This is a genomic window from Streptomyces sp. NPDC001889 (genome assembly GCF_053594535.1).
The window spans coordinates 1-57,671 of record NZ_JBSFER010000019.1 but is presented as its reverse complement, the minus strand read 5'-3'; the positions used below and the strand labels follow the sequence as shown (position 1 = coordinate 57,671).

General features: G+C 71.9%; 42 protein-coding genes, 4 tRNA genes and 2 pseudogenes (1 of these 48 running past the window's edge). 43 read left to right on the top strand and 5 right to left on the bottom strand.

Annotated elements, in window-relative coordinates; translation table 11 throughout:
• Positions 1–678, bottom strand: partial view of an acyltransferase family protein gene (locus tag ACWCRA_RS22565; RefSeq protein ID WP_451068442.1) — the 5' portion only. 507 nt of this gene lie to the left of the window's left edge; only the first 678 of its 1,185 coding nucleotides appear in the window; its start codon is at positions 676–678; its stop codon lies off the left edge, out of view.
• 443 nt (positions 679–1,121) lie between these two features.
• Here ACWCRA_RS22565 and ACWCRA_RS22560 point away from each other — a divergent pair, with 443 nt between their 5' ends.
• Positions 1,122–1,316: a hypothetical protein gene (locus ACWCRA_RS22560; protein ID WP_351545194.1), complete on the top strand. Its 195-nt coding sequence runs from the start codon at positions 1,122–1,124 to the stop codon at positions 1,314–1,316.
• Positions 1,317–1,416: 100 nt separating this feature from the next.
• Here the strand turns inward: ACWCRA_RS22560 and ACWCRA_RS22555 are convergent.
• Positions 1,417–1,490: transfer RNA gene (locus tag ACWCRA_RS22555), tRNA-Gly, on the bottom strand.
• A 172-nt stretch (positions 1,491–1,662) separates the two neighbouring features.
• Here ACWCRA_RS22555 and ACWCRA_RS22550 point away from each other — a divergent pair.
• The 5 genes from ACWCRA_RS22550 to clpX all read left to right on the top strand — a co-directional run bounded on the left by ACWCRA_RS22550 (position 1,663) and on the right by clpX (position 6,529).
• Positions 1,663–1,739, top strand: a tRNA-Pro gene (locus ACWCRA_RS22550).
• Between the two features lie 200 nt (positions 1,740–1,939).
• Complete coding sequence (tig, locus tag ACWCRA_RS22545; RefSeq protein WP_451068441.1) at positions 1,940–3,364, top strand: trigger factor; 1,425 nt, start codon at positions 1,940–1,942, stop codon at positions 3,362–3,364.
• 296 nt (positions 3,365–3,660) lie between these two features.
• Entirely contained in the window at positions 3,661–4,266 is a 606-nt protein-coding gene (locus ACWCRA_RS22540) for an ATP-dependent Clp protease proteolytic subunit (RefSeq protein WP_351545472.1), read from the top strand.
• 150 nt (positions 4,267–4,416) lie between these two features.
• Positions 4,417–5,076 (top strand): ATP-dependent Clp protease proteolytic subunit, encoded by a 660-nt coding sequence (locus tag ACWCRA_RS22535; RefSeq protein ID WP_351545188.1) that lies wholly within the window; start codon positions 4,417–4,419, stop codon positions 5,074–5,076.
• 169 nt (positions 5,077–5,245) lie between these two features.
• Positions 5,246–6,529, top strand: a complete 1,284-nt coding sequence (gene clpX / locus ACWCRA_RS22530; protein ID WP_351545469.1) for an ATP-dependent Clp protease ATP-binding subunit ClpX — start codon at positions 5,246–5,248, stop codon at positions 6,527–6,529.
• 110 nt (positions 6,530–6,639) lie between these two features.
• Here the strand turns inward: clpX and ACWCRA_RS22525 are convergent, their stop codons facing one another.
• Positions 6,640–7,656 carry a hypothetical protein gene (locus tag ACWCRA_RS22525; RefSeq protein WP_351545185.1) on the bottom strand — a complete coding sequence of 339 codons (1,017 nt, stop codon included), beginning with the start codon at positions 7,654–7,656 and terminating at the stop codon, positions 6,640–6,642.
• Between the two features lie 136 nt (positions 7,657–7,792).
• On the opposite strand from ACWCRA_RS22525, the gene ACWCRA_RS22520 reads away from it, so the two are divergent.
• From ACWCRA_RS22520 to ACWCRA_RS22440, 17 genes and pseudogenes are all read left to right on the top strand, one after another.
• Positions 7,793–10,414, top strand: coding sequence for a valine--tRNA ligase (locus ACWCRA_RS22520; RefSeq protein WP_451068440.1), 2,622 nt, complete (start codon positions 7,793–7,795; stop codon positions 10,412–10,414).
• Between the two features lie 488 nt (positions 10,415–10,902).
• Positions 10,903–12,414, top strand: coding sequence for a bifunctional tetrahydrofolate synthase/dihydrofolate synthase (gene folC, locus ACWCRA_RS22515; RefSeq protein ID WP_351556906.1), 1,512 nt, complete (start codon positions 10,903–10,905; stop codon positions 12,412–12,414).
• Between the two features lie 2 nt (positions 12,415–12,416).
• Positions 12,417–12,761 carry a DUF4233 domain-containing protein gene (locus tag ACWCRA_RS22510; RefSeq protein WP_351556903.1) on the top strand — a complete coding sequence of 115 codons (345 nt, stop codon included), beginning with the start codon at positions 12,417–12,419 and terminating at the stop codon, positions 12,759–12,761.
• Between the two features lie 137 nt (positions 12,762–12,898).
• Positions 12,899–13,312, top strand: a complete 414-nt coding sequence (gene ndk, locus ACWCRA_RS22505) for a nucleoside-diphosphate kinase (protein ID WP_351556900.1) — start codon at positions 12,899–12,901, stop codon at positions 13,310–13,312.
• Positions 13,313–13,564: 252 nt separating this feature from the next.
• A complete protein-coding gene (locus ACWCRA_RS22500) occupies positions 13,565–14,584 on the top strand; it encodes a rod shape-determining protein (RefSeq protein ID WP_351556897.1) in 1,020 nt (339 codons plus the stop codon).
• A 165-nt stretch (positions 14,585–14,749) separates the two neighbouring features.
• Positions 14,750–15,832 (top strand): rod shape-determining protein MreC, encoded by a 1,083-nt coding sequence (gene mreC / locus ACWCRA_RS22495; RefSeq protein ID WP_351556895.1) that lies wholly within the window; start codon positions 14,750–14,752, stop codon positions 15,830–15,832.
• A gap of 13 nt (positions 15,833–15,845) precedes the next feature.
• Positions 15,846–16,511 carry a rod shape-determining protein MreD gene (gene mreD / locus ACWCRA_RS22490; protein ID WP_351556893.1) on the top strand — a complete coding sequence of 222 codons (666 nt, stop codon included), beginning with the start codon at positions 15,846–15,848 and terminating at the stop codon, positions 16,509–16,511.
• On the top strand, positions 16,508–18,673 hold the full coding sequence (mrdA, locus tag ACWCRA_RS22485; protein WP_451068439.1) for a penicillin-binding protein 2: 2,166 nt from the start codon (positions 16,508–16,510) through the stop codon (positions 18,671–18,673). Before mreD ends, mrdA begins: the two co-directional genes overlap by 4 nt.
• Positions 18,674–18,676: 3 nt before the next feature.
• Positions 18,677–19,879: a rod shape-determining protein RodA gene (gene rodA / locus ACWCRA_RS22480; protein WP_351556888.1), complete on the top strand. Its 1,203-nt coding sequence runs from the start codon at positions 18,677–18,679 to the stop codon at positions 19,877–19,879.
• Between the two features lie 50 nt (positions 19,880–19,929).
• On the top strand, positions 19,930–21,453 hold the full coding sequence (locus ACWCRA_RS22475; RefSeq protein ID WP_351556885.1) for a CYTH and CHAD domain-containing protein: 1,524 nt from the start codon (positions 19,930–19,932) through the stop codon (positions 21,451–21,453).
• 97 nt (positions 21,454–21,550) lie between these two features.
• Positions 21,551–23,479 carry a TIGR03960 family B12-binding radical SAM protein gene (locus ACWCRA_RS22470; protein ID WP_451068438.1) on the top strand — a complete coding sequence of 643 codons (1,929 nt, stop codon included), beginning with the start codon at positions 21,551–21,553 and terminating at the stop codon, positions 23,477–23,479.
• A 422-nt stretch (positions 23,480–23,901) separates the two neighbouring features.
• A complete protein-coding gene (locus ACWCRA_RS22465) occupies positions 23,902–24,654 on the top strand; it encodes a hypothetical protein (protein WP_451068437.1) in 753 nt (250 codons plus the stop codon).
• Positions 24,655–24,892: 238 nt separating this feature from the next.
• Positions 24,893–25,654, top strand: a complete 762-nt coding sequence (locus ACWCRA_RS22460; RefSeq protein ID WP_351556876.1) for a TIGR03936 family radical SAM-associated protein — start codon at positions 24,893–24,895, stop codon at positions 25,652–25,654.
• 634 nt (positions 25,655–26,288) lie between these two features.
• Positions 26,289–30,278, top strand: coding sequence for an Rne/Rng family ribonuclease (locus tag ACWCRA_RS22455; protein WP_451068436.1), 3,990 nt, complete (start codon positions 26,289–26,291; stop codon positions 30,276–30,278).
• A gap of 514 nt (positions 30,279–30,792) precedes the next feature.
• A pseudogene (locus tag ACWCRA_RS22450) lies at positions 30,793–31,362 on the top strand (Gfo/Idh/MocA family oxidoreductase); the annotation flags it as partial.
• A 214-nt stretch (positions 31,363–31,576) separates the two neighbouring features.
• Complete coding sequence (locus ACWCRA_RS22445) at positions 31,577–33,202, top strand: glycosyltransferase family 2 protein (protein WP_351556871.1); 1,626 nt, start codon at positions 31,577–31,579, stop codon at positions 33,200–33,202.
• A 65-nt stretch (positions 33,203–33,267) separates the two neighbouring features.
• Positions 33,268–33,429 (top strand): annotated as a pseudogene (locus tag ACWCRA_RS22440) (nucleotide sugar dehydrogenase); the annotation flags it as partial.
• Between the two features lie 379 nt (positions 33,430–33,808).
• Here the strand turns inward: ACWCRA_RS22440 and wecB are convergent.
• Positions 33,809–34,885 carry a non-hydrolyzing UDP-N-acetylglucosamine 2-epimerase gene (gene wecB, locus ACWCRA_RS22435; RefSeq protein ID WP_351556868.1) on the bottom strand — a complete coding sequence of 359 codons (1,077 nt, stop codon included), beginning with the start codon at positions 34,883–34,885 and terminating at the stop codon, positions 33,809–33,811.
• Positions 34,886–35,066: 181 nt separating this feature from the next.
• On the opposite strand from wecB, the gene ACWCRA_RS22430 reads away from it, so the two are divergent.
• The 12 genes from ACWCRA_RS22430 to ACWCRA_RS22375 all read left to right on the top strand — a co-directional run bounded on the left by ACWCRA_RS22430 (position 35,067) and on the right by ACWCRA_RS22375 (position 51,382).
• Positions 35,067–36,656 carry a glycosyltransferase family 4 protein gene (locus ACWCRA_RS22430; protein WP_451068435.1) on the top strand — a complete coding sequence of 530 codons (1,590 nt, stop codon included), beginning with the start codon at positions 35,067–35,069 and terminating at the stop codon, positions 36,654–36,656.
• A 377-nt stretch (positions 36,657–37,033) separates the two neighbouring features.
• A complete protein-coding gene (gene rplU, locus ACWCRA_RS22425) occupies positions 37,034–37,354 on the top strand; it encodes a 50S ribosomal protein L21 (protein WP_351556862.1) in 321 nt (106 codons plus the stop codon).
• Positions 37,355–37,368: 14 nt separating this feature from the next.
• Positions 37,369–37,626 carry a 50S ribosomal protein L27 gene (gene rpmA / locus ACWCRA_RS22420; RefSeq protein WP_351556859.1) on the top strand — a complete coding sequence of 86 codons (258 nt, stop codon included), beginning with the start codon at positions 37,369–37,371 and terminating at the stop codon, positions 37,624–37,626.
• A gap of 158 nt (positions 37,627–37,784) precedes the next feature.
• Entirely contained in the window at positions 37,785–39,224 is a 1,440-nt protein-coding gene (gene obgE, locus ACWCRA_RS22415; RefSeq protein ID WP_351556856.1) for a GTPase ObgE, read from the top strand.
• Positions 39,225–39,434: 210 nt separating this feature from the next.
• Positions 39,435–41,732: a glycosyltransferase family 4 protein gene (locus tag ACWCRA_RS22410; RefSeq protein WP_451068434.1), complete on the top strand. Its 2,298-nt coding sequence runs from the start codon at positions 39,435–39,437 to the stop codon at positions 41,730–41,732.
• Between the two features lie 220 nt (positions 41,733–41,952).
• Positions 41,953–43,455: a bifunctional cytidylyltransferase/SDR family oxidoreductase gene (locus tag ACWCRA_RS22405; protein WP_351556851.1), complete on the top strand. Its 1,503-nt coding sequence runs from the start codon at positions 41,953–41,955 to the stop codon at positions 43,453–43,455.
• Positions 43,456–43,657: 202 nt separating this feature from the next.
• Positions 43,658–45,925, top strand: a complete 2,268-nt coding sequence (locus tag ACWCRA_RS22400; protein ID WP_451068433.1) for a hypothetical protein — start codon at positions 43,658–43,660, stop codon at positions 45,923–45,925.
• 146 nt (positions 45,926–46,071) lie between these two features.
• On the top strand, positions 46,072–47,199 hold the full coding sequence (gene proB / locus ACWCRA_RS22395; RefSeq protein WP_451068432.1) for a glutamate 5-kinase: 1,128 nt from the start codon (positions 46,072–46,074) through the stop codon (positions 47,197–47,199).
• A 289-nt stretch (positions 47,200–47,488) separates the two neighbouring features.
• Positions 47,489–48,007: a hypothetical protein gene (locus ACWCRA_RS22390; protein ID WP_351556912.1), complete on the top strand. Its 519-nt coding sequence runs from the start codon at positions 47,489–47,491 to the stop codon at positions 48,005–48,007.
• 176 nt (positions 48,008–48,183) lie between these two features.
• Entirely contained in the window at positions 48,184–49,476 is a 1,293-nt protein-coding gene (locus tag ACWCRA_RS22385) for a glutamate-5-semialdehyde dehydrogenase (RefSeq protein WP_351556842.1), read from the top strand.
• A gap of 61 nt (positions 49,477–49,537) precedes the next feature.
• Positions 49,538–50,131: an SCO2584 family spore wall biosynthesis protein gene (locus tag ACWCRA_RS22380; RefSeq protein ID WP_451068431.1), complete on the top strand. Its 594-nt coding sequence runs from the start codon at positions 49,538–49,540 to the stop codon at positions 50,129–50,131.
• Between the two features lie 135 nt (positions 50,132–50,266).
• Positions 50,267–51,382: an SCO2583 family membrane protein gene (locus ACWCRA_RS22375; protein ID WP_451068430.1), complete on the top strand. Its 1,116-nt coding sequence runs from the start codon at positions 50,267–50,269 to the stop codon at positions 51,380–51,382.
• A 37-nt stretch (positions 51,383–51,419) separates the two neighbouring features.
• On the opposite strand, the gene ACWCRA_RS22370 is transcribed toward ACWCRA_RS22375, so the two are convergent.
• On the bottom strand, positions 51,420–52,529 hold the full coding sequence (locus ACWCRA_RS22370) for a M48 family metallopeptidase (protein ID WP_451068429.1): 1,110 nt from the start codon (positions 52,527–52,529) through the stop codon (positions 51,420–51,422).
• Positions 52,530–52,851: 322 nt separating this feature from the next.
• Here ACWCRA_RS22370 and ACWCRA_RS22365 point away from each other — a divergent pair, with 322 nt between their 5' ends.
• The 8 genes from ACWCRA_RS22365 (at position 52,852) to ACWCRA_RS22330 (ending at position 57,607) form a co-directional block, all read left to right on the top strand.
• The gene (locus tag ACWCRA_RS22365) at positions 52,852–53,013 is read left to right on the top strand and encodes a hypothetical protein (RefSeq protein ID WP_451068428.1); all 162 of its coding nucleotides are present in this window, start codon (positions 52,852–52,854) and stop codon (positions 53,011–53,013) included.
• Positions 53,014–53,059: 46 nt separating this feature from the next.
• The gene (nadD, locus tag ACWCRA_RS22360) at positions 53,060–53,683 is read left to right on the top strand and encodes a nicotinate-nucleotide adenylyltransferase (protein ID WP_351556828.1); all 624 of its coding nucleotides are present in this window, start codon (positions 53,060–53,062) and stop codon (positions 53,681–53,683) included.
• 19 nt (positions 53,684–53,702) lie between these two features.
• Positions 53,703–55,436 carry a LytR C-terminal domain-containing protein gene (locus ACWCRA_RS22355; protein ID WP_451068427.1) on the top strand — a complete coding sequence of 578 codons (1,734 nt, stop codon included), beginning with the start codon at positions 53,703–53,705 and terminating at the stop codon, positions 55,434–55,436.
• 131 nt (positions 55,437–55,567) lie between these two features.
• On the top strand, positions 55,568–55,999 hold the full coding sequence (rsfS, locus tag ACWCRA_RS22350; RefSeq protein WP_451068426.1) for a ribosome silencing factor: 432 nt from the start codon (positions 55,568–55,570) through the stop codon (positions 55,997–55,999).
• Positions 55,996–56,652: a histidine phosphatase family protein gene (locus ACWCRA_RS22345; RefSeq protein ID WP_351556909.1), complete on the top strand. Its 657-nt coding sequence runs from the start codon at positions 55,996–55,998 to the stop codon at positions 56,650–56,652. The genes rsfS and ACWCRA_RS22345 overlap by 4 nt, the downstream gene beginning before the upstream one ends.
• A gap of 151 nt (positions 56,653–56,803) precedes the next feature.
• Positions 56,804–56,876, top strand: a tRNA-Ala gene (locus ACWCRA_RS22340).
• Between the two features lie 265 nt (positions 56,877–57,141).
• Entirely contained in the window at positions 57,142–57,375 is a 234-nt protein-coding gene (locus ACWCRA_RS22335) for a hypothetical protein (protein ID WP_026277450.1), read from the top strand.
• Between the two features lie 159 nt (positions 57,376–57,534).
• Positions 57,535–57,607: transfer RNA gene (locus ACWCRA_RS22330), tRNA-Ala, on the top strand.
• Positions 57,608–57,671 lie beyond the last annotated feature (64 nt).

Genomic DNA, 57,671 nt, shown 5'->3' with positions numbered 1-57,671 from the left:
CGGCTTGAGCACCAGGCCCAGCACGAAGAAGGGCAGGAACTGGAGCACCCGCTGAAGGTTGAGATCCTCCCCGATGTCCGGGGACATGCTCGCCAGCGCGGCGATGACGGTCGACACCGGCAGCGGATACCGGATCATCCGCCACAGCGGCGTCGTCAGCCGCCAGACGAAGAGCGCGGCCAGGAACCAGGTCAGATAGAAGGGGTCGAGCAGACTGATCGGCTGGCCGGGGTCGTCCAGCGAGATCCGTACGAGTGAGTAGGCCAGCTCGAAGACGACATACGGCAGGGCGATGCCGGTCAGCAGCCGTCTCAGCTGGTGCGGGCGCCCCGAGTAGCTCCGCGAGAAGTAGCCGGAGATCACGATGAACGCCGGCATGTGGAACGTATAGACGACGAGGTACAGCGCACGTGTCGCGCGACTGCCCTCCATCACCGGCTCCCAGGCGTGCGCGATGGCGACGAGCACGATGGCCAGGTACTTCGCGTTGTCGAAGAACGGGTCCCGCCCGGGGGACGCGGCGGGTGCCGGAGCCGTCTTCGGCCGGGGCCTCTCCGCGGTCAGCAGCGAGGATCTGACGGGGGCGGTGGACGTGGGGGTCGTGGGGGCGAGGTCCGGGTCCGGCTCCCGGGCCTTGGGGCCGGGGGCCCTGCGATATCCATCCGGAGCGTGGAACATTCGAGGCACCTTAGTCGGGAGGATTGGAATTCGTAAAACCCCTCTGCGCCTTCCCCGTATTCGCATCCCAAACCTTGGCAAACTGTCCACTATGCCCCAATTAATACCCCTTAAATAGGGCATATCAATACGAGTTTGTGACCCTGTGAAATATCTCGCTGCCAGGTTTGGATTTCTCGTGACCGATGTGTGTCCACATGGCAACGATCAGGCCGAATTCCTTCCCGCATTCCCCGCCCCGCCGGCCGCACCCTCCGTGGCCGACCCCCCGGGCCAGCGGCGATGGCGGCCCACGACCGGCGGATGGCGTGATTCCGCCCCCTGCGTTCCGTCAGGTGGCGGCATGGAACCGGCTGTTGGTGGCACGATGGTCTTGAGGCGGGGGTACACGCGCAGCCGAATGTCCCCGGCCGGCAAGGGGACCGACCGAGGGTGTGATCAGTTTGGCCATTTCACTGTCTGCGGTGCTGCTGTTGGGAATCATCCTCGTTGTCATGATTCGCTCAGGGCAGCTCAAGGGCGGCCCGGCCATCATCCCGATACTGTTCGGCTTCTTCCTCGCCTCGTCGGGCATGGCCCCGTCCATCGAGCGCTTCCTCAACTCGATAGCGGCGACGATCAACGACATCAGCTTCTGACGAGCCGCGCGCGACCGCGCGGACGGCGGCGGAAGCGCGTGGAAGCCCTCGGGCCCGGTCGCGCTGGACGGCGACCGGGCCCGAGGGCTTCTTCTGCGATTGGAGCGGGCGACGGGAATCGAACCCGCGTAGCTAGTTTGGAAGACTAGGGCTCTACCATTGAGCTACGCCCGCATGCACCGCGAGTGATACGGGCGACTGCCCGACCGCGGTACGAGAAGCATCGTAGCGGGTCCGGGACGCGCACCGCACACCCCGTCCGACAGCCGTTCGGGCGAGCGCGTGGCCGCCGCGGAAAACCGGCCCCCGCCGCCCTGGCGAGCATGTACCCTACGTGTCGCACCGGCGGGGTGTGGCGCAGCTTGGTAGCGCGTCCGCTTTGGGAGCGGAAGGTCGTCGGTTCGAATCCGGCCACCCCGACCACGATCATCACGGGACCCCACAAGATCGCGTTGTGGGGCTCATCCTGCGTGCGGCTACTATGCAAGCTGCGTGCCCGCGTGTCCGGCGATGAGTCCGACCGAGTGAGACGACTGAGACGACGATCCGGGCCGATCAGCCGAGCCGCCGCCTGTGCGGCGGATGCGGCAGAAACCAGAATCAGCCACCAAGGAGACCGAACCGTGAAGAGCGCCGTAGAGACCCTGAACCCGACCCGGGTTCGGCTCACTGTCGAGGTGCCCTTCGAGGAGCTCAAGGACAGCCTCGACGCGGCGTACAAGAAGATCAACCAGCAGGTCACGGTGAAGGGCTTCCGCAAGGGGAAGATCCCGGCGCGCGTCATCGACCAGCGGTTCGGCCGTGGTGCAGTGCTGGAGGAAGCCGTCAACGACGCTCTCCCGAAGTTCTACACCGAGGCGGTCAACGAGGCGGAGATCAACCCGCTGGGCCAGCCCGAGGTCGACATCACGGAGCTGAAGGACGGCGAGACGCTGAACTTCACCGCCGAGGTCGACATCCGTCCGGTCATCGAGATCCCGGACTACTCCGGCATCGAGGTCACCGTTGACGCGGTCGAGGTCACCGACGAGGACGTCGACAAGGCCGTGGAGGAGCTGCGCGAGCGCTTCGCCTCCACCACCCCGGTCGAGCGTGCCGCCGAGGACGGCGACATCGTCACCCTGGACCTGGAGGCCAAGGTCGAGGGCGAGGTCCTGGAGGACGGCGTCGCGACCGCGGTTCCGTACACCATCGGTTCCGGTGAGCTGCTGGACGGCATCGACGACGCCGTGAAGGGCCTGGAGGCCGGTGGCGAGGCCACCTTCACCTCCCAGCTCAAGGGCGGCTCGGCCGAGGGCAAGGACGCCGAGGTCACCGTGAAGGTCACCGCGGTCGCCAAGCGTGAGCTGCCCGAGCTGGACGACGACTTCGCCCAGCTCGCGAGCGAGTTCGACACCCTGGACGAGCTGAAGGCCGACAGCCGCAAGCGCCTCGGCTCCATGAAGCAGTACGACCAGGCCACCCAGGCGCAGGAGCGCGTCCTGGAGGAGCTCCTCAAGATCACCGAGGTGCCGATCCCCGAGAAGCTGCTCGCGGACGAGATCAACACCCGCAAGCACAACCTCGAGCACCACCAGCTCGGCCAGATGGGCATCGACCTCGCGAAGTACCTGGAGATCCAGGGCAAGACCGAGGAGGAGTTCACCACCGAGACCGAGGAAGCCGCGGTCAAGGGGATCAAGACCCAGTTCATCCTCGACGAGCTGGTCTCCAAGGAGAAGCTGAACGTCAACCAGGAGGAGCTCACCGAGCACCTCATGCGCCGCGCCAGCTCCTCCGGCATGAGCCCGGACCAGTTCGCCCAGGCCGTCGTCGAGGGCAACCAGGTCCCGATGCTCGTCGGCGAGGTCGCCCGCGGCAAGGCGCTGGCCCTGGTCGTCGAGTCCGCCAAGGTCACCGACACCAACGGTGAGGCCGTCGACCTCGACGACGACGAGGACGAGGCCGCCGAGACCACCGAGGCCACGGCCGCGGAGGCCGGCGACGCCGCCGAGGCCGAGGCCAAGGACGACAAGGGTGCGAAGGGCGAGGACAAGCCGGAGGCCTGAGCCCCCCCGCTGAACCCTCCCTCCCGTACAGCCGTACCACCGTGCACAGGGCCCGGACGCCACCCGCGTCCGGGCCCTGTGCCATGGGCGGCCGTGGCGGACCCGTGCGCGGGGCTCAACCCTCCCTCCCGCACCTTGCGCTCCCAGCGAACAGTTCGGGAACCGGGATGGCGTTGTCCGACCTGCGCGTTAGGGTCCATGAGTACGAGGGCAGGGGAGTACCCGCCCTCGGTTACGAAGACGCTGAGACGGCAGGCAGCCGTCAGAGACGAGCAGGTGGATACGTGACGAATCTGATGCCTTACGCCGCCGGTGAGCCGTCCTTCGGTGGTGGCCTCGGCGACCAGGTCTACAGCCGGCTGCTCGGCGAGCGCATCATCTTCCTCGGCCAGCAGGTCGACGACGACATCGCCAACAAGATCACCGCACAGCTGCTGCTCCTTGCCGCTGACCCCGACAAGGACATCTACCTCTACATCAACAGCCCCGGTGGCTCGGTGACGGCCGGCATGGCGGTCTACGACACCATGCAGTACATCCCGAACGACGTGGTGACCATCGGCATGGGCATGGCGGCCTCCATGGGCCAGTTCCTGCTGACCGGTGGCGCGGCGGGCAAGCGTTTCGCGCTGCCCAACACCGACATCCTCATGCACCAGGGCTCGGCCGGTCTCGGCGGCACCGCCTCCGACATCAAGATCCAGGCCGAGTATCTGCTGCGCACCAAGCAGCGCATGGCGGAGATCACCGCGCACCACTCCGGCCAGACCGTCGAGACGATCATCCGCGACGGTGACCGCGACCGCTGGTTCACCTCCGAGGAGGCCAAGGAGTACGGCCTCATCGACGAGATCATCTCCGCCGCGTCGGGTGTTCCGGGCGGCGGCGGCACCGGCGCCTGAGCCGGCGGCACCGATCCGCTCGGCCCGCGGGGGCCCGCGCGCCGAGCGCCCCGGCCCCGGCCGCCCCTCACCCCACCACTCCACCCCTCGAAACGCTGCGAACGCCCGCGAAACGTTCCGCAGAACGCCACCAGGACGGTGAACACCCACATGAGCAACAACTCCGCGAGCGGCCTCTACACCGGCCCGCAGCTGGACAACCGCTATGTCGTCCCCCGCTTCGTCGAGCGCACCTCCCAGGGCGTGCGCGAGTACGACCCGTACGCGAAGCTGTTCGAGGAGCGCATCATCTTCCTCGGCGTGCAGATCGACGACGCCTCCGCCAACGACGTCATGGCACAGCTCCTCTGCCTGGAGTCGATGGACCCCGACCGTGACATCTCCATCTACATCAACAGCCCCGGTGGCTCCTTCACCGCGCTGACCGCGATCTACGACACCATGCAGTTCGTGAAGCCGGACATCCAGACGGTCTGCATGGGCCAGGCGGCCTCCGCCGCGGCCGTGCTGCTCGCCGCCGGCACCCCCGGCAAGCGGATGGCCCTGCCGCACACCCGGGTCCTGATCCACCAGCCGTCCTCGCAGACCGGCCGGGAGCAGCTCTCCGACCTGGAGATCGCCGCCAAGGAGATCCTCCGGATGCGGGAGCAGCTGGAGGAGATGCTGGCCAAGCACTCCACCACCCCGATCGAGAAGGTCCGCGACGACATCGAGCGGGACAAGATCCTGACCGCCGAGGAGGCGCTGGCGTACGGTCTGGTCGACCAGATCGTCTCCACCCGCAAGACCACCGCGGCGGCGGCCGCCTGACCCGCGCACAGCCCTTGGCGCGGGTCATGACACGATTCCCCTCCGGGAGCACGGCCATGTGAACCGCGCCAAGGGGGGCCCGAACGAGGGCCCCGGCAAGGTACCGTCGGATATGAGGCACCAGGAGTCGGCCGAACCAAGCCGCTCCCAGGCGAAGGGGAAGCACCTCGTGGCACGCATCGGTGATGGCGGCGACCTGCTCAAGTGCTCGTTCTGCGGAAAGAGCCAGAAGCAGGTGAAGAAGCTCATCGCAGGCCCGGGTGTGTACATCTGCGACGAGTGCATCGATCTCTGTAACGAGATCATCGAGGAGGAGCTGGCCGAGACCTCCGAGGTGCGGTGGGAGGAACTGCCCAAGCCTCGCGAGATCTACGAGTTCCTGGAGGGCTATGTGGTCGGGCAGGAGCCCGCCAAGAAGGCCCTCTCCGTCGCGGTGTACAACCACTACAAGCGCGTCCAGGCCGGTGAGACCGGCGGCGCCCAGGGCCGTGACGACGGGATCGAGCTCTCCAAGTCCAACATCCTGCTGCTGGGTCCCACCGGCTCCGGCAAGACCCTGCTGGCCCAGACCCTCGCCCGGATGCTCAATGTCCCCTTCGCCATCGCCGACGCGACGGCGCTCACGGAGGCGGGCTATGTCGGCGAGGACGTCGAGAACATTCTGCTGAAGCTGATTCAGGCGGCCGACTACGACGTCAAGAAGGCCGAGACCGGGATCATCTACATCGATGAGATCGACAAGGTCGCCCGCAAGAGCGAGAACCCGTCCATCACCCGCGATGTGTCGGGCGAGGGCGTCCAGCAGGCCCTGCTGAAGATCCTGGAGGGCACCACCGCCTCCGTACCGCCCCAGGGCGGACGGAAGCACCCGCACCAGGAGTTCATCCAGATCGACACCACCAACGTGCTCTTCATCGTGGGGGGCGCGTTCGCCGGTCTGGAGAAGATCATCGAGTCGCGGGCCGGGGCCAAGGGCATCGGCTTCGGGGCCACGATCCGCTCCAAGCGCGAGATCGAGGCGAGCAACCAGTTCCAGGAGGTCATGCCGGAGGATTTGGTGAAGTTCGGGATGATCCCCGAGTTCATCGGCCGGCTCCCCGTCATCACCTCCGTGCACAACCTCGACCGCGAGGCCCTGCTGAAGATCCTGGTCGAGCCGAGGAACGCCCTGGTCAAGCAGTACCAGCGGCTCTTCGAACTCGACGGTGTGGAGCTGGACTTCGACCGTCCGGCCCTGGAGGCCATCGCCGACCAGGCGATCCTGCGCGGCACCGGCGCCCGTGGACTGCGCGCCATCATGGAGGAGGTCCTCCAGTCGGTGATGTACGAGGTCCCGTCCCGCAAGGACGTCGCCCGCGTCGTCATCACGGCCGATGTGGTCCGCAACAACGTCAACCCGACGCTGGTGCCGAGGATCGTCAAGAACGACGGCCGCCACGAGAAGTCCGCGTAACCCCCGTCCGCACGGACCCGGCCCGGGCCCGCACGGACCCCGCACGGACAAGAGGGGCGCTCCCCGCCGGGAGCGCCCCTCTCCGTCCGCCCGGGTCCGGGCCGGGTCCGTCAGACCTTGGTGCGCGAGACGTTGTAGAGCTTGGCGGCGAGATCGGCGGTCTTCTCCGTGGGGTTGCCCGAGGAACTGCCGCCGAGCAGGGACTGCAGATCCATCGCGATCACCGCGGCGACGGTGCTGTGGTCCGCCCACACACAGATCGGGACCTCGGCGTCCTTGGGGCCACCGGAGTTGGCGGGCATGGTGAACTTGGCCTTCTGGCACTTCATCAGCGCGCCGTCGAAGCCCTCGGGAGTGACGGCCTCGGCCGTGCCGAGCAGCTCGACCCTGGTGCCGCTGTCCTCCTTCGCGGACGCGTCCCTGGCGGTCTGGAAGTAGCCGTCCAGCGCCTTCTCCGGGTCGTCGATCTCGCCCCAGAGGCCGTGCGTCATCACCATCCGCTGCTTCAGCGGCTGGTCCTTGGAACCCGCCTCATAGGTCGCCGAGACACCCTGGGGGTTCTGGACGCCGATGCCCTCGGCCTTCTTCCTGCCGTCGCCGGACGGCGTCTTCGAGTCCTCGGACTGGGACCGCTTGTAGTCCTCGAACGACGCGGGCGGCGTCAGCTTGTACCCCTTGGTGGCGCTCGCCACCCCGCCGCTCCCGCCCTCCTCGCCGGCCAGCAGGAAGTACCCGCCGGCGGCGATCACGGCGAGTGCCACCACGGACGCGCCGATGATCAGCCCGGTCTTCTTCTTCGGGGCAGGCGGCGGGGGCGGCATCTGGCCACCGGGGAACTGCGGCGGCTGCCCGTACGGCCCCGGCTGCTGCGGGGGACCCCACTGGCCGGGCTGCTGGGGCTGCCCGCCCGGCTGCTGCGGGACGCCCTGCGGGGCCTGCGGGGGGTAGCCGTACCCCGGCGCGGGCTGCTGCTGCGGGTACCCGTAGCCGGGCTGCGGGGCCTGCGGCTGCCGGCCGTACGGCCCCGGCTGGCCGTAGGGGCCCGGCTGCTCGTAGGGGCCCGGCCGGCCGTACGGCCCCGGCTGCTGGGGCTGCTGGCCGTACGGGCCCGGCTGCTGGTGGCTCATTTCTGGGTTCCCCTCCAGATATTTATGTGGTTCAGACATCCTCACCCAATCACCGCCCGGTGGAAGCGGTGGGGGTCACACCGTTACCGAACTCTCCCGTTTCAGTACGGTGCCGTGACACCTCTAAACTGGGCCCGTGACCGAGAACACTCAGCAGACGCCAGCCAGCAACCCCGAACTGCCGACCCAGTACGCGCCGGCCGAGGTGGAGGGGAAGCTGTATGAGCGCTGGGTAGAGCGCGGTTACTTCACGGCCGACGCCAGGAGCGAGAAGCCGCCGTACACCATTGTCATCCCGCCGCCGAACGTCACCGGAGCGCTCCACCTGGGCCACGCCTTCCAGGTCACCCTGATGGACGCGCTCACCCGCCGCAAGCGCATGCAGGGGTACGAGGCGCTGTGGCTCCCCGGCATGGACCACGCCGGCATCGCCACCCAGAACAAGGTCGAGCAGCAGCTCGCCGAGGAGGGCAAGTCCCGTCACGACCTCGGCCGGGAGCAGTTCACCGAGCGGGTCTGGCAGTGGAAGGAGGAGTACGGCGGAAAGATCCTCGGCCAGCTCCGCCGGCTCGGCGCCGGGCTCGACTGGAGCCGTGAGCGCTTCACCATGGACGAGGGCCTCTCCCGGGCCGTCCAGACCATCTTCAAGAACCTCTACGACGACGAGCTGATCTACCGCGCCGAGCGGATCATCAACTGGTGTCCCCGCTGTCTCACCGCGATCTCCGACATCGAGGTCGACTACCAGGACGACAACGGCGAGCTGGTCTCGCTGAAGTACGGCGAGGGAGACGAGACCCTCGTGGTGGCGACCACCCGGGTCGAGACGATGCTCGGTGACACCGCCGTCGCCGTCCACCCCGACGACCCGCGGTACGCGCACCTCATCGGCAAGCGGATCAAGCTGCCGCTGACCAACCGGACGATCCCGGTCGTCGCCGACACCCATGTCGACCCCGAGTTCGGCACCGGCGCGGTCAAGGTGACCCCCGCCCACGACCCGAACGACTTCGCCATCGGCCAGCGCCACGGCCTCGAATCCCTCACGATCATGGACGAGCGGGCGGTCATCACCGTGCCCGGTCCCTTCGAGGGGCTCGACCGCTTCGAGGCGCGCTCGGCGATCGTCGCGGCACTGCGCGAGCAGGGCCGGGTTGTGGCCGAGAAGCGCCCCTATGTCCACTCGGTGGGGCACTGCTCCCGCTGCCGGACCACGATCGAGCCGCGCCTCTCCCTCCAGTGGTGGGTCAAGGTCGGCCCGCTGGCCCAGGCGGCCGGGGACGCGGTCCGCGACGGCCGGGTGGCGATCCACCCCGCAGATCTCTCCAAGCGGTACTTCGACTGGGTCGACAACATGCACGACTGGTGCATCTCGCGCCAGCTCTGGTGGGGTCACCGCATTCCGGTCTGGTACGGCCCGAACGGCGAGACCGTCTGTGTCGGCCCCGACGAGCAGCCGCCCGCGGGCGAGGGCTGGACCCAGGACGAGGATGTCCTCGACACCTGGTTCTCCTCCGGGCTGTGGCCCTTCTCCACCCTCGGCTGGCCCGAGCGGACCGAGGACCTCGATAAGTTCTACGCCACCGATGTCCTGGTCACCGGGCACGACATCATCTTCTTCTGGGTCGCCCGGATGATGATGTTCGGTCTGTACGCCATGGACGGGGAGGCGCCCTTCCACACCGTCGCCCTGACCGGACTCGTCCGGGACGAGCACGGCAAGAAGATGTCCAAGTCCAACCCGAACTCGGTCGACCCGCTCGACTGGATGGACGCGTACGGCTCCGACGCCGTCCGCTTCACCCTGGCCCGGGGCGCCAACCCGGGGGCGGATGTGCCCATCGGGGAGGACTGGGTCCAGGCCTCCCGCAACTTCGCCAACAAGATCTGGAACGCCACCCGCTTCGCGCTGATGAACGGGGCGACGGTCGAGGGGGAGCTGCCTCCGGCGGAGCGGCTGTCGGCGGCGGACCGGTGGATTCTGTCGCGGCTGAACAAGACCGTGGCGGAGGTGGACGCGTACTACGACGACTATCAGTTCGCCAAGCTCGCGGACAGCCTCTACCACTTCGCGTGGGACGAGGTCTTCGACTGGTACGTGGAGCTGTCGAAGACCACGTACTTCGCCGGCGGCGAGCAGGCGAAGGTCTCGGCGCGTGTCCTGGGCGAGGTCCTGGATGTGACGCTGCGGCTGCTGCACCCGGTGGTGCCGTTCGTCACCGAGACGCTGTGGACGACGCTCACCGGCAAGGAGTCGCTGGTCGTCGCCGAGTGGCCGGCCGACAGCGGGTTCCGGGACGAGGCGGCCGAGAAGGAGATCGAGCTGGTCCAGCGGGTGGTGACCGAGGTGCGCCGCTTCCGCAGCGACCAGGGGCTCCAGCCGGGCCAGAAGGTCCCGGCCCGGCTCGGCCTGGACGGCACGGCGCTCGCCCCGCACGAGGCGGCGATCCGCCAGCTGCTCCGCCTCCAGCCGGAGGGGGAGGGCTTCGCGGCGACCGCGACGCTGCCGGTGGCGGGGGCGACGGTGGCGCTGGATCTGTCGGGGACGATCGATGTGGTGGCGGAGCGGAAGCGGCTGGAGAAGGATCTGGCGGCCGCGGTGAAGGAGAAGGGGCAGGCGGAGGGGAAGCTGGGGAACGAGGCGTTTCTGGCGAAGGCGCCGGATCAGGTGGTGGAGAAGATTCGCGGCCGGTTGTCGGCGGCGGAGGCGGACATCACCCGCCTGACCACCCAACTCACCCACCTCCCCTCCGCCTGACGACGCCCCGCGCATTCTCAGCCCGTCCGGGGGCACCTCCCAGAGGCAGCGACCTTCCGCGGCGGGTCCCCGCATGCTGCGGCCCGCGGTCGGGGGCCGGCCCCCGAACCCCCGCTCCTCAATCGCCGGAGGGGCTGGGGTGGTGTGCGTCCGGCGCTGGCGGGGACGGCCCGCGCGTGGAGGGCGACCCGAGCAATCCCAGCCCGTCCGGCGTTTGAGGACGGACCCTGTGCGACGGGTGCCCGCATGCTGCGGGCCTCGGTCGGGGGCCGGCCCCCGAACCCCCGCTCCTCAATCGCCGGAGGGGCTGAGTGGACCCAGCCCGTCCGGCGCTTGAGGACGGACGCCGCGCCCCGGGGGGCCCGGGCATTCCAGCTCGTCCGGGGGCAGCTCCCGGGGAGATGGCGGACGGACCCCGTGCAACAGGACCCCGCGCACCGCGGGGCGGCCGGGAGGCCGGGGGGCGGGGGGCGCCTAGACTGGGGGGCGTGAGTGAGCATCCCGCCGACCGCCCCGCAGACCCCGACCGCTTCGACGAGATCATCGAAGCCGAGACCGACCGCGATCCCGACCTGGCGGTGATCGAGGCCGGCAGCCGCACCCTGCGCGCCCAGGCCGGAGCCCCCCAGCCCGACTCCGTCCCCGCCCGCCCCGCCGACCCCGAGGTCGACCGCGCCCTGCGCGCGGTCGAGGCGGATCTGGCGAACCGCTGGGGCGAGACCAAGCTCGACCCCTCGGTGACCAGGATCGCCGCGCTGATGGACGTCCTGGGCGAGCCGCAGCGCGCCTACCCCTCCATCCACATCACCGGCACCAACGGCAAGACCTCCACCGCCCGGATGATCGAGGCCCTGCTCTCCGCCTTCGAGCTGCGCACCGGCCGCTACACCTCCCCGCACGTGCAGTCGATCACCGAGCGCATCAGCCTCGACGGCGCCCCCATCGACCCCGAGCGCTTCATCTCCACGTACGAGGACATCAAGCCGTACGTCGAGATGGTCGACACGGCCCAGGAGTACCGGCTCTCCTTCTTCGAGGTGCTCACCGGAATGGCGTACGCCGCCTTCGCCGACGCCCCGGTGGACGCCGCCGTGGTCGAGGTCGGCATGGGCGGCACCTGGGACGCCACCAATGTGATCGACGCCTCCGTCGCCGTGGTCACCCCGATAGACCTGGACCACACCGACCGGCTCGGCTCCACCCCCGCCGAGATCGCGGTGGAGAAGTCCGGGATCATCAAGCAGGGCGCGACCGTGATCCTGGCGCAGCAGCCGGTGGACGCGGCCCAGGTGATGCTGAAGAAGGCCGTCGAGGTCGACGCCACCGTCGCCCGCGAGGGCATGGAGTTCGGGGTGGTCTCCCGCGAGGTCGCCGTCGGCGGCCAGCAGCTCACCCTGCGCGGCCTCGGCGGTGAGTACGGCGAGATCTTCCTCCCGCTCTACGGCGCCCACCAGGCGCACAACGCGGCGGTGGCCCTCGCGGCGGTCGAGGCGTTCTTCGGTGTCGGCGCGGACCACGCGCGGACCCTGGACGCGGACACCATCCGCAAGGCGTTCGCCGCCGTCTCCTCGCCCGGCCGGCTGGAGGTCGTGCGGCGCAGCCCCACGGTCGTGCTGGACGCGGCCCACAACCCGGCGGGCGCCCGGGCGGCGGCCGACGCCGTCACCGAGGCGTTCGGGTTCTCCCGGCTGATCGGGGTGGTCGGCGCGAGCGGCGAGAAGGATGTCCGGGGGCTGCTCGAAGCCTTCGAGCCGATCTTCGCCGAGGTGGTCGTCACCCAGAACTCCAGCCATCGCGCGCTGGACGCCGACACCCTCGCGGCCGTCGCCGTGGAGGTCTTCGGCGACGACCGGGTGGTGGTCGAGCCCCGGCTCGACGAGGCGATCGAGACGGCGATCACCCTCGCGGAGGAAGAGGCCGAGTACGCGGGCGCCGGGGTGCTGGTGACCGGCTCGGTGATCACGGTCGGGGAAGCCCGGCTGCTGCTCGGGAGGGGCTGACCATGCGCATGCTCTGTTCGTCCACGCTGATCGGCGAGTTCTTCATCGTCGCCTTCGCGGGTCTGGTCGCCATGAAGGACCCGGATCTGTCGACGGGCACGGTCTGGACGGTCTGCGGGATCGTCATGGCCCTGTCGGTCCTGCTCTGCGGGATGGTCACCCGCCCGGGCGGGGTGCAGCTCGGCTGGGCGCTCCAGATCGGTCTGGTGCTGAGCGGTTTCATCGTGCCCATCATGTTCTTCCTGGGCGCGTGCTTCGCGGGCCTGTGGTGGGCGTCGGTGCACTACGGCCGCAAGATCGACGAGGCGAAGGCCCGCTGGGCCGACCAGGCGCGCGTCCAGGCCTGAGTCCGCGTGAGCCCCGTCCGCGCGCGGCGGACGGCACCCGGTTGACCGGTGGTCAGGTCCGGGTGCCGCCCCCGGGGCGGCCCCCTGTAATCTCGGCTCACCGCACATGTGTATGCCTGCAAGGAGAGCCTCACACCATGACCCAGCGCACCCTCGTCCTCCTCAAGCCCGACGCGGTCCGGCGCAAGCTGGTCGGCGAGATCATCGGCCGGATCGAGGCCAAGGCCGGCTGGACCATCGGCGCGCTGGAGCTGCGCACGCTCGACCAGGAGACCCTGGAGCAGCACTACGGTGAGCACCGGGGCAAGCCGTTCTACGAGCCGCTGGTCGCGTTCATGGCCTCCGGCCCGGTCGTGGCGCTGATCGTCGAGGGCGAGCGGGTCATCGAGGGCGTGCGCAAGCTCGCGGGCCCCACCGACCCCATCGCGGCCGAGCCCGGCTCCATCCGGGGCGATTTCGGCACCATCGTCCGCGAGAACCTGATCCATGCCTCGGACTCCGAGGAGTCCGCCATTCGGGAACTGAAGATTTTCTTTCCGGGACTTTCCTGACCCCGCATCAGCCAAACAGCGCTCATGACCTGGGGCGACCGATGTAATTCGGTCGCCCTTCGGCATATGCGAACGCAATGCGGGAACGGATCGCTGCGACACCTCGTCACCTAAAGAGAGGTGGACCACCGCGCCGTGTCCGTGGAGGCGGCATTACGATGGAAGCCTCACGCCACAGCACCCACCTCGCCATCCTGAAAAGTCGTCAACGCTCGATTTGGGAAGGCCAGACGCATCCTCATGGGGAACAAAATGTCGTTCATCGGCCGTGACATGGCTGTCGACCTCGGGACCGCCAACACGCTGGTGTACGTCAGAGGCAAGGGGATCGTTCTCAACGAGCCGTCCGTCGTCGCCATCAACACCAACACCGGCGGCATTCTGGCGGTCGGCTCCGAGGCGAAGAAGATGATCGGCCGGACGCCGGGCAACATCGTTGCCGTCCGGCCGCTGAAGGACGGCGTCATCGCCGACTTCGAGATCACCGAGCGGATGCTCCGCTACTTCATCCTCAAGATCCACAAGCGCCGCTATCTCGCCCGCCCGCGCGTGGTCGTCTGTGTGCCCTCCGGTATCACGGGAGTCGAGCGCCGCGCGGTCATCGAGGCGTCGACCCAGGCCGGCGCCCGCCAGGTGCACATCATCGAGGAGCCCATGGCCGCGGCCATCGGCTCCGGCCTCCCGGTCCACGAGGCCACCGGCAATATGGTCGTCGACATCGGCGGCGGCACCACCGAGGTCGCCGTCATCTCGCTGGGCGGAATCGTCACCGCGCAGTCCATCCGGGTCGCCGGCGACGAACTGGACAACGCGATCATTCAGCACATCAAGAAGGAGTACTCGCTCCTGCTCGGTGAGCGCACCGCGGAACAGATCAAGATCACTATTGGTTCCGCCTACGACATGGACCAGGACGAGCACACCGAGATCCGCGGCCGCGACCTGGTGTCGGGGCTGCCGAAGACCGTGGTCATCTCGGCCGCCGAGGTCCGCAAGGCGATCGAGGAGCCGGTCAATTCCATCGTCGACGCCGTCAAGACCACCCTCGACAAGTGCCCGCCCGAGCTGTCGGGCGATGTGATGGACCGGGGCATCGTCCTCACCGGCGGCGGCGCCCTGCTGCGCGGACTCGACGAGCGGCTCCGCCGCGAGACCGGTATGCCCATCCACATCGCCGAGGACCCGCTGGACTCGGTGGCCCTCGGCTCCGGCAAGTGCGTGGAGGAGTTCGAGGCGCTGCAGCAGGTCCTCGACGCCCAGCCGCGCCGTTAGCCGTGCCGCCGGCCCCGCCGCCACGACCGGGGCGGGGCCCGGCCGTACCCCCCCGGGCTCCCACGGCCCCGGGGGGAACCCCTGTACGGGTGTCGGCCAACCCGTACGGCAGATCGTTGATATACAGACATCTCCATTCCTACGAGGAAGGCACGGCCGCCGCACGTGAGGGACACACGAGAGAGCCGTCTGCTCCTGGTGCTGCTGATCGCCATCGCGTTCGCTTTGATCACGGTGGACATCCGCGGGGGCGAGGACTCACCGATCGACGGCGCCCGGCAGGCAGCCGCCACCGTCTTCGGACCGGTGGAGAACGGCGTCGCGTCGGCGGTCAACCCGGTCGGCAACGCCATCGGGGCCGTACGGGACTCCGGCGAGCGCCATGACCGCATCAGCGTCCTGGAGCGGGAGAACGCGGAGCTGAGGGCCAGACTCGGCAGCGACGACCGGCACCGCAGCCGCGCCCGCGAGCTGGACAGGATGCTCAGGACGGCGGGCGCAGGACAGTACGGCATCAAGGGCGCCGAGGTCATCGCCATAGGAGCGGCCCAGGGCTTCTCCTGGACGGTCACCATCGACATCGGCTCCCGGGACGGCATCACGCGCGACATGACCGTCCTCAACGGGGACGGACTCGTCGGCCGGGTCACCACCGTGGGCCCGCACACCGCCACCGTCCTCCTCGCCAACGACCCCGACTTCGCCGTCGGCACCCGGATGGAGAAGAGCGACGAACTGGGCTTCGCCACCGGACAGGGCGACCGCCCGCTCTCGGTCCAGCTGCTCAACGGCAAGCACAAGGTGCGGAAGGGCGACCGTCTGGTCACCTTCGGCTCGCAGGCCGATAAGCCCTTCGTGCCGGGCGTCCCCATCGGTGAGGTGGTCCGCGTCGACCCCTCGGGCGGCGATCTGACCCGGACTATCTACGTCGACCCGTATGTCGGCTTCAGCAAGCTCGACATCGTCGGCGTCGTCGTCCAGGCCCCGCGCACCGACCCCCGGGACACCGTGCTGCCGGCCAAGCCCGCCGGGCCCCGGCCGACACCGACCGTCACGGTCACGGTCACCCCGAGCGGACCCGCCGGGCAGAACATCGCCGAGGCCCAGGGCGGCGACACCGGCCGGCTGCCGGACACCGGCCCGTCCTCCGGCACCGGCCAGGCCCCCGCGCCCGGCCGGAGCCCCGCCGCTCAGGCCCCCGGCGGCAGCCAGGCACCGGGCGCCCGCCCGACCCATGAGCAGCAGTAGGAGCTGATCCGTCATGCGAGTCAACCGGACGCTTCTCTCCACGGCCCTCGTCGTGGTCGCCCTCGTCCTCCAGGTCTCCGTACTCTCCCGGCTCCAGCTCCCCGGCGCCGTCCCCGATCTGCTGCTCCTCACCGTCCTCGGACTCGCCCTGGTCTACGGGCATGTCGCCGGCGCGTTCATCGGCTTCGGCGCCGGACTCCTCGCCGACCTCGCGCCCCCCGCCGACCACGCCGCGGGGCGGTACGCCCTGGTCCTGTGCGTCATCGGCTATCTGGTCGGCCTCGCCCGCCCCGAGAACGGCAGACTGAAGTCCGCCACCGTCCCCATGCTCGTGGTCGTCGCCGCCGCCGTCGGCTCCACCCTGCTGTACGCGGGCGTGGGCGCCCTCGTCGGTGACACCGCCGCCCGCCATGTGGGCCTCGGCAATCTGCTGTTCACCGCCGCTGTCTACGATCTGCTGCTGGCGCCGTTCACCGTGCCGTTCATCATGGCGCTGGCCCGCCGCACCGACAACGATCCGCTCGCCGACACCCAGAGCGGCGCCGGCGATGTCTCATCGGGGTGGCTCGCCTCCGGCACCGGGCTGCGCATCGGCACCCAGCGCGGCGGCATGCGCCTCAAGGCCGCGCGCAACCGGGCCGCCCGCGCCGGACGCATCAAGGGGGTCAAGCGACTGTGAGCAACATCCCGGAGACCGGCCGGACCCCACGGGTCCAGATCCGGCTCGTCGTCATCCAGGTCCTGGTCTTCTCGCTGCTGCTCACCCTCGGCGGGCGGCTGTGGTACCTCCAGATCCGCAACGGCCAGGAGTACACCGACGAGGCCAAGAACAACGGCGTGCAGCGTGTGGTCCAGCCCGCCGTCCGGGGCTCCATCCTCGACTCCCGGGGCGTCGCCCTCGCCGACAACGAGACCCGGCTCGTGGTCTCCGCCTCCCGCACCGAGCTGATGAAGATAAAGGACGACGGGAAGGCCGTGCTCGCCCGTCTCGCGGGCGTCCTCGGCATGTCGCCCAAGGAGGTCCAGGACAAGGTCAGGCTCTGCGACTCCAAGACCCCCAAGCCCTGCTGGAACGGCTCCCCCTACCAGCCGATCCCCGTCACCGACGAGGCCACCACGCAGCAGGCGCTCCAGATCCGCGAGCGCGCCGAGGACTTCCCCGGCATCACCGCCGAGCCCACCGCCGTCCGCCGCTACACGGCGCCCGGCAAGGCCAACACCGCCCAGGTGCTCGGCTATCTCTCCCCCGTCACCGACGCGGAGATCGAGAAGGCCAAGGACACCGAGTCCCCGTTCCTCCGCTCCGACCAGGTCGGCCGCTCCGGTCTGGAGCGCACCTACGACCACGCGCTGCGCGGCAAGGCCGGTGTCACCCGCTACGAGGTCGACAACCTCGGCCGGGTCATCGGCGAGGCCGACCGCGACAAGGCCCAGCCCGGCGCCAACCTCGTCACCTCCATCGACGCCCGTGTCCAGGCCGTCGCCGAGTACGAGCTGAACGAGGCGATGAAGGCCGCGCGCAAGGAGATCGACAAGAACAACACCGGGGTGAACTACAAGGCCGACGCGGGCGCCGTCGTGGTCATGGAGAACCGGACCGGCCGCGTCATCTCGATGGCCTCCCTGCCCACGTACGACCCCAACGCCTGGGTCGGCGGCATCTCCGGCAGGGACTACCAGCAGCTCACCGACAAGGCGTCCAACTACCCGCTGCTCAACCGGGGCATCCAGGGCCAGGCGGCGCCCGGCTCGATCTTCAAGGTGATCTCCTCCACCGCCGCCGTCAACGCGGGCTACGACTTCGACGCCAACTACCCCTGCCCCTCCTCCCTCTCCTTCGGCGGGCGCGAGTTCAAGAACTTCGAGTCCAAGGGGTACGGCTCCATCAACCTCGGCCGCGCCCTGGAGGTCTCCTGCGACACCGTCTACTACGGGCTCGCGCACCGCGAGTGGGTCAAGGACGGCGGCATCAACCCGAAGAAGGACCCCAAGGACTGGTTCTACCGCACCGCCCACCAGTTCGGTCTGGGCAAGAAGACCGGTATCGACCTCACCAGCGAGGTCCCCGGCCGGGTCCCCGACCGCCAGTGGAAGCAGAGCTACTGGGAGCAGCTCAAGGGCACCTGGTGCAAGGAGGGCAAGAAGGGCGGCAGCTACGTCGAGCAGATCGCGTACGAGAACTGCCTCGAAGGCAACCGGATGCGCGCCGGTGACTCCGTCAACTACTCCATCGGCCAGGGAGACACCCTCGTCACCCCGATACAGATGGCGACGATCTACGCGGCGATCTCCAACGGCGGCACGCTCTACCAGCCCACCGTCGGGCGGGCCGTGGTCAGCGCCGACGGCAGGGAGGTGACGGAGATCAAGCCGAAGCCGGCCGGCAAGCTCCCCATGGACACCGCCACCAACCGGAAGATAAACGACGCCCTCGCGGGGGTCGCGACCCGGGGCTCGGCCGCCTGGCGGTTCGGCGGCTGGCCGCAGGACGACATCCCGATGCACGCCAAGACCGGCACAGCGGAGGTCTACGGCAAGCAGACCACCTCGTGGTTCGCCTCGTACACCGACGACTACACCATCGTCATGACCATCTCCCAGGGCGGTACGGGCTCGGGCGCTTCGGGGCCCGCCGTCCGCAAGATCTACGAGGCGATGTACGGGCTCGACGAGAAGGGCAACCAGGATCTGAAGCGCGCCCTGCTGCCCGCCCCGCAGAAGGCGCTCCCGAGGATCGGCGCCGACGGCACCATCGACGCGCCCCGGATCAAGCCGTACCAGCCGCGCAAGCCGCTGGAAGAGAACCAGCAGCTCGCGGGGCCGCCCGCGCGAAGGGACTGAGGCATGGCCGGCACCAATGGCTTCTCCGTCTCCGGATACGGCCCCCGGCGCGACGGGCTCTGGTCCCAGCTCTCCGCCCGCGACTCGGTGGTCCGCCGGCTCGACTGGCCGCTGCTCCTCGCCGCCTTCCTGCTCTCCGGGATCGGCGCCCTGCTGGTCTGGTCGGCGACCCGCGGCCGGACCGAGCTGACCGGCGGCGACCCCTACGACTTCCTCTTCCGCCACATACTGAACACCGGTATCGGCATCGCGCTGATGATCGGCACCGTCTGGCTCGGCCACCGCACCCTGCGCGGCGCCGTCCCGGTCCTCTACGGGCTCTCCGTGCTGCTCATCCTGCTGGTGCTCACCCCGCTCGGCGCCACCATCAACGGCGCGCACGCCTGGATCGTCATCGGCGGCGGCTTCTCCATCCAGCCCTCCGAGTTCGTGAAGATCACGATCATTCTGGGGATGGCGATGCTGCTCGCCTCCCGGGTCGACGCCGGCGATCTCGCCCACCCCGACCACCGCACCGTCGCCAAGTCGCTGGGCATCGCCGTCCTGCCGATGGCGATCGTCATGCTGATGCCGGACCTCGGCTCGGTGATGGTGATGGTCGTCATCATGCTGGGCGTGCTGCTCGCCTCCGGGGCGTCCAACCGCTGGATTCTCGGGCTGATCGGCAGCGGAGTCGCGGGCGCCGTCCTCGTCACCGCCCTCGGTCTGCTGGACGAGTACCAGATCAACCGGTTCGCGGCCTTCGCCAACCCCGAACTCGACCCGGCCGGTGTCGGCTACAACACCAACCAGGCCCGGATCGCGATCGGCTCCGGCGGGCTGCTGGGCACCGGCCTCTTCAAGGGCTCCCAGACCACCGGCCAGTTCGTCCCCGAGCAGCAGACCGACTTCGTCTTCACCGTCGCCGGCGAGGAGCTGGGCTTCGTCGGCGCCGGACTGATCCTCGTACTCCTCGGTGTGGTGCTCTGGCGGGCCTGCCGGATCGCCCGCGAGACCACCGAGCTGTACGGCACGATCGTCGCCGCCGGCATCATCGCCTGGTTCGCCTTCCAGTCCTTCGAGAACATCGGGATGACGCTCGGCATCATGCCCGTCGCCGGGCTGCCGCTGCCGTTCGTCTCCTACGGCGGCTCGTCGATGTTCGCCGTCTGGGTGGCGATCGGACTGCTCCAGTCGATCAGGGTGCAGCGGCCGATAACGGCATAAGTGCTGGTGTGGGGGTCCCGTCGGCAGGCTTCGCGAACTAGATTCGGTGCATGGCGGACACCAAGCGCGAAATCGAGCGGAAGTACGAAGCCACCCCCGAGACCCGGCTCCCCGATCTGACCGGGACGGCCGGGGTCTCGGCCGTCGCCGCGCAGGACACGGCCGAGCTGGACGCGGTCTACTACGACACGGACGATCTACGGCTCGCCGCGGCCTCCATCACCCTGCGCCGGCGCACCGGCGGCGGCGACGCGGGGTGGCACCTCAAACTGCCCGTCGCCCCCGGGGTACGGGACGAGATCGCCGCCCCCCTCTCCTGGCAGCTCCCGCGCCCCCTCCAGGGCCTGATCAGGGCCCGGGTCCGGCAGGCCCCGGTCAGCCCCGTGGTGCGGCTGCGCTCCACCCGCGAACTCCACCATCTCCTCGACGCCGACGGCACGCTCCTCGCCGAGCTGAGCCGGGACGCCGTCCGCGCCCAGCGGCTGAGCGGCGGCGACACGGAGGCCGCCTGGGACGAGATCGAGGTCGAGCTGGCGGACGGGGCCGACCCCAAGGTCCTCGACCGGATCGACAAACAGATGCGCAAGGCCGGTCTGGTGCCCGCCACCGCCCCGTCGAAGCTGGCCCGGGCGCTGGAGGAGACCGGTTTCACCGCCGATCCGGCCGTGGCACCGGCCGCGCCGGACGGCACCGACGCGGGCGGCCACATCCTCGCCTACCTCCGTGAGCAGGCCGCGGCGCTGCTCGCCCACGACCCCGGGGTGCGGCGCGACCTCCCCGACGCCGTCCACCAGATGCGCGTCGCCACCCGGCGGCTGCGCAGCGCCTTCCGCACCTACCGCAAGATCCTCGACCGCACGGTGACCGACCCGCTCGGCGAGGAGCTGAAGTGGCTGGCCGGAGAGCTGGGGGTCGCCCGTGACCAGGAGGTTCTCGCCGAACGGCTGCGCGAGCGGATCGACGCCCTGCCGCGCACCCTGCTGCTGGGCCCGGTGCGCGGCCGGCTCCGCATCTGGTCCGTCGCCCAGGGCTCGGGCGCCCGCCGCCGAGCCGTCGCCACCCTCGACAGCCCCCGCTATCTGGCCCTGCTGGACGCCCTGGACGCGCTGCTGGCCCACCCGCCGCGGCTCAGGGCCGCGTCCGGCGCCCCGGGCACGGTCCTCCCCAAGGCGCTGGTGAAGGAGTACGAGCGGCTGGCGGCCCGGGTCGGCAGCGCGCTGGACCTCGCCCCGGGCCCGGAGCGCGATCTGGCCCTGCACGACGCCCGCAAGGCCGCCAAGCGCGCCCGGTACGCGGGCGAGGCGGCGACCCCCGCGCTCGGCCGCCCCGCCAAGCGGTTCGCCAAGCGGATGAAGGCCGTGCAGACCGTGCTCGGCGACCACCAGGACAGTGTGGTGGCCCGCGACACCCTGCGGCATCTGGCGGTCCTGGCGCACGCGGCGGGGGAGTCCGCCTTCACCTGGGGACTGCTGTTCGGACAGGAGCAGCGCGCGGCCGCCGACCGCGAGCGGGAGCTGCCCGGAGTGTGGGCCGAGGCCGCCGATCCGCGGCTCCGCGAGGACCTCGGCGGCTGACCGCGCGGCCCCGGCCGGGTCCCGGGCCGTGCGGGGGCGGCTCTCCGGCGCGTTACGCTGGGGAGTCGCCCCCTTGCCAGCTCACGAAAGTCCCGAGATGTCTGCTGCTGAGTCGGTCTTCCCACAGCTCGAAGCTCTGCTCCCGCATGTGCAGAAGCCCATCCAGTACGTCGGAGGTGAGCTGAACTCCACCGTCAAGGAGTGGGACGCGTGCGAGGTGACCTGGGCGCTCATGTACCCGGACGCGTACGAGGTCGGCCTCCCCAACCAGGGCGTCATGATCCTCTACGAGGTGCTCAACGAGCGCGAGGGCGTCCTCGCCGAGCGCACCTACAGCGTCTGGCCCGACCTCGAAGAGCTGATGCGCGAGCACGGCGTGCCCCAGTTCACCGTGGACTCGCACCGGCCCGTCGGCGCCTTCGACCTCTTCGGCCTCAGCTTCTCCACCGAGCTGGGCTACACCAATATGCTCACCGCCCTCGATCTCGCGGGCATCCCGCTGGAGGCGCGGAACCGCACGGTGGACCACCCGATCGTCCTCGCGGGCGGCCACGCGGCCTTCAACCCCGAGCCGATCGCCGAGTTCATCGACTGCGCCGTCATCGGCGACGGCGAGCAGGCCGTCCTCGACATCACCGAGATCGTCCGCGCCTGGAAGGCGGAGGGCCGCCCCGGTGGGCGCGAGGAGGTGCTGCTGCGGCTCGCGAAGACCGGCGGGGTCTATGTCCCCGGTTTCTACGACGTCGAGTATCTGCCCGACGGCCGGATCGGCCGGGTCGTGCCCAACCGCTCGGGCGTCCCGTGGCGGGTCTCCAAGCACACCGTCATGGACCTGGACGAGTGGCCCTACCCCAAGCAGCCCCTCGTCCCCCTCGCCGAGACCGTCCACGAGCGGATGTCCGTCGAGATCTTCCGCGGCTGCACCCGCGGCTGCCGTTTCTGCCAGGCCGGCATGATCACGCGCCCCGTGCGGGAGCGAAGCATCACCGGCATCGGCGAGATGGTCGAGAAGGGTCTCAAGGCGACCGGCTTCGAGGAGGTGGGACTGCTCTCGCTCTCCAGCGCCGACCACTCCGAGATCGGCGATGTCGCCAAGGGCCTCGCCGACCGGTACGAGAAGGACAAGATCGGCCTCTCCCTCCCCTCCACCCGGGTCGACGCCTTCAATGTCGACCTCGCCAACGAGCTGACCCGCAACGGCCGCCGCTCCGGGCTCACCTTCGCGCCCGAGGGCGGCTCCGAGCGGATGCGCAAGGTCATCAACAAGATGGTCTCGGAGGAGGATCTGATCCGCACCGTCGCCACCGCGTACGGCAACGGCTGGCGGCAGGTGAAGCTGTACTTCATGTGCGGCCTCCCCACCGAGACCGACGAGGACGTCCTCCAGATCGGGGACATGGCGGTGAATGTCATCGCCAAGGGCCGCGAGGTCTCCGGCTCCCAGGACATCCGCTGCACCGTCTCCATCGGCGGCTTCGTCCCCAAGCCGCACACCCCCTTCCAGTGGGCCCCGCAGCTCAGCGCCGAGGACACCGACGCCCGGCTCACCAAGCTCCGTGACAAGATCCGCGGCGACAAGAAGTACGGCCGCTCCATCGGCTTCCGCTACCACGACGGCAAGCCGGGCATCGTCGAGGGCCTGCTCTCGCGCGGCGACCGCCGCGTCGGCTCCGTCATCCGCGCCGTCTACGAGGACGGCGGGCGCTTCGACGGCTGGCGCGAGCACTTCTCGTACGACCGCTGGATGGCCTGCGCCGACAAGACCCTCCCCGAGTACGGGGTGGACGTCGACTGGTACACCACCCGGGAGCGCACCTACGAGGAGGTGCTGCCCTGGGACCACCTGGACTCCGGTCTGGACAAGGACTGGCTCTGGGAGGACTGGCAGGACGCCCTCGACGAGACCGAGGTCGAGGACTGCCGCTGGACGCCGTGCTTCGACTGCGGGGTCTGCCCGCAGATGGACACCCACATCCAGATCGGCCCCACCGGCAAGAAGCTGCTGCCGCTCACCGTCGTCAAGTAGCCGCACCACAGGGCCCGGTCACCGCGCGTATCCGGTGGCCGGGCCTCTCCGTGCCCCGCGCCATGGGCCGACGCCGCGGCTGATCATCCCCGGCACCCGTGTCCACGCCTCCTTCCTCACCGCGAGGGGGGAACTCCTCGCCGAGTGGCCCGTCACCGCCTCACCCCGTTCCCGCGCGCGGAGGGCGGGTCATGTCGGCCACGCCGTCCGCCCGTCGGCCCGCCGCCGGGGTCACGCCACCGCGCTGCTCCGGGATTCCCTTCCGTACGCCCGCGAGCCGGGCATACAGTCCGTACTGATCACCGCGACACGGGCAGCACCGGTTCGCGCGAGGCCACGGGGCCGGCGGCGGAGTCCTGGAGCACGAACGGGACGGCAAGCGCCGCTACTGGATCAGCACATCCCACCAGCTGTGAGGCGCCATGGCCGACCGACCCGCCGCGACGATGAGCAGCCGTTCCGGCGCGCCGCCCGAAGGGTGTCTGGCGACCGCGATACGGATACCCGTACGGCTGGTGGCGCTGATCGTCGTCGTGCCCCTGCGGGTGCTCTGGGATCTGCTCACCGTCATCGGCCGGGCCCTGAGACCGGTCCTGCGGTGGGGGTACGAGAATCTGCTCGTCCCGCTCGGCCGCGCGCTCCGGCAGGTGCTCGTCCTCACCGCGAGGCTGCTGGTGGTGTGGCCCTGGCGGTATCTGCTGGTCCCGCTCTGGACCCACGGCGTGGCCCGGCCGCTCTCCTGGCTGTGGACGCATGTGCTCCGGTACCTCCTGGTGGTGCCGCTGATCCGGCTCTGGCAGTGGGTGCTGGTGCCGGCCGGGCGGGGGATCGCCTGGGTGGTCGAGAACGCCGTCGTCCCGCCGCTGCGGCTGCTCTGGCGGCATGTGCTGCGGCCCCTCGGCCGGGAGGTCCTCGCCGCCCTCAAGGCGGCCTGGCGGATCGGGGGGCATGTCTCCCGGGCGGTCGGCACCGTCCTGAAGTGGCTCCTCTGGTACCCGGTGCGCTGGACCTACCGGCATGTGTGCACACCCGTCGGCCATGTTCTGCGCGATCTGTGGCGCCCCGTCGGCGCGGCGCTCCGTTCGGCCCGGGCCACCGCGCGGGAGGCCGGGCGGGCGGCCTGGCGGAGCCTGGGCGGCGGGGCGCGCGGGCGGGGCGGTCCGGGAGGCCGGTGACGGGCTCCGGCCGAGCCCGGGGAACCATGGACGCCCGCGGCGCGTACTCTGGGTAGTACAACGACTGTCCCCGGCGCGGCGGCCGGGCCCGAGGTCTCCCTCCACCAGCGGGGGTGAGCCGGGCCGGCCCGCACGGGGCGAACCGCCTTCCGAGGGCGGCGCCACCAGCGCCGTCCCGCACCGAGGAGAAGAACCACTGGGCAAGCGACAGCCCGAAGGCCCGCCGCCCGCACCCGCGGTGCAGCGCATCCGACTGCGCTACACCAAGCGTGGCCGCCTCCGGTTCACCAGCCACCGTGACTTCCAGCGCGCCTTCGAGCGGGCGCTGCGGCGTGCCGAGGTGCCCATGGCGTACTCGGCGGGCTTCACCCCGCACCCGAAGGTGTCGTACGCCAATGCCGCACCCACCGGCACGGGCAGCGAGGCCGAGTATCTGGAGATCGCCCTCACCGAGCACCGCGACCCCGCGACCCTGCGGGAGCTGCTCAACGAGTCGCTGCCGAGCGGGCTCGACGTCACCGACGCCGTGGAGGCCCGCACCCCGGGCCTCGCCGACCGGCTCACCGGCTCCGAGTGGGAGCTGCGGCTGGACAAGGTGGCGCCGGCGGACGCGGAGCGGGCCGTCGCGGCCTTCCTCGCGGCGGAGACCGTCGAGGTCCAGCGCAGAACGAAGAACGGCATGCGGACCTTCGACGCCCGCCCGGCCGTGGCCGAGCTGCGGGTGGTGCCGCCACAGCCTGATAGGCCCGTGGACGGCCCCTGTGCGATACTGCGGCTGGTTGTTCGGCACGTAACACCTGCCGTGCGACCCGACGACGTCCTGTCCGGTCTCCGCGCTGTGGCCGACCTGGCGCCGCCGGTCCCCGCAGCGGTGACCAGGCTGGCGCAGGGGCTCTTCGACGAGGAGACCGGCACGGTGACCGACCCGCTCGCGCTCGACCGCGAGGCAGTTCCGGCCGCCACACCCACGGCCGTCGGATCGGCCTCCCCCCAGTCCTGACCCGGGGGGTCCCCACGCAGGCGGGGTGTTTCCGGTCCCGCCGCGCTCACAGGCAGTCGTTGCAGCACGGCCCTGGTACTCGGGAGCCACCTGAGTCGGGCCGCGCGAAACCACAAAAGACTTTCGCCAGGCCGTGCGTACATCGCGCACGGAACCGGCGGGCCAGACACAACAGCTCCCGTGCGGCGCCCACGCCCCGGACGGCACCACCGCGCGACGCGCGGCCGTGCCGTGCGGTAGGCCCGGCGCCCGGGAGCGTGACGGGAGAACCGCCCGCATGCACGAGCTGAACGAACCCGGTACCACCGGGGACACCAACGAGGACCAGAACAACAGCCCCAGCGACACGCTGCCCCCGCGCCGCCGTCGCCGGGCCGCTTCCCGCCCGGCGGGACCGCCGGGAGGCGCGGCCGAGACCGCGGCACCGGCCGCCGAGGCCGCTCCCGCCGCCGAGGCCGCTGAGGCCGGGGCTGCTGAGGCTGTGGAGGAGGCTCCGGCGCCGCGTGCGCGTCGTCGTGCGACGCGTAAGGCGACGGCGCCCGCTGGTGTGGCGCAGGGTGAGGAGTCGGAGGCGGCTGAGGCTGTTGCGGCGCCTGCTCGTAAGCGTCGTACCGTCGCCGCTGCGGCTGCTCCGGTGGAGGAGGCCGCTGAGGCCGGGGCTGCTGAGGCTGTGGAGGAGGCTCCGGCGCCGCGTGCGCGTCGTCGTGCGACGCGTAAGGCGACGGCGCCCGCTGGTGTGGCGCAGGGTGAGGAGTCGGAGGCGGCTGAGGCTGTTGCGGCGCCTGCTCGTAAGCGTCGTACCGTCGCCGCTGCGGCTGCTCCGGTGGAGGAGGCCGCCGAGGCCGAGGCCGCTGAGGCTGTGGAGGAGACTCCCGCGCCGCGTGCCCGCCGCCGTGCCACCCGTAAGGCGACCGCGCCCGCCGGCGCGCCGCAGGCCGCCGAGACCGCTCCGGTGGAGGAGGTTGCCGAGGCCGAGGCCGCTGAGGCTGTGGAGGAGACTCCCGCGCCGCGTGCCCGCCGCCGTGCCACCCGTAAGGCGACGGCGCCCGCTGGTGCGGCGCAGGGTGAGGAGTCGGAGGCGGCTGAGGCTGTTGCGGCGCCTGCTCGTAAGCGTCGTACCGCCGCCGCTGCGGCTGCTCCGGTGGAGGAGGCCGCTGAGGCTGTGGAGGAGACTCCCGCGCCGCGTGCCCGCCGCCGTGCCACCCGTGCGGTGAGCACCCCCGAGCCCGTCGCCGCCGAGATCCCGGCCGAGGACGACGAGGCCGAGGAGGCCGAGGAGACCGCGGAGACCGAGGAGGTCACCGCGACCGCCGAGGCCCCCGAGGCCCCCGAGGCCGAGCCCGAGGCCGCCCCCGCGCCCCGCGCCCGGCGCCGCGCCACCCGCGGGGCATCCGCCCCCGCCGTGGCCGCCGAGCCCGCCGCGTCCGCCGAACCGGTGGAGCCCGTGGAGCAGCCCGCACCCGCCGCCCCGGTGGAGGAGGCCGCTCCGGCGCCCCGTGCCCGCCGTCGCGCCACCCGTGGAGCCTCCGCGCCGGCCGCCGAGGCCGCCCAGGCTCCGGAGGCCCCCGAGGCCGCCGCCGTGGAGTCCTCCGACACGGAGGCCGACGCGGGACCGCGCAGGCGCCGCCGCGCGACCCGTGCCGTGAGCGCGCCCGCCGAGCCCACGGCTCCCGTCCAGCGCGAGGAGCCCGCCGCGAGCGCGCCCGCCGCGCCCGCCGCCGAGCCGGTCGCCGCCACCCGTGGCCGTGGCCGCAGGCGCGCCGCGTCCCCCGAGTTCACCGCCCAGCCGGCCCGGGACACCGAATCGCCGCGCGCCCGCCGCGCCGCGCGTCCCGCCGTCGCCGTCTTCCAGGCCCCGGTCTTCACCGAGCCGATGTTCCAGACCCCGGAGACGGCCGCCGCCGCTGCCGCCGCGGCCGCGGTCCCCGACGAGGAGCCCGTGGAGGAGCCGGCGGTCCAGGAGACCCAGCCGGTGCGGGAGCCCCGGCAGCAGCCCGCCGCCGAGCAGGCCGCCGAGCCCGCCGGGCGCCGGCGCCGCCGCCGCCGTGGTGAGAGCGCCGAGCAGCCGGTCGCCGAGGCCGCGCCCGCGCCCGCCGCTCCGGTCGAGGCGCCCGCCGCCGAGGAGCCCGCCGAGGACGAGGCCGACCAGCCGGCCGAGCCCGCCGGCGGCGAGGACCACGACGAGTACGAGGACCGCCCCTCGCGCCGCCGCCGCCGCGGTGGCCGCCGCCGTCGCCGGGGCGAGGCCCCCGACGCCGACGAGTCCGGCGACGAGCCGTCGGACGAGCACGCCTCCGACGACGCCCCGGACGAGGAGCAGGACGACGAGGACGAGCACGCCGCCGGCAGCTCCAGCAGCCGTCGCCGCCGCCGTCGCCGCCGTCGCAGCGGTGAGCCGGCGGGCGACGAGAACAACGGCGTCAGCGACCCGGAGCGCACGGTCGTCAAGGTCCGTGAGCCGCGCGCCGCCCGCTCCCGTGGCGACGAGCCGTCGGACGAGGTGCAGTCCATCAAGGGCTCCACCCGTCTGGAGGCGAAGAAGCAGCGCCGCCGCGAGGGCCGCGAGCAGGGCCGCCGCCGGGTGCCGATCATCACCGAGGCCGAGTTCCTCGCGCGCCGCGAGGCCGTCGAGCGGGTGATGGTCGTCCGCCAGAGCGGCGAGCGCACCCAGATCGGTGTCCTGGAGGACAACGTCCTGGTCGAGCACTACGTCAACAAGGAGCAGGCGACCTCGTACGTCGGCAATGTCTACCTGGGCAAGGTGCAGAACGTACTGCCGTCCATGGAGGCCGCGTTCGTCGACATCGGCAAGGGCCGCAACGCCGTGCTCTACGCCGGTGAGGTCAACTTCGAGGCGCTCGGCATGGCCCACGGGCCGCGCCGGATCGAGGCCGCGCTCAAGTCCGGCCAGTCCGTGCTCGTCCAGGTGACGAAGGACCCGATCGGCCACAAGGGCGCCCGGCTCACCAGCCAGGTCTCCCTGCCCGGCCGCTACCTGGTCTATGTCCCCGAGGGCTCGATGACCGGGATCAGCCGCAAGCTGCCCGACACCGAGCGCGCCCGGCTGAAGACCATCCTCAAGAAGATCGTCCCCGAGGACGCGGGCGTCATCGTGCGCACCGCGGCCGAGGGAGCCAGCGAGGACGAGCTGCGCCGCGATGTCGAGAGGCTCCAGGCGCAGTGGGAGGACATCCAGAAGAAGGCCAAGAGCGGCAACGCCCCGACGCTGCTCTACGGCGAGCCGGACATGACCGTCCGGGTCGTCCGGGACATCTTCAACGAGGACTTCTCCAAGGTCATCGTCAGCGGTGACGAGGCGTGGCAGACCATCCACGGCTATGTCGCGCATGTCGCCCCCGACCTCTCCGACCGCCTCCAGCGGTGGACGAGCGAGGTCGATGTCTTCGCGACGTACCGCATCGACGAGCAGCTGATGAAGGCGCTGGACCGCAAGGTCTGGCTGCCCTCGGGCGGTTCGCTGGTCATCGACAAGACCGAGGCCATGATCGTGGTCGACGTCAACACCGGGAAGTTCACCGGCCAGGGCGGCAACCTGGAGGAGACCGTCACCAGGAACAACCTGGAGGCGGCCGAGGAGATCGTCCGCCAGCTGCGGCTGCGCGACCTCGGCGGGATCGTCGTGGTCGACTTCATCGACATGGTCCTGGAGTCCAACCGCGACCTGGTGATGCGCCGGCTGCTGGAGTGCCTGGGCCGGGACCGCACCAAGCACCAGGTCGCCGAGGTGACCTCGCTGGGTCTGGTCCAGATGACCCGCAAGCGGGTGGGCCAGGGGCTGCTGGAGTCCTTCTCCGAGACCTGTGTCCACTGCAACGGCCGTGGTGTGATCGTGCACATGGAGCAGCCGACCTCCGTCGGCGGCGGCGGGGGCGGTGGCGGCAAGCGCTCGAAGAAGCGCGGCCGCGGCGGCTCCGAGCACACCGAGCACGACCACGCCCAGGAGCACGAGGACACCGGCCGCGCCGAGCACGCCGAGGCCGAGACCGAGGCGGAGGTCGCCGCGGAGGTGGCGGCGCCGACCGCGCTGCCCGAGCCCGCGTTCGTCCCGGACGAGGATCTGTACAGCAGCGCCGCCGAGGCGGAGGCCGCCGCGCTGCGCGGCCGTGGCCGCCGCCGGGCGACCCGCAGGGCGTCGGCTCCGGCCGGTGCGCCGAGGGCCGCCGAGCCGGAGGTCGTGATCGAGGCCAAGCCGGAGCCGGAGCCCGCGCCGCAGAGCGCGCCGGAGCCGGAGCCGGAGCCGGAGCCCGCCGCTGTCGTGGCCGACGCCGCCCCGCCGAGGGCCCGTCGCCGGGCGACCCGCAAGGTCTCCGCGCCGGCCGGTTCGCCCTCGGGTTCGGCGGACGCGGCGGTCGTCGTGGTCGACACCCCGGTGGAGTCCGCGCCCGAGGCCGAGCCGGAGCCCGAGGCTCCGGCCAAGAAGGCGGTCCGCAAGACCGCCGCCAAGAAGGCCACGGCGAAGAAGGCCGCCACCAAGAAGACGGCGGCCAAGACCACGGCCAAGAAGACGGCGGCAAAGAAGACGACCGCCAAGAAGGCCGCGAAGAAGACGGTCGCGGCCGAGCAGCAGGCGCCGTCGTCGGTCTCGGCTCCCACCGAGGGCTGACCGTCCGGTCCGGTCCCGACTGCCGTGCCCCCGCCCCGTACTCCGGGTCGGGGGCGCGGTGCGTGTGCGGCGTCGGGGCGGGTTGCTGGGCAGGTGGTGTCGTTGTTGGTTTCCGCTCCCACCGAGGGCTGATCGTCCGGTCCGGTCCCGACTGCCGTGCCCCCGCCCCGTGCTCGGGGTCGGGGGCGCGGTGCGTGTGCGGCGTCGGGGCCGCTTCGTCCACCGCGCCGAGCCGCCGCGTTCCGGCCCGCCGCGCGCGCCCCGCGCCCCCTTCGCCGGGACCGCGAGCGCTCGCCCTTCACCCTCGGGCCGTACGGCCCGACCGCCCGACCGCCGTACGGCCCGACCGCCCGACCGCCGTACGGGCCGCCCGTGCGGCCGAACGGTTGACGCGCCGGGTTGACGGGGCGTTCGCGTTGCGCCGATGGGGTGTGCCCGGCCTCGTGAGACATCCCCGGCCCCCTCCCCCTCCTGCACGATGGCACTGCCGCGATCAAGGAGGGCGTCCATGACGTACCAGGTGGTGACCCGCCGTCAGGGCCCCTTCCCGCACCGGATCGCCGATGTCGGGGTGGTCAAGGACCCGGCCACCCACGACATCGGCCTCACCGGCCGGGTGACCGGACAGGAGTACGCCTCGGTCGCGGCGCGCACGGTCCCCACGTCGGGCCGTCCGCACGAGGACATGGTCTCGGTGGTCGGCCGCCTCCGCGACGGCACCATGGCCGGCCATCTGGTGAACCGGCTCGGCCCGCTGAAGGAACGCTTCATCTCGGTCACCGCCGAGAAGGGCTGCTTCGTCGCCGATCCCGCCCCCCACTCCCACGCCGCGCGGGCCACCGGGTGGGAGGCGCTCCGGGTGTTCCGGGGGGTCTGTGAGGGCGACATGATCCGGTACGCCATCGCCGAGCGGGACCCCTTCCTCGTCGAGCACGAACTGTTCCGGGACGCGGTGCTCGGCGGCCCCGCCGACCTCTGCGCCCTGCGCCGGGGGCCGCGGACGGTGGAGGTCGCGGTGGCCGTGCCGGAGTCCGCCGCCCACGGCCGTACGGTCGACCTCCCCGCCTCCGCAGCGGCCGGGTAGGCGGAGCGCCGTGGCCACCGCCGAGCCCCGCGACGGGAAGCCCGGGGATTCCGGGAAGCCCTCCGCCGCCGCTCCGGAAGCCGCCGCTCCGGAGGGCGCCGTCCCGGGAGCCGCCGCTCCAGAGGCCACCGCCCCGGAAGCCGCCCCTCCGGAGGGCGCCGTCCCGGGAGCCGCCGCTCCAGAGGCCACCGCCCCGGAAAACACCGTCCCCGATGTGACCGTCGTCCTCGCCGTCCACAACACGATGCCCGATCTCACCGAGTGCCTGGACTCCCTGCTCGCCCAGACCATCGGCCTCGGCCGGCTCCAGATCGTGGCCGTCGACGACGGCTCCACCGACGGCGGCGGCGAGGAACTGGACCGGCTCGCCCGCGCCCACCCGGACACCGTCACCGTCCTCCACCAGCCGGACTCCGGCGGCCCGGCCGCGCCCAGCAACCGGGGCCTGGAGCGGGCCCGCGGCCGGTACGTCCACTTCATGGGCGCGGACGACCGCCTCGGCGAGGAGGCCCTCGCCCGTCTGGTGGCCCACGCCGACGCCCTCGGTTCCGACATCGTCATCGGCCGGATGACCGGGGTCGGGGGCCGCTATGTCCACCAGGGGCTCTTCCGCCGCAGCGACCCCGACATCACCCTCCACGGCTCCGCCCTGCCGTTCACCCTCTCCAACGCCAAGCTCTTCCGGCGCGAGCTGGTCGAGCGGCACCGGCTCCGCTTCCCCGAGGACCTGCCCGTCGGCAGCGATCAGCCCTTCACCATCGAGGCCTGTGTCCGCGCGGGCAGGATCTCCGTCCTCGCGGACTACACCTACTACTACGCCGTCCGCCGCCGTGACGCGGGCGACATCACCCACCGGGCCGGCCACCTCGAACGGCTGCGCTGCACCGCCCGGATCATGCACCACGCCGCCGGTCTCATCGGCCCGGGGCCCGAGCGGGACAGCCTTCTCCACCGCCACTTCACCTGGGAGCTGGCCAAGCTCCTCCAGCCGGACTTCCCGGACCTCGGCGAACCGGTCCGCCGGGAGCTGTGCGCCGGGATCGCCGAGCTGGCCGACGCGTATCTCACCGAACCGCTGCGGGACTCGCTGCCGGTGCGGCGGCGCGCCCTGCTCGCCCTCGCCCAGCGCGGCGCGGTGGACCTCCTGGTCCGGGCGATCGAGGACGCCGCGGCGCACGGCCCGCTGTTCCTGCTGGAGGGCGACCGGGCGTATCTGCGCTGCCCCGGCTTCCGGGACCCCGCGCTGAACCTCCCCGACCGGGTCTTCGAGGTGCTCGACGAGCCCCTGACCGCCGTGCTCTGTGCCGGTACGGAGCTGCTGGCGGCCGACTGGGACCAGCGCGGCGACGACCTCGCCCTCTCGCTCACCGTCCGCACCCCGCTGACCGGTGACACCTCCGCCACCGTCGTCCGGCTGATGCGCGGCTCCCTGCCGAGGAGCGCGGACCGGGCGGGCGGCCGGCGGCTGCCCGAGCCCGACACCCTGCCGCCCGCCGCGGGCGACTTCGAGCGCGGGGGCGGCGACGGGACCGTGATCCACGCCCGTATCCCCGTCGCCGCGGCCACCGCCTCGCTCGGCGTCCGCGTCCACGCCCGGGTCGCGGGCCGCACCTACGAGATTCCCCTGCGCGCCCGGGGCAAGCCCATGCCGCTCGCCCGCCGCTGGCGCCTGGAGGACTCCTACCGGGCCGCCGCCCGGGTCAGCGGCAAGGGCAGGATGACCGTCCGCACCGGCCCGGTGGACCCGCCGCGCGAGCGCCGCTGGCCGGCCCGGCTCCGCCGCGCCCTGCGGTTCCGTCCCCCGCCGACCCGCACCGGGGCCGCCCGGGAGGGGAAGTGACCATGGACATCCGTGTGGTGGCCCTCGGCGGGATCGGACTGCCGCTCGCCGTCCGGTTCGCGGCGAAGGGCCACCGTGTCACCGGCGCGATCCTCCAGGCCGACCACGCCGAGTACCGGGCCCTGGCCGCCGCCGGTCCGCCCGGGGCGCGGGTGCTGGTCGGCGGCGGCCGCACCACCGACCCCGCCCTCCGGGAGGGCGTCCGCCGGGTCGTCATCGGCGGCTGACCACCATCCGCCTCCGGAGCACAGGAAGGACCGATGCGCATGCCGCCACCGCCACCCCTGCCGCGCGGCGCCCCCTGCCGCGCCCGCACCCCCGTCGCGCCGGCGCCCGCGCCCGCGCCCGAGCGGCGCCGCCCCGCCGAAGCCGGCCGGCGTCGTCGCCCATGCCGACGAGGAGTCCGTTCGCCGCCCGCGGGGTGCCGCCCCCGATCGTCGGCGCCACCCCCGCCACCCCGGCCGGCGCCGGCGCCGGCGAACGGCTCCTGGATGACCGCGACCCGGCCGCCGCCACCGGCCGCGCCCGTGCCGCCTTCGCCCGCACCCACCACGACGGCACGGCGACGGTGGCCGCCCCGGCCCCTTCCTCAACTCCTGACGGCCCTCATGTCCCGCTCTCCTCCAGGAGCCGCACGACACGCCGCGCGGCCCCGCCGTCCCCGTACGGCGCCCCGCGCGGCGAGGCCGGCGCCGCCCGCGCCGCGAGCCCCGCCCACCGCCCGGCCGGCAGCTCGTGCGGATCGGGCACCAGCAGATTCCAGCCGCCGTCCAGGGTCTCCAGCCACTCCGTCTCCGGCCGCAGCGTGGTGCACGGCCGGCCCAGCAGATACGCCTCCTTCTGGAGCCCGCCCGAATCGGTCACCACCCCCGCCGACGCCAGCACGGCGGCGATCAGCTCCGCGTACGGCAGCGGGCGCCGCACCCGCACCGAGCCCCGCGCGAGATCGATGCCGAACTCCCCGGCGCGCGCGACCAGCCGGGGGTGGGCGGGCAGCAGCACCGGCAGCGGCAGCCGTGCCAGCGCGCCGAGCAGGGCGGAGAGCCGGGCCGGGTCGTCCGTGTTGTCCGGGCGGTGCAGGGTGGCCAGCAGAAACGGCTCGCGGGGCAGTTCGGCGACGGCGGCCGGCGGGCGCGCCAGCACCGCGTCCCGTACGCGCAGACAGATGTCGACCATCACATCCCCGGCCAGCCGGGTGCGCGCCGCGAGACCCTCCCGGGCCAGGTGGCGCACCGCCTCCTCGGTGGGCGCGAGCAGCAGATCGGCGCAGTGGTCGGTGAGGACCCGGTTGTGCTCCTCCGGCATCCGGCGGTTGAAGGAGCGCAGCCCCGCCTCCAGATGGGCCACCGGGACCCGCGACTTCACCGCGCAGAGCGCGCCCGCCAGCGTCGAGTTGGTGTCCCCGTACACCAGCACCCAGTCGGGGCGCTCCTCGGCGACGACCTTGTCGAGCGCGGCCAGCGCCGCCCCCGTCTGCGCCCCGTGGCTGCCCGAGCCGACCCCGAGATGGACATCGGGGCCGGGGATCGCCAGCCCGGAGAAGAACACATCGGAGAGGTCGGCGTCGTAGTGCTGCCCGGTGTGCACGATCGTGTGCCGGTGGTCCGTCGAGGCGAACGCGGCGGCGACGGGGGCCAGCTTCACCAGCTGGGGGCGGGTCCCGACCACACTGAGGACCTTCATGACCGCTGTGCTCCCTGCGCTCGTCCCCTGGACCGGTTTCGCCGAGCGGCGCGTGGCGAATGCGCCGGAAAACCGATCAAACCATGACGATGGGGTGGCGGGTGGGAGAACCGGCCGGAACCAGCCGACCGGGGCACCGGCCCGCCGGGAGCGGGTCGGGCAGATCGGGAATGGAGTCCGCATGGAGCCCTCGCACGGCACCCGGGGCCGGGTCGTCATGCTCGTCGACAACGAGGTCAGGGCCGACTCCCGCGTCCAGAAGGCGGCCCGCTCCGCCGCTTCCGCGGGCTGGGACGTGGTCCTCCTCGGGGTCTCGCCGACCGCGAAGCCCCAGTCCTGGAGGCTCGGCGCGGCCCGCGTCCGGCTGCTCCCCAAGCCCGCGCATCTGGAGCCGCGCCGCCATGAGCTGCGCCATCCGCTGCTGCGCCGCCCCCTGGCGTACCGCTCCCGGCGGCTGGCCCGCTACCGCGTGCAGACGGTCAAGGCATGGCGCTCCGATCTGGCGTTCCGCCGGGCGGCGGCGCGGGCCGCGCGCGCCGGGCACCCCGGCGCCAGCGCGAGCGGCTCCGCCCTGCGGCTGCTGCTGCCGCGCGCCTGCGCCCGGGCGCTCGGCGCGTGGGTCGCCCTGCGGGCCCGGGAGACCGACCGGCTGCACCGGCTGCGCACCCCGCTGACCGCGCCGCTGGACCGCACGTCGACCGCCGTGTGGTCGAAGCTGATGGGGGAGCGGGCCTGGCGCCGGCTGATGCCGAACCTCTGGGACTACGAACTGGCCTTCGCCGCCACGATCGACTCCTGCGAGCCCGATCTGATCCACGCCCACGACTTCCGCATGCTCGGCGTCGGCGCCCGGGCCGCCGTCCGCGCCCGCGCCCGGGGCCGCTCGGTCAAGCTTGTCTGGGACGCGCACGAGTACGTCCCCGGGCTGCCCGCCTTCCACGGCCGCTGGCTGCCCGGCCATATCGCCTGGGAGAAGGAGCACGCGGTCTTCGCGGACGCCGCGATCACCGTCTCCCAGCCGCTCGCGCGGATGCTCCAGGAGCGGCACCGGCTGCCGGAGCCGCCCGCCGTGGTGCTGAACGCGCCCGTCATGGAGCCGGACGACGAGGAGATCGCGGACGCCCCGCCACTGCCGGACCTGCGCGGACTGTGCGGCATCGGGGCGGACACCCCGCTGCTGGTGTACGCGGGCGGGATCAGCCCGGTGCGCGGGGTCGAGACGGTCATCGAGGCGCTGCCGGAACTGCCGGGGGTCCACCTCGCGCTGGTGTCGGTCACCCCGGGGAAGCTGAAGGCCGTCGCCACCACGCGCTCCCTCGCCGAGGTCACGGGGGTGGCGGACCGGGTCCACTTCCTGCCCTTCGTCCCGCACTGGCAGGTGCCGCACTTCCTCGCCCCGGCGGACGCCGCCGTCAGTCCGCTGCACCATCTCGCCAACCACGAGCTGGCGCTCGGCAACAAGTTCTTCGAGTACGCGCAGGCCCGGCTGCCGCTGCTGGTCAGCGACATCCGCACCATGGCGGAGCTGGTGGAGGCCACCGGGCAGGGCGAGGTCTTCCGGGCCCGCGACCCCGAGGACTTCGCCCGGGCCGCGCGGGCGGTCCTCGCGGAGCCGGGGCGCTACCGCGCGGCCTATGAGCGGCCCGGGCTGCTCGACGGCTGGACCTGGGAGGCGCAGGCCGGGATCATCGACCGGCTCTACACCCGGCTGCTGCCGGACCGCGCGGCGCCGTCCGTCCCGCTCAGCGTCCCCTCGGGCGACTCGCGGTAGCGGGCGCCGGTCTCCGCGCACTCCCACGCCCCCGGCTCGCCCGGCCGCTCGGTCAGCCGCGCCCCGGCCCGTCCGACCCGTCCGACCCAGCCGCGCCCCGGCCCGTCCGACCCGGTCGCCGCGCCGCGCGGCTCCGGGCCGCTCCGGGCCTCCCCGGGCGCGTCCGGCGAGCACAGGGCCGGTTTGACCCCCGGAAGCGGCCCCCGCTACTCTTGACCCTCGGTGTGTTTCCCTATGCACCCACCTCTGAGCACCCACCTCCCCGCGGTTTCACCTGACGCGGGGGGAGGCCGCTCGTCCTTCCGGATCATCACGGGCCCCGGCCCATGTGAGCGGCTGGCATCAGGGGTCCCGATCCGAGTGAGAGAGAGATCCGCGTGTACGCCATCGTGCGCAGCGGTGGTCGCCAGCACAAGGTTGCTGTCGGCGACATCGTTGAGGTTGACAAGATCCCCACCGCCAAGGTTGGCGACACGGTAGAGCTCTCTACCCTGCTCGTTGTCGACGGCGACGCCGTGACCAGCGACCCGTGGGTCCTGGACGGCATCAAGGTCACGGCTGAGATCGTGGACCACCACAAGGGTGTGAAGATCGACATCCTGCGCTACAAGAACAAGACCGGCTACCGCCGCCGCCAGGGTCACCGCCAGCAGTACACGGCGATCAAGGTCACCGGCATTCCCACGGCCGCGAAGTAAGGGACTGAGGAGACATGGCACATAAGAAGGGCGCATCGTCCACTCGGAACGGTCGCGATTCCAATGCTCAGCGGCTCGGCGTGAAGCGCTTCGGCGGTCAGGTCGTCAACGCCGGTGAGATCCTGGTCCGCCAGCGCGGCACCCACTTCCACCCGGGCTCGGGCGTCGGCCGCGGCAGCGACGACACCCTCTTCGCGCTGAACGCCGGTGCGGTCGAGTTCGGCCGGCACCGTGGCCGCAAGGTCGTGAACATCGTTCCGGTCGCCGGCTGATCGAGCAATCGGTCTTTCCGGAACCGTAGAACGGTTTCCACCGCGGAGTATTCCGCGGGATTTCTGTGGAGGCGGATCTCACTTCCCCAATCGGGAAGCGGGTCCGCCTCTGCTGTGTTACAGGTAGGGACAATTCCGTCAGCAATGGAGGCACACCCATGACCACCTTCGTGGACCGCGTCGAACTGCATGTCGCCGCGGGTAACGGAGGCCACGGCTGCGCCTCCGTTCACCGGGAGAAGTTCAAGCCGCTCGGCGGCCCCGACGGCGGCAACGGCGGCCGTGGCGGCGATGTGATCCTGGTGGTGGAGCAGTCGGTGACCACCCTGCTCGACTACCACCACAGCCCGCACCGCAAGGCCACCAACGGCCAGCCCGGCGCCGGTGACAACCGCTCGGGCAAGGACGGCCAGGACCTGGTCCTCACCGTCCCGGACGGCACCGTCATCCTCGACAAGGAGGGCAATGTCCTCGCCGACCTCGTCGGCCAGGGCACCACCTTCGTCGCGGGCCAGGGCGGCCGCGGCGGCCTCGGCAACGCGGCGCTCTCCTCCGCCCGCCGCAAGGCCCCCGGCTTCGCGCTGCTCGGCGAGCCCGGCGAGGCGCGCGATGTCGTGCTGGAGCTGAAGACCGTCGCCGATGTGGCGCTGGTCGGCTACCCCAGCGCCGGCAAGTCCTCGCTGATCTCCGTGCTCAGCGCCGCCAAGCCGAAGATCGCGGACTACCCCTTCACCACCCTCGTGCCGAACCTGGGCGTGGTGACCGCGGGCTCCACCGTCTACACCATCGCCGATGTGCCCGGACTGATCCCCGGCGCCAGCCAGGGCAAGGGCCTCGGCCTGGAGTTCCTGCGCCATGTCGAGCGCTGCTCGGTCCTGGTGCACGTCCTGGACACGGCGACCCTGGAGTCGGACCGCGACCCCGTCTCCGACCTCGATGTGATCGAGGCCGAGCTGAAGCAGTACGGCGGCCTGGACGACCGCCCCCGGATGGTCGTCCTGAACAAGGTCGACATCCCCGACGGCCAGGACCTCGCCGAGATGATCCGCCCCGAGCTGGAGGCCCGCGGCTACCAGGTCCTGGAGGTGTCGGCGGTCGCCCGCACCGGGCTGAAGGAGCTGTCCTTCGCCCTCGCGCAGATCATCGCCGAGGCCCGCGCGGCCAAGCCGGCCGAGGAGGCCACCCGGATCGTCATCCGCCCCAAGGCGGTCGACGACACCGGCTTCACCGTGGTCCGCGAGGAGGAGCGCCTCTACCGGGTGCGCGGCGAGAAGCCCGAGCGCTGGGTCCGCCAGACGGACTTCAGCAACGACGAGGCCGTCGGCTACCTCGCCGACCGGCTCAGCCGCCTCGGTGTCGAGGAGAAGCTGATGAAGGCCGGGGCCCGCGCGGGCGACGGCGTCGCCATCGGCCCCGAGGACAACGCCGTGGTCTTCGACTGGGAGCCGACCATGATGGCCGGCGCCGAGATGCTCGGGCGCCGCGGCGAGGACCACCGCCTGGAGGCCCCGAGGCCCGCCGCCCAGCGCCGCCGCGACCGCGACGCCGAGCGCGACGACGCCCAGCGCGAGTACGACGAGTTCCACCCGTTCCAGTGAGGAAGCCGATCCGGTGACGGAACCGAACCGGTGACGGGCCGGGCCCCGTCCCGGACCGGCTCCGCCCGGCACCGGCCCGGTGCACGGCGCCCCGCCCGGGCCCGCGCCGGCCCCGCCGCCCACAGCCGCTGCCATCAGGCAGCGGCTGTGACGGTTCACCCTGGTCTCACGGCTCGGGCCGGACGGCCCCGGCGGACGAGCGGAGCACCGGTGAAGATCTCATTCCTCATCCACACCATCTACGGCATCGGCGGGACCATCCGGACCACGCTGAATCTGGCGGAGGAGCTGGCCGGCGGCCACGAGGTCGAAATCGTCTCGGTCTTCCGCCACCGCGACCGCCCCCTCTTCGACATCGATCCGCGCGTCGCCGTCGTACCGCTGGTCGACATCCGCCCCAAGGCGCCCGCCCGGGAGAAGGAACACCCGCTCCGCGCGGAACCCGCCGAGCACTTCCTCCGCTCCGAGGCCCGCTACGGCGAGTACAGCGCCCTCACCGACGAGCGGGTGCGCGGGCACTACGCGGCCTCCGGCGCCGATGTCGTCATCGGCACCCGGCCCGGTCTGGTCGGTTACGCGGCCCTGTTCGCACCCGCCGGCGCGGTGGTCATCGGCCAGGAGCACATGACGCACCATCACCACAGCGAGGCGCTCCGGGAGGAGCTGCGGCCCCATCTCGCGGCCATCGACGCCCTGGTGACGGTCTCCGAGGGCGACGCCGCCGTGTGGCGCGAACGGATGCCCCTGCCCGGCACCCGCGTGCTCGCCATCCCCAACAGCGTCCCCGCGCCGGTGGTCGCCCCCTCCGATCTCTCCGACCGGATCGTCGTCGCGGCCGGCCGGCTCTCCCGCGAGAAGCAGTACGAGGTGCTGATCCGGGCCTTCGCCCAGGTCGTCGAGCGCCACCCGGAGTGGACCCTGCGCATCTGCGGCTGGGGCGCCGAGAAGGACCGGCTGCGCCGCCGCGTACTGCGGCACCGGCTCGGCAACCACGTCCATCTGATGGGGCCGCGCTCGCCGATCGACCCCGAGTGGGTCAAGGGCGCCATCGCGGTCTCCACCTCGCGCCACGAGTCCTTCGGGATGACGCTCGTGGAGGCCATGCGCAATGGACTCCCGGTGGTCAGCACGGACTGCGACTACGGCCCGCGCGAGATCGTCGAGGACGGCGAGGACGGACTGCTGGTACCGGTCGGCAGCGCCGACGCGGTGGCCCGCGCCCTGATCACCCTCATCGAGGACGAGGGCATGCGCCGCAAGATGGGCGCCGCCGCGCTCGCGAACTCCCGCCGCTTCGACCCGGGCGCCGTGGCAGGGCGGTACGCGGACCTCTTCGCCGAACTGGGTGCGGGCACACCGGCCCGGCGCCGCGCCGGCACCCCCGCGGAACCCGCCCCGGTCGCGGGCACCCCGCACGGTGCTGTCCCGGAAGACGTACGGGACGGCCCGGAGGTTGCCTCCGATGGCGCGTTCGTGCCCCTGGTGGACTGTGTCGCCCGGGACGACGGCTCCATCGACGTCACCCTGGTCGGACCCGGGGCCGCCGGCGGTTCCGGTGGTGCTGGTGGTCCTGGTGGTCCCGGCGGTCCCGGTGGTTCCGGCGGTCCCGGTGTCCCGTCCGGGCTCCGGCTGGTCTGCGTCCTCGGGGCCGGCGGCGGTCCCGAGGAGACCCGGAGCTTCCCCTTCGGCCCGGACGGCACCGCCACCGTCCCGGCCGCCGCCGACCTCCCCGAGGGCCAGTGGCTCTGCCACACGGAGCACCCGGCACCGCCCGACGGTCCGGGGGCGGCCTCCCCCCGGCCCCCCGAGCCCCCCGGCGGTGCCGCACCCTCGGGCGCCCCCCGCACCGGGGCGCCCGAGCCCTCGCCGGGCGCGCCCGGCGCCACTCTCCGTACGCCGTTGCCCGCCCGCTCGGTCGACCAGCGCGGCTCCCTGCGGGTCGCCGGCCGGCTCGCCCCCGGGGACGGCGTCCGCCACCGGGTGCCCCACAGGCGCGCCCCCCGGCAGCAGCTCGCCCTGCGGTCCTGGGTGCGCCCGGTGCACGCCGAGGCCGGCGGAGTCAGCCGCGACGGCACCCGGCTGACCCTGGAGGGCCGGGTGCTGGGCCCGGTCGAGCCCTCCGGGGCGCCCTCGCTGGTGCTGCGCCGCCGAGGCGGGCCCTGGGAGGAGCTGGACCTCCCCGCCGACCGCGAGGGCGCCCGGGAGTTCCGGGCCGTGATCGACGGGGACACGGTCGCCCGGCGCCGGCTCACCGAGCACGACGTCTGGGACGTCTTCCTCCGTTTCGCCCCCGGCCACAGCCCGGTACGGGTCGCGCGCCTCCTTGACGACGTGGTCCAGAAGAGTGATGTCTTCGTCCACCCCGACGCCCTCGCGCACCGGCGGCGCCCGCTGCTGCTGGCCCGGCGGGTGGTCCGCCGGCTGCTCCGTCGGGAGCAGCTCCTCGTCCGGGTGACCCTCGCCTACGACGGTGACAACGGACTGGTCCTGCGGGTGGTCGACCGCTGAGCACCCGGGCGGCCCCAATACCGCCTCGTGAAGGGCGCCAAACGCACCTGGGCTGTGGCGTCCGTCACTTCCGGGCGCGGGTCGTGGGGGCCCAACCTCCCTGGCCACTCCGTGAACCCCCGGCTACCACCGGGGGCGGGGCGGCTTCCACTCGCTTGCGAGACGGTCACACAGAGTGCGACCATCGCACGGTCCCACTCGTCTGAAGGTAGGTCGTTCTGTGTCTGTGCCGCACGAAGCCAAGCCCCGTACCACGGCAGTCGTTCTCGCCGGCGGTACCGGCCAGCGCGTGGGTCTGTCGATCCCGAAGCAGCTGCTGAAGATCGCCGGCAAGGCTGTCATCGAGCACACACTGACGATCTTCCAGCAGGCGGAGTCGATCGACGATGTGATCGTGCTGATGGCGCCCGGGTTCGTCCCCGACATCGAGAGGATCGTCGCCAAGGCCGGACTGACCAAGGTCACCCAGGTGATCGAGGGCGGCGCCACCCGCAACGAGACCACCGAGCGGGCCATCGCCGCCCTGGGCGAGGGCCTCGCCGAGGGCGAGGACCGGAACGTCCTCTTCCATGACGCCGTCCGCCCGCTGTTGTCACAGCGAGTGATCCAGGACTGTGTGGACGCGCTGGAGCGCTACCAGGCCGTCGACGTCGCCATCCCCTCCGCGGACACCATCATCGTGACCCGCACGCACGGTGAGGACGGCGAGTTCATCACCGACGTCCCGGACCGCTCCCGGCTGCGCCGGGGCCAGACCCCGCAGGCGTTCAAGCTCTCCACGATCCGCCGTGCCTACGAGGTCGCCGCCGGCGACCCCAACTTCCAGGCGACCGACGACTGTTCCGTTGTCCTCAAGTACCTGCCGGACGTGCCGATCCACGTCGTCGCGGGCGACGAGTACAACATGAAGGTCACCCAGCCGGTCGATGTCTTCATCACGGACAAGCTCTTCCAGCTGGCCTCCACCGCCGCCCCCCGCCAGGCCGACGAGGCCGCCTACCGCGAGCTGCTGAAGGGCAGGACGCTGGTCGTCTTCGGCGGCTCCTACGGCATCGGCGCGGACATCGCCGAACTGGCCGCGACCTACGGCGCCAAGGTCTACCCGCTGGGCCGCTCCACCACCGGCACCCATGTCGAGAACCCCGAGCACGTGGACGACGCCCTCTCCAAGGCGTACTCCGAGACGGGCCGGATTGATTACGTCATCAACACCGCGGGCGTACTGCGTATCGGCAAGTTGGCGGAGACGGACAACAGCACCATCCAGGAAGCGCTGAACGTCAATTACCTGGCGCCGGTGCAGATTGCCCGTGCCTCATACAAGTATCTGGCCGAAACCAAGGGGCAGTTGCTGCTCTACACATCGTCCAGCTATACGCGCGGGCGTGCCGAGTACAGCCTTTACTCCTCCACCAAGGCCGCGATGGTGAATCTGACGCAGGCCCTCTCCGACGAGTGGGCGAATGAAGGCATCCGCGTCAACTGCGTCAATCCCGAGCGCACGGCGACCCCGATGCGCACCAAGGCCTTCGGCGCCGAGCCCGCGGGCAGTCTTCTCTCGTCCGAGGCGGTCGCCCGGACCTCCCTCGATGTGCTCCTCTCCGAACTGACCGGCCATGTCATCGACGTACGCCAGCAGGACCCGACCCGGGGCGCCAGCGAGGCCTCCGGCTTCGAGCAGGCGCTCGCCGCTGTCCTGATGCGCGAAGAAGATATGCAATAATTCGCTGTTAATGCGATGAATGCTGTCACAGCAGTTCTGCGGGCCCCCTGTGAGCATCCTGACGCGCGGAATACCGGGATGCTGGGGACACGGGGCCGGCCATGCACTGTGCGGAGTCCTGACTGCACCTTCGGGTAGCGAAGTTCCGGGATTTGCAATTCTCGCAAAAGGACCAAACCGCCACCCTTGGAGCAGGTTCTTCGTGATTTCCACAGCCATTCGTCTGGCGCGCGTCGGCAGCCTGTCCGAGCTGGCCGCCGCAGTTCTTCTCGGACTCGGTTATCCCTGCGTGATGATCGCCGCCCTGCTGCCGAACACCTGGCTGTTCGCGGCGGCGGCGGCAGTCACCTACGCGTCCGACTGGTATCTGCACCGCAGGGGCAGCTACCTGATCAACCGCCTCGGCAAGCTGCGCGTCGGACTGACCATCCGCTTTCTGCTGCGCCAGGTCCTGCTGGTCCTGCTGCTCGCCCGCGAGGGCCTCGCCGAGACCACGCTCTTCTACGTCGCCGTCGCCGGCTTCCTGGTCTTCTACGGCCTCCAGGCCCCGCACGGCGCCCTGGTCACCCTGATCCGGCTGCGCCGGGTGATGCCGGTCGTCACCCGCAATGTCGATCTCCAGCGGCTGAACATCCCCGACGCCCCGCCGAACGCCCTGCGCACCCGCGCCGCCGAGAAGGTCCTCCACCTGGACATCCCGGCCGTGATCGGTGTGCTGCTGGCCACCGCTCTCCAGCGGGACGTCATCGGATACGCGGGCGTGGCCGCCAGCATCGCGCTGATCGTCCTCTACATCGCCGCGCTCGCCCCGTATCTGCGCGCCAAGCGCCGGGTCCCGCAGGCCCCGGTGGTCCTGGAGGCCGTCAGCGACTGGCTGCGCGAGTACCGCCCCACCGTCGTGCTGTACTTCTCCGGCTCCAAGGAGTCCGCCTACCAGGCCAATATGTGGCTGGAGACGATGGAGGAGATCGACGGGCGGCCGCTGATCATCATGCGGGAGCGCGGTCTGGTCAACAAGCTGAACCCGACCACCGTCCCCGTCATCTGCGTGCCCGGCGCCACCCATCTGATGAACATGGACCTCTCCACGGTCCGGGTCGCGCTCTACGCGGCCAATGTCGGCAAGAACATCCACCTGCTGCGGGTGCCGACCATCCAGCACGTCTTCATCGGCCACGGCGACAGCGACAAGCTGGCCAGCGTCAACCCGTACAGCAAGGTGTACGACGAGGTGTGGACCGCCGGCCGGGCCGGCCGCGACCGCTACGCCCTCGCCGACGTCGGTGTCCGCGACGACGACATCGTCGAGGTCGGACGCCCCCAGCTCGCCCCCATCCAGTCCTGGACCGGGACGCCGAAGAACCCCGTACCGACGGTGCTCTACGCCCCCACCTGGGAGGGCTGGGACGACAACCCCGGCAACACCTCCCTGCTGCTGGCCGGCGAGAACATCATCCGGCGGCTGCTCACCGCCGAGCGGCCGGTGCGGGTGATCTACAAGCCGCACCCCTTCACCGGCATCCGCGACCAGCGGGCCAAGGCCGTCCACGAGCGGATCACCGCGATGATCACGGAGGCCGTCGCGGCCCGCGCCGCCGACCCCCGCTGGTCGGGCCGGGCCGCCGCCGCGAAGCCCGCCCAGGAGGCGGCCCGCGCCGAGCTGGCCCGTATCGAGGCGGAGCTGGCCGCGCTCGCCAAGCCCGGCCGGGCCCGCCGCGACGGTGCCGAGGAGTCCCGCGACTCTCTCGCCGACCCGCAGCGACTGGAGCGGATCAAGGCACTCCGGGACGCGTGGAACACCGCGTACTGGCGCTCCACCGGCTTCTGGGAGCACCTGGTCGTGACCGGCCCCGAGCCCAAGCTCTACGACTGCTTCAACGAGTCCGACGCGATGGTCTCCGACATCTCCAGCGTGGTCTCCGACTTCATGGCGAGCGGCAAGCCGTACGCCCTCACCGACTCCGCCGAGCTGGGCGCCGGGGAGTTCCTGCGGCAGAACACCGCCGCCCGCGCCGCCGTCGTCCTCAGCAACAGCGCCGTCGAACTGGACGCCCTGCTGGCGGCTGTCGCGTCCCCGGAGCACGATCCGCTGGCCGGTGCCCGCCAGGAGCTGAAGGAGTACCTCCTCGGCCCCGACCACCCCACCTCGATGGACCGGTTCAACGCCGCCGTGCGGGAGCTGGCCGCCGAGTCCGAGGCCCGCAACCTGGGCGTCGAGGCGCGGCTCAGCGAGGAGGCGCAGTTCGAGCTGAACCTCCAGCCCGACGCGGGCCCGGCCGCCGTGCCGGCCGAGGCGGAGACCGCCGACGCGGCGGACCCGGCCGACCCCGCCGAAGCGGCGGGCCAGGCCGAAGCGGTGGACCCCGCCGACCCGACCGAGCCGGTCGACCCGGCGGACCCGGTCGACCCGGCGGACCCGGTCGACGCGGACGGGACGGAAGCCGGAACGGAAGCCTCGCTCCGGCGCTGAGCCGGTCGGTCGACGCACGGCCCGTACGGCGCGCGCCGTACGGGCCCCGCGTCTTCCGGCACCTTTCGCGGCCGTCCTCCGGCACCCGCTGTCCAGCCGGTGAAATACCGGCGCACCCGGCGCGGGGCCTGACGTAGATTCGGTCCGTGACAGTGGTGAGGCAGCAGGTAACCCAGGCCCGCAGGATTGTCGTCAAGGTCGGTTCGTCCTCGCTGACCACCGCGTCGGGCGGACTCGACGCCGACCGGGTCGACGCGCTCGTGGACGTGCTCGCGAAGATCCGCGACGGCGGCGAGAAGGAGATCGTGCTGGTCTCCTCCGGCGCCATCGCCGCCGGGCTCGCCCCCCTCGGCCTGGCCCGCCGCCCCAAGGGCCTCGCCCGCCAGCAGGCCGCGGCCAGCGTCGGCCAGGGGCTGCTGGTCGCCCGCTACACCGCCTCCTTCGCCCGCTACGGCGTCCGGGTGGGCCAGGTGCTGCTCACCGCCGACGACACCAGCCGCCGCGCCCACTACCGCAACGCCTACCGCACCCTGGACCAGCTCCTGACCATGGGCGCCGTCCCCGTCGTCAACGAGAACGACACCGTCGCCACCGACGAGATCCGCTTCGGCGACAACGACCGGCTCGCCGCCCTCGTCGCCCATCTGGTCCGCGCCGACCTCCTGGTCCTCCTCTCGGACGTGGACGGCCTGTACGACGGTGATCCGGCCAGGCCCACCAGCACCAGGATCGACGAGGTGCGCGGCCCCGCCGACATCGCGCACGTCGAGACCGGCGGCGCCGGAAAGGCCGGGGTCGGCACCGGCGGCATGGCGACCAAGGTCGAGGCCGCCGGGATCGCGACGGCCGCCGGCGTCCCGGTCGTCCTCACCTCCGCCGTGCACGCCGCCGACGCCCTCGCCGGCCGGGCCACCGGCACCTTCTTCCACCGCACCGGACGCCGCGTCACCGGCCGGCTGCTCTGGCTGGCGCACGCCTCCACCCCCCAGGGCGCGCTGATCCTCGACGACGGCGCGGTCGAGGCCGTGGTCGTCAGCCGGAAGTCGCTGCTGCCCGCCGGAATCGCCGCCGTCGAGGGCGAGTTCGCCGCCGGGGACCCGGTGGAGCTGCGCGACGCCCGGGGCAGCGCCGTCGCCCGGGGGCTGGTCAACTTCGACGCCAAGGAGATCCCCCAGCTCCTCGGCCGCTCCACCCGGGACCTGGCCCGGGACCTCGGTCCCGCCTACGAGCGGGAAGTCGTACACAGGGACGATCTGGTCGTCCTGCGCCCCTGAAACGGCTGAAACTCCCGTCAACCAACAGGGACCTTTACCAAAACCACCCCATGTTCCGTCCGGGACTGGTCAACTTTGTTGCGGGGGGATGGCGGGGTACAGCACGACGACACATGCAATCAGGAGGCCGCCGGTGAGACGAGCGCGCCCAGGGGATGTGCCCCGAGGAAACGGGGGCGTCCCGCACCTTCGCAGGACTGCGGCGGACCACGCCCGCAGGACGGCGGGTGAGCAATCCCGCAGGACGGCGGGCGACCAGGCCCGTCGGGCGGCGGGCGAGGAACGGGCTCTGACGAGCGTCGAGGCAGGCGCCGACTTCGAGGGCGCCGACTTCGACGGCGCCGAGGAGGGACAGGAACAGGACGAGCCACAGGAACAGCGGCCGGCCCGGGTACCGGGCCGGGGACAGGAGCCGGGCGGCGCCGCCCGTACGGGGGAGACCTCGGCGCGCGCCGAGGAGCGCGTCCAGTCGAAGCTCTGGCACATCACGCTCAGCGTCTCCGGCGACGAGGCGCCGCTCAGAGAGGTCCGGCGCGGGCTCGAACAGCTGGCGCACGACCACCCCTTCCTGCTGACCAGCCGCTATGCCGGTGACCATGCCGAGATCAGGTACTGGGAGGAGGCGCGGGACCTGCACGACGCGGCGGCCGTCGCGCTGCGGCTCTGGGGCGAGCACCGCTCCACCGCGAAACTGCCGCCGTGGACGATCGTGGGGCTGGAGGTCATCGACCGCCAGACGTACCACCAGCGGATCGCGGAGGGCTATGGCCCGCCGCCCGCCTCTCCGGTGGGCGTCCACCCCTTCTGATCCCCGGCGGTCCCCACGGACCTCTCCGACCCGATCCGACCTGACCCGATCCGACCTGACCTGATCTGACCTGATCCAACGCGATCCGATCCCTCCGAGCCCGGCCGCTGTCTCGCAGTACGGGACGGCACGGGATACCGGCCGGACGGCCGCGGCGAGCGCACTACCCTGCGGGTATGACCACGCCCTCGCCGCTTCCGCCGTACGACTCCCTCTCGCCGGTCACCCGTGCCGCCCACCGGGCGCGCGCCGCCGCGGCCGACCTCGCCCCGCTGCCGCGCTCGGCCAAGGACGAGGCGCTGCTGGCGATCGCGGACGCGCTGGAGGCCCGTACGGACGAAGTGCTCTCGGCCAACGCCGAGGACACCGCGCGCGCCCGGGAGGCCGGCACCGCCGAATCGGTCATCGACCGGCTCACCCTCACCCCCGAGCGGGTGCGGGCCATCGCCGCCGATGTCCGCCATGTCGCCGCCCTGCCCGACCCGGTCGGCGAGGTCGTGCGCGGCTCGACCCTGCCCAACGGCATCGACCTGCGGCAGATCCGGGTGCCTCTCGGGGTGGTCGGCATCATCTACGAGGCCCGGCCCAATGTCACGGTGGACGCCGCCGCCCTCTGCCTCAAGTCCGGCAACGCGGTCCTGCTGCGCGGCTCCTCCTCCGCCCACTCCTCCAACACCGCCCTGGTGGCGGTCCTGCGCGACGCGGTGGGCGCGGCGGGACTCCCGGCCGACGCGGTCCAGCTGGTCCCCGGTGAGTCGCGGGACTCCGTGCGGGAGCTGATGCGCGCCCGCGGGCTGGTGGACGTGCTGATCCCGCGCGGCGGCGCCGGACTGATCCGCACCGTGGTCGAGGAGTCCACCGTCCCCGTCATCGAGACCGGCACCGGCAACTGCCATGTCTATGTCGACGCCCTGACCGACCTCGACATGGCCGTCGACATCCTGATCAACTCCAAGGCCCAGCGCCCCAGCGTCTGCAACGCCGCCGAGACCCTCCTCGTCCACCAGTCCGTCGCCGCCGCGTTCCTGCCGCGCGCCCTGGACGCCCTGGCGGACGCCGGGGTGACCGTCCACGCCGACGAGCGGGTGCGCGAGCACGCCGGTGCCACCAAGGCCACGGTCGTGCCGGCCACCGCGGAGGACTGGGAGACCGAGTACCTCTCGTACGACATCGCCGCCGCCGTCGTCGACTCGCTGGACGACGCCGTCGCCCACATCCGCCGCTGGTCCTCCGGCCACACCGAGGCCATCGTCACCACCTCGCAGGCCGCGGCCCGCCGCTTCACCCAGTTGGTCGACTCCACCACCGTCGCCGTGAACGCCTCCACCCGTTTCACCGACGGCGGCCAGTTCGGCTTCGGCGCGGAGATCGGGATCTCCACCCAGAAACTGCACGCCCGCGGGCCCATGGGACTGCCCGAGCTGACCTCCACCAAGTACATCGTCACCGGCGACGGTCACACCCGGTAGCCGGTGCACCGGGGCCGCACTCGGGCTGCCCAAACCCACCGCCCGGGTCTACCCTGAGGGCGTGCCGGACGACGTGGGGGGCAGGCCGTTCCCGGACGGCTGGGAGCCCGACGACGACCGCGGAGGCGCGGACGAGGACTTCGCCTCCGCGGTCTTCGACGAGGACTTCGTCAGGGCGGCCGAGATCCATGAGCCGACCGCCGTGGAACGGCTGCTCGCCGCCGCGCAGGCCCGCGCCGAGGCGGAGGCGGCCCGCGCCGCCGGATCGGGCCGCCCGGGCCGTGACGACGATCCGTACGGCGACGGATACGGCCCCCATGACCGCGAACGGCTCCACGACGACGGCCCGCTGGACGACGACGGCCCCTACGGACGGCACGGCGGCGCGCTGCGCCCCTACCGGAGCAGCGCCCGCTGGCACCGGCCGGTCGCCTGGATTCTCGCCCTGCTGATGGGCATCGGCATGGTCGCCCTCGCCTTCACCGCCGTCTACCGGGGCGCCGCGGGGAGCCGCCAGGACCAGGTGCCCCCGCCCGCGACCAGCGGAGTCGACGCCACCAACCCGGCCGTGCCGTCCGCCGACCGCCTCGTGGGCCCCGCCCTCCCGGCGGACCGTCGCGCCTCCTCCCTGTCCGCCGAACCGCGCACACCCTGACCTCGCGCCCCTGTTCGGCCCCCGCGCGCTTGGCCGGGCACGCACCGGCGCTCGTCCGGGGCTCGTTGGGGGCTCGTCGGGGTTTGTTGCGGAGCACCGGGTTTACCGGAGCCCCGCTCGACCCACCCTCAAGGTATGGCTGGTCGCGAGGACCCGCCTGAGGGGACAGCCGACGGTCTCCCCGGCGGTGGAGAGGACGAGTACCGGTCCGTCGTCTTCGACGAATCGTTCGTCCGGGCTGCGCGGCTCCAGGAGTACTCCGCGCAGGAGCGGATGGGTGCCCACGCGCGCGCCGTGCGCGCCCTGCCCACCCGGCCGCTCCGCTCCGGCCCCGCTCCGGCTCTGCTGCTCGTCCTGCTGGTCGCCTTCGCGTTCGCCACCGCGGTCTATCTGGGGGTCCGCCCCGTCCACCAGACCTCGTCCGCCAAACGGGCCGAGCCGCTCCGTATCACCCTGATCCCCCTCTCCCCCCGGGGTGCCGTTCCCGGGGGCACCCCCGACGATCTCTACGCCCACAGCGCCGCCGCCCACTTCCGTGTCGGCGCCTCGGGCATCACCCTCCCGGGCGCCCGGCGCACGGAGAACTTCTCCCCGAGCCAGGTGATGACCGCGCTCACCACCGCGAAGGACTATCTGGTGGGGTCCTCGCTCGACCCCGATGTCCTCACCGGCGGCGCGGTCCGGCCCGTGCGGGTGCTGCTGGACCCCGCCCAGCTGGAGCAGTTCGACCGCAGCATGGCCTCCCCGGCGAACGACGGCAGCCACGCGGCCACGGGCTGGCTGGTCCGCTACGACCCGGAAGCGGTGGCCCTCGCCGACCCCGAGATCCGGGTCAGGGGCACCCTGACGGTCACCGAGGCGGGCCCCGACACCCTGGAGATCGCCTCCGACCACACCTTCGCCTACACCCTGCGCCCCGCCGCCCGCCCCGGTGGGCCCTCCCGGGTGGGCGGTTCGGGCGCGGCGCGCGGGACGGACGGCGCCTCGCTCTTCACCGTCCGCCGGGAGCTGCGCTTCCGCTTCGACCGGGACGATCTGTACCGGCACCGGACGGAGCTGCTGACCAGCCATGTCCAGGCGGGGCCCCAGTCCTGTGCGGACGACTCCGCGGGGACCCTGCGGCCCCTGCTGGCCGGTCGCCGGGCCGAGCGGCCCGCCCCGGCGGACACCAACCCCTACGCCCTGGAGGCCCCCGCGACGGCGCTCTGCGGCGCCCTGGCCCCCGGCGCCCAGCCGAGCCCCCGGCGGTGACCCCCCGGGCCCCCGCGGGGGCCGATCGGACGGTGGCCTAGCCGGCGCCGCCGGGCCTGTCGCCGCCGCCCGGTGCGCCGCCGCCCGGTGTGTCACCGCCGCCGGCGCCGTTCCCGCCGCCGCTGCCGCCGCCCGTGAACTTGTCGCGCAGCTTCCCGCCCAGATCGCCCGCGCCGCCGGCTATGTCCCCGACGAGCTTCATCAGCGGGTCCCTGCTGGTGCGCACGGTGTCCGCGTAGTGCGACGCGGACTCCCGGATCGAGTCGCTGACCGAGGCGTCCTTGTCCTCCGACCGGCGCGGGTAGTGGCCGTCCATGATCCGCTGGTAGTCGCGGCTCTCGGCCCACTTCTTCAGCTCCGCCGCCCGCACGGTGGTGAACGGGTGCGAGCGGGGCAGCACATTGAGGATCTTCAGCACGGAGTCCCGGAGGTCGCCGCCCTTCTCGTACTCCTCGGCCTGCCGCAGGAACGCGTCGACGTTCATCTCGTGGAGATGGTTGCCACCGGCGATCTTCATCAGCCCGCGCATCGACGCCTTCAGGTCCTGCCCCACCAGCAGCCCCGCCCGGTCGGCCGACAGCTCCGACTTGCGGAACCACTCCCGCAGCGCGGTCACGATCGCCATGATCGCCACATTGCCGAGCGGAATCCAGGCGACCTTGAGCGCCAGGCTGGTGAGGAAGAGCAGCACCGTGCGGTAGACCGCGTGGCCGGAGAGGGCGTGACCCACCTCGTGGCCCACCACGGCCCGCATCTCCTCCTCGTCCAGCAGCTCCACCAGACCGGTGGTCACCACGATGATCGGCTCGTCCAGCCCGATGCACATGGCGTTGGGGCGCGGGTCCTGTGTGACGTACATCGCCGGAACCTTCTCCAGGTCCAGGATGTAGCAGGCGTCCCTGAGCATCGAGTGGAGATGGGCGAACTGCTCATCGCTCACCCGGACCGAGTCCGAGAGGAAGAGCAGCCGCAGACTGCGCTCCGGCAGCAGTCCGCTCAGCGCCTTGAAGACGGTGTCGAACCCGCTGAGCTTGCGCAGCGCGACCAGCGCCGAGCGGTCCGCGGGGTGTTCGTACGCCCGTGAGGAGATGCCGGGGAAGCGCTTGCGCTGCCTGCTCGGCACGTTCTCGTGGCTGCTTTCGGTCATTCATGCCCCCTGTGTGACCCGGATGGTGCCCGGCGCGGCGCTCTCCCGCGCCGTCGCCGCTGTTCAAGGTTGAACGTGTGGCTGGTGTGTTCGTCCCCCTGGCGGATTCCAGCGTAGGCGCTGGGAGAGAACCGCGGCGGGGGCTGTGGACAACCCCGGGAACGCGGGCGCCACCGGCCCTGCGTACCCTTCACGGCACCGCCGGAACGGCGCCGTGATCACCACAACGACTGAGTCGGCGTGAGCGTGCCCGAGCGGCCCGCATACGATGTGGGCGAAGTCTGTCCGCCATGTCCCTCCGATCGACAAGGGCCCGCCGAAGATGAGCCTCAACAGCACCGCCACCCACCTGGTCACCCTCGCCGAGGCATCCGAGGGCGGTGGCCGACACCAGAGCCTCGAACCGTTGGTCGTCGGCGCCGGCGCGCTGCTCGCGCTGCTCCTGCTGCTGTGGATCACCACCCGCTTCAACCGCGACCGCTGAGCCGGGCGGGTCGGGCCGGGCCGGCGTGCCAGTAGGCTCTGCACGCATGGGAGAGCAGACAGTGCCGACGGGCTCCGCGTCCGGCCGGCGGCGACTCGGTGTGATGGGCGGGACATTCGACCCGATCCACCACGGACACCTGGTGGCCGCCAGTGAGGTGGCCGCGCTGTTCCACCTCGACGAGGTGATGTTCGTACCGACCGGGCAGCCGTGGCAGAAGACCCACAAGGCGGTCTCCCCCGCCGAGGACCGCTATCTGATGACGGTCATCGCCACGGCGTCGAACCCTCAGTTCTCGGTCAGCCGGATCGACATCGACCGGCCCGGGCCGACGTACACCATCGACACCCTGCGGGATCTGCGCTCCCTCAACGCGGACGCGGATCTGTTCTTCATCACCGGGGCCGACGCGCTCTCCCAGATCCTCGGCTGGCGGGACGCGACGGAGCTGTTCTCGCTGGCCCACTTCATCGGTGTGACCCGGCCGGGCCACGATCTGACGGACGACGGGCTGCCCGAGGGGAAGGTCTCCCTCGTGGAGGTACCGGCCCTGGCGATCTCCTCGACCGGCTGCCGGGGACGGGTCGCCAACGGCGAACCGGTCTGGTACCTCGTGCCCGACGGTGTGGTCCGCTACATCGACAAGCGGCAGTTGTACCGCGGCGAGTGAGCCGCGGAGAGGGGCACCGGTGAACGACCAGCAGAACCCGTACGACCCGTACCACCCGCAGCCGGAGATCATCGGCTACGACGAGTACGGGCAGCCGGTCTATCAGCAGCCCCAGCCGTACGACTCCTACGGCCTCCAGCCGCAGGTCCCCGGGCAGGGCTACGGCCACGACCCGTACGCCCGGCCCCAGGCGCCCGCCCCCGGGTACGGACAGCCGCAGGATTACGGACAGCAGCCCGAGGCGCCCGCGCCGGCGTACGGGCAGCCCCAGCCGTACGACCCGTACGGCCAGTTCCCCCAGCAGTCCCCGGTCCAGCAGCCCCCGGTCCAGGAGGGCCCGGCCCAGGGACAGGCGTACGGCTACGGCCAGGACCAGGGGTACGGCCGGGAGCCGGCGGCGGCGCCCGCCCCCGAACAGCCCGCCCCGCGGCAGGCTCCCGAACAGCCCGGCGAGCCCGGGCCGCGGGTGCCCGGAGAGCGCGGCCCCGGCGCCGAACGCGACTACCGCACCGAGCAGTTCTCCTTCATCGAGGAGCCGGACGCCGACTCCGAGGACGTCATCGACTGGCTCAACTTCACCGAGAGCCGCTCCGAGCGCCGCGAGGAGGCCAAGCGCCGGGGGCGCAACCGGGGCGTCGCGCTCATCGTCGCCCTGGTGCTCGCCGTCGCCGGCGGTGTCGGCTACCTCTGGTACGCGGGCGCGCTGCCCGGCGGCTCGGGATCGGACGAGGGCGGCGGGAGCGCCGGCGGCCCGCAGAAGCGGGACGTGATCGTGCTGCATCTGCACAACACCAAGAAGAAGGGCACATCGACGGCGCTCCTCGTCGACAATGTCACCACCCGTCAGGGCACCACCGTCCTCGTGCCCAACACCCTCTCCCTCGCCACCGACGACGGCACCGCGACCACGCTGGGCGAATCCGTGGACGACGACGGCTCGGAGGGCACCCGCGAGGCCATCGGCACCCTCCTCGGCGCGAAGATCACCGGCACCTGGCGGCTGGACACCCCGTTCCTGGAGAACCTGGTCGATCTGGTCGGCACCATCGACCTGACCACCGACACCATGGTCCCCAGTGCCAAGGACGGCGAAGCCCCGCTGGTCAAAAAGGGCGAGAACCAGACACTGAACGGCCGTGCGGCCGTCGCCTACGCCACCCACCGCGGCTCGGGCGAGCCCGAGGCCAAGCAGCTCCAGCGCTTCGGCCAGGTCATGCAGGCCGTCCTCAAGAAGATCCCGAGCGACGCCAAGTCCGCCACGGTCACCGTGGAGACCCTCGCCCAGATCCTCGACCCCTCGCTCACCGAGAGTGACCTCGGAGCCTCGCTGGCCAAGCTCTCGGAGCGGGCCAAGGGCGGCGACTACCGGACCGCGCTGCTCCCGGTCCAGCAGGACGGCACCCTCACCCAGGAGGCGGCCGGCACCGTCGTCAAGGACATCCTGGGCGGCTCGGTCGGCGGCCCCGAGAAGGGCGACGCCGTCCGGGTGGGCATCCGGAACGCGACCGGCACCGACAAGGCCACCGAGACGGCCAGGGTCTCCCTGGTCAACGGCGGCTACGCGGTCGTCGACAGCGGCAAGGGCGACACCGCGACCACCTCGAAGGTGACCTACGGTGACGACGCGCGCAAGGAGGAGGCCGCCGAGGTCGCCAAGACCCTGGGGCTCCCCGCGAGCGCCGTCCAGAAGGGCGACCAGGCCCCCAACGCCGATGTGGGCGTGGTGCTCGGCCAGGACTTCGGTACGGACTGACCGACCGGTCCAGCGGGTCTGACCTGCATGGACAGCGATGTGATGATCGAGGACGGAGAATCGGCGCGAGGGCTGTCGGCGGTACGTGAGACCCTGGTGGGGTCAATACGACCGCCGACGAAAGCCTGCTAGTGACCGCTACGGACCGCGCCATCGAGCTTGTCAGCACCGCCGCCCAGGCGGCCGCCGACCGGCTTGCCCACGACATCATCGCGTACGACGTCAGCGATGTGCTGTCGATCACCGATGCCTTCCTGCTCGCCTCCGCTCCCAACGACCGCCAGGTCAAGTCGATCGTCGACGAGATCGAGGAGCGGCTGAACAAGGAGCTGGGCGCCAAGCCGGTCCGCCGCGAAGGCGACCGCGACGCCCGCTGGATTCTCCTGGACTACGTCGACATCGTCGTCCATGTCCAGCACAGCGAGGAGCGCGTCTTCTACGCCCTGGAGCGGCTGTGGAAGGACTGCCCCGAGCTGCCGCTGCCCGAGGACGCCATGAAGACCCGCGGCAAGGGCCAGGAGCACGCGGAGCTCCACGGCAAGGCGGACGGTGAGTTGAGCTGAACGAGGACGCCTACAAGAAGACCGGCCGCCGGATCGTCCTGTGGCGGCACGGTCAGACCGCGTGGAACCTGGAGCGCCGCTTCCAGGGCACCACGGACATCGAGCTGACCGGGACCGGGGTCGCCCAGGCCCGCCGGGCCGCCCGGCTGCTGGCCTCCCTGAAGCCGGACGCGATCATCGCCTCCGACCTCAAGCGGGCCGCCGCCACCGCCGAGGAGCTGTCCGCGCTGACGGGGCTGCCCGTCCAGTACGACGAGGCGCTCCGCGAGACCTGGGCCGGCGTCTGGCAGGGCCTGACCCACCAGGAGATCATCGAGCGGTACACCGAGCAGTACACCGCCTGGAAGCGCGGCGAGCCCGTGCGCCGGGGCGGCGGCGAGCTGGAGACCGAGGTCGCCGACCGGGCCGCTCCCGTGGTGCTCCGCCACGCCGAGAAGCTCCCCGAGAACGGCACGCTCGTGGTGGCCAGCCACGGCGGCACGATCCGCACCACGATCGGCCGGCTCCTCGGGCTGGACTCCCGGCACTGGGAGAGCCTGGGCGGGCTCTCCAACACCTGCTGGTCGGTGCTGGGCGAGGGCGCGCGCGGCTGGCGCCTCCTGGAGCACAACGCCGGCACCCTCCCGGAACCGGTCCTCGGCGACGACGACTGACACCGGCCGCCCGCCGGTCCGGCCCGTCCCGCCGCCGGCTCCGCCGGACGGGGACGGCCCGGCCCTCGGCCCCGTACCCCCGGATTTCGCTTTCCGGCAGGTCGCAGGCTAAAGTTCTTCTTGTTCGCAGCGCCGAGCGCGAAGAACACAAGGGGCTATAGCTCAGTTGGTAGAGCGCCTGCATGGCATGCAGGAGGTCAGGAGTTCAATTCTCCTTAGCTCCACAGAACACACCTCACGTATCCCGTCCTCAGCAGAGGGCGGGATTACGCGTTTCGCACCACTTCACGTCGACGCCGCTGACCCCGTTGCGCGACCATGGCAGAATCGGACGGCCGGACCGGACCGCCGGCCAGGACGGGAGGGAGAGCGATGTCCGTTCTCCTCGGCTGCCCGCCCTGCGGATCGGCGCATGTCGCCCAGGTCCTCGGCGACAACGGCGGAGTTTCTTACGTGTGTACGTCCTGCGGTCACAGCTGGAGCTGAGTGATGGGGGCACACAGGCGTAAATGCGACTGGTGCGGCAGTGGTACGCCCATCGTCAGGGACATGGACCCGGTCAATCCCGAGTATCAGTACTGGTGCGAGGAGTGCGCACGGGCGCTGATCATAAAAGGCGACCCGATCGAGACCTATCGGGAGCTGGAAGGCGAGCCGATCTACGGCCGGCTGCTGGACGAGCACTGCACCCTGAAACGTTTCTACTCCTTCGCCACCGCGTGAGCGGGCGGCCCGGGGGGTGCCGCGCGGCGGCGGGGGAGGGCCCCCGGCCCCGCCGGCCGGGGCCCGGGGGAATGGATTTGGTGAAGGGCGAGGGAGGGCGTTAATGTTGTCCACGTCGCCGCCCGCGGAGAGAGCTTCCGGGGAGACGGCATCTCGCAAGGGGCTATAGCTCAGTTGGTAGAGCGCCTGCATGGCATGCAGGAGGTCAGGAGTTCAATTCTCCTTAGCTCCACAGGTGAAGAGGCGGTCATGAGCCGGATCAGCCGCTGGAGATTGGTGTCGTCGAGCGCCGCCTC

What these genes read in the sequence shown, in the direction of transcription:
- ACWCRA_RS22365 (WP_451068428.1), top strand. Translation starts at nt 52,852, where the DNA reads ATGAGCCTCAACAGCACCGCCACCCACCTGGTCACCCTCGCCGAGGCA.
- ACWCRA_RS22475 (WP_351556885.1), top strand. Translation starts at nt 19,930, where the DNA reads ATGGCGGACACCAAGCGCGAAATCGAGCGGAAGTACGAAGCCACCCCC.
- ACWCRA_RS22535 (WP_351545188.1), top strand. Translation starts at nt 4,417, where the DNA reads ATGAGCAACAACTCCGCGAGCGGCCTCTACACCGGCCCGCAGCTGGAC.
- ACWCRA_RS22370 (WP_451068429.1), bottom strand. Translation starts at nt 52,529, where the DNA reads ATGACCGAAAGCAGCCACGAGAACGTGCCGAGCAGGCAGCGCAAGCGC.
- ACWCRA_RS22375 (WP_451068430.1), top strand. Translation starts at nt 50,267, where the DNA reads ATGGCTGGTCGCGAGGACCCGCCTGAGGGGACAGCCGACGGTCTCCCC.
- rodA (WP_351556888.1), top strand. Translation starts at nt 18,677, where the DNA reads ATGGCCGGCACCAATGGCTTCTCCGTCTCCGGATACGGCCCCCGGCGC.
- nadD (WP_351556828.1), top strand. Translation starts at nt 53,060, where the DNA reads ATGGGAGAGCAGACAGTGCCGACGGGCTCCGCGTCCGGCCGGCGGCGA.
- ndk (WP_351556900.1), top strand. Translation starts at nt 12,899, where the DNA reads ATGACCCAGCGCACCCTCGTCCTCCTCAAGCCCGACGCGGTCCGGCGC.
- ACWCRA_RS22540 (WP_351545472.1), top strand. Translation starts at nt 3,661, where the DNA reads ATGCCTTACGCCGCCGGTGAGCCGTCCTTCGGTGGTGGCCTCGGCGAC.
- mreD (WP_351556893.1), top strand. Translation starts at nt 15,846, where the DNA reads ATGCGAGTCAACCGGACGCTTCTCTCCACGGCCCTCGTCGTGGTCGCC.
- ACWCRA_RS22465 (WP_451068437.1), top strand. Translation starts at nt 23,902, where the DNA reads ATGGCCGACCGACCCGCCGCGACGATGAGCAGCCGTTCCGGCGCGCCG.
- ACWCRA_RS22430 (WP_451068435.1), top strand. Translation starts at nt 35,067, where the DNA reads ATGGAGCCCTCGCACGGCACCCGGGGCCGGGTCGTCATGCTCGTCGAC.
- ACWCRA_RS22385 (WP_351556842.1), top strand. Translation starts at nt 48,184, where the DNA reads ATGACCACGCCCTCGCCGCTTCCGCCGTACGACTCCCTCTCGCCGGTC.
- ACWCRA_RS22500 (WP_351556897.1), top strand. Translation starts at nt 13,565, where the DNA reads ATGTCGTTCATCGGCCGTGACATGGCTGTCGACCTCGGGACCGCCAAC.
- ACWCRA_RS22525 (WP_351545185.1), bottom strand. Translation starts at nt 7,656, where the DNA reads ATGAGCCACCAGCAGCCGGGCCCGTACGGCCAGCAGCCCCAGCAGCCG.
- ACWCRA_RS22470 (WP_451068438.1), top strand. Translation starts at nt 21,551, where the DNA reads ATGTCTGCTGCTGAGTCGGTCTTCCCACAGCTCGAAGCTCTGCTCCCG.
- obgE (WP_351556856.1), top strand. Translation starts at nt 37,785, where the DNA reads ATGACCACCTTCGTGGACCGCGTCGAACTGCATGTCGCCGCGGGTAAC.
- ACWCRA_RS22335 (WP_026277450.1), top strand. Translation starts at nt 57,142, where the DNA reads ATGGGGGCACACAGGCGTAAATGCGACTGGTGCGGCAGTGGTACGCCC.
- ACWCRA_RS22510 (WP_351556903.1), top strand. Translation starts at nt 12,417, where the DNA reads ATGCGCATGCTCTGTTCGTCCACGCTGATCGGCGAGTTCTTCATCGTC.
- wecB (WP_351556868.1), bottom strand. Translation starts at nt 34,885, where the DNA reads ATGAAGGTCCTCAGTGTGGTCGGGACCCGCCCCCAGCTGGTGAAGCTG.
- rpmA (WP_351556859.1), top strand. Translation starts at nt 37,369, where the DNA reads ATGGCACATAAGAAGGGCGCATCGTCCACTCGGAACGGTCGCGATTCC.